Source organism: Methanolobus profundi (assembly GCF_900114835.1).
Classification (GTDB): Archaea; Halobacteriota; Methanosarcinia; order Methanosarcinales; family Methanosarcinaceae; genus Methanolobus; species Methanolobus profundi.
This window is the reverse complement of sequence record NZ_FOUJ01000002.1, coordinates 137,296-194,373: the sequence shown is the minus strand read 5'-3', so window position 1 is coordinate 194,373 and position 57,078 is coordinate 137,296. Positions and strand designations below refer to the sequence as shown.

The 57,078-nt window shown below is 44.0% G+C and carries 64 protein-coding genes and 2 tRNA genes (2 of these 66 cut by a window edge); 36 read left to right on the top strand and 30 right to left on the bottom strand.

Features of this window, described 5'->3' with window-relative positions; genetic code table 11:
- Positions 1-60 carry the 5' end (the start) of a multiprotein bridging factor aMBF1 gene (locus tag BM008_RS06130; RefSeq protein WP_091934835.1) on the bottom strand. 429 nt of this gene lie to the left of the window's left edge, so 60 of the gene's 489 nt are visible here — the first part of the coding sequence; its start codon is at positions 58-60; the stop codon falls past the left edge of the window.
- Between the two features lie 82 nt (positions 61-142).
- On the opposite strand from BM008_RS06130, the gene BM008_RS06125 reads away from it, so the two are divergent.
- Positions 143-1,429: a proteasome-activating nucleotidase gene (locus BM008_RS06125; protein WP_091934832.1), complete on the top strand. Its 1,287-nt coding sequence runs from the start codon at positions 143-145 to the stop codon at positions 1,427-1,429.
- Positions 1,430-1,478: 49 nt separating this feature from the next.
- Positions 1,479-2,075, top strand: a complete 597-nt coding sequence (locus BM008_RS06120) for an endonuclease dU (RefSeq protein ID WP_091934830.1) — start codon at positions 1,479-1,481, stop codon at positions 2,073-2,075.
- Here the strand turns inward: BM008_RS06120 and glmM are convergent, their stop codons facing one another.
- A complete protein-coding gene (gene glmM, locus BM008_RS06115) occupies positions 2,076-3,416 on the bottom strand; it encodes a phosphoglucosamine mutase (RefSeq protein WP_091934827.1) in 1,341 nt (446 codons plus the stop codon).
- A gap of 101 nt (positions 3,417-3,517) precedes the next feature.
- Here glmM and larE point away from each other — a divergent pair, with 101 nt between their 5' ends.
- The 4 genes from larE to BM008_RS06095 are packed head-to-tail and all read left to right on the top strand — an operon-like array spanning position 3,518 to position 6,090.
- Positions 3,518-4,318 (top strand): ATP-dependent sacrificial sulfur transferase LarE, encoded by an 801-nt coding sequence (gene larE / locus BM008_RS06110; protein ID WP_091934825.1) that lies wholly within the window; start codon positions 3,518-3,520, stop codon positions 4,316-4,318.
- A complete protein-coding gene (locus BM008_RS06105) occupies positions 4,315-4,761 on the top strand; it encodes a GNAT family N-acetyltransferase (RefSeq protein WP_091934823.1) in 447 nt (148 codons plus the stop codon). Before larE ends, BM008_RS06105 begins: the two co-directional genes overlap by 4 nt.
- Positions 4,762-4,766: 5 nt before the next feature.
- A complete protein-coding gene (locus BM008_RS06100) occupies positions 4,767-5,303 on the top strand; it encodes a DUF531 domain-containing protein (RefSeq protein WP_091934820.1) in 537 nt (178 codons plus the stop codon).
- A gap of 40 nt (positions 5,304-5,343) precedes the next feature.
- Positions 5,344-6,090 (top strand): DUF166 domain-containing protein, encoded by a 747-nt coding sequence (locus BM008_RS06095; RefSeq protein WP_091934817.1) that lies wholly within the window; start codon positions 5,344-5,346, stop codon positions 6,088-6,090.
- A gap of 30 nt (positions 6,091-6,120) precedes the next feature.
- On the opposite strand, the gene BM008_RS15100 is transcribed toward BM008_RS06095, so the two are convergent.
- Positions 6,121-6,615, bottom strand: a complete 495-nt coding sequence (locus tag BM008_RS15100) for a PEF-CTERM sorting domain-containing protein (RefSeq protein WP_091934815.1) — start codon at positions 6,613-6,615, stop codon at positions 6,121-6,123.
- A gap of 209 nt (positions 6,616-6,824) precedes the next feature.
- On the opposite strand from BM008_RS15100, the gene BM008_RS06085 reads away from it, so the two are divergent.
- Positions 6,825-7,952, top strand: a complete 1,128-nt coding sequence (locus tag BM008_RS06085) for a DUF362 domain-containing protein (protein ID WP_091934812.1) — start codon at positions 6,825-6,827, stop codon at positions 7,950-7,952.
- A gap of 43 nt (positions 7,953-7,995) precedes the next feature.
- Here the strand turns inward: BM008_RS06085 and pheS are convergent, their stop codons facing one another.
- Complete coding sequence (pheS, locus tag BM008_RS06080; protein WP_091934809.1) at positions 7,996-9,474, bottom strand: phenylalanine--tRNA ligase subunit alpha; 1,479 nt, start codon at positions 9,472-9,474, stop codon at positions 7,996-7,998.
- Between the two features lie 33 nt (positions 9,475-9,507).
- The gene (locus tag BM008_RS06075) at positions 9,508-10,806 is read right to left on the bottom strand and encodes a tryptophan--tRNA ligase (RefSeq protein WP_091934806.1); all 1,299 of its coding nucleotides are present in this window, start codon (positions 10,804-10,806) and stop codon (positions 9,508-9,510) included.
- 376 nt (positions 10,807-11,182) lie between these two features.
- Between BM008_RS06075 and BM008_RS06070 the strand changes: the two genes are divergently transcribed.
- Positions 11,183-11,563, top strand: a complete 381-nt coding sequence (locus BM008_RS06070) for a hypothetical protein (protein ID WP_143072295.1) — start codon at positions 11,183-11,185, stop codon at positions 11,561-11,563.
- A gap of 9 nt (positions 11,564-11,572) precedes the next feature.
- On the opposite strand, the gene BM008_RS06065 is transcribed toward BM008_RS06070, so the two are convergent.
- The 5 genes from BM008_RS06065 to BM008_RS06045 form a co-directional block, all read right to left on the bottom strand.
- Entirely contained in the window at positions 11,573-12,775 is a 1,203-nt protein-coding gene (locus BM008_RS06065; RefSeq protein ID WP_177187989.1) for a radical SAM/SPASM domain-containing protein, read from the bottom strand.
- Entirely contained in the window at positions 12,776-13,561 is a 786-nt protein-coding gene (locus BM008_RS06060; protein WP_091934801.1) for an RAD55 family ATPase, read from the bottom strand.
- A gap of 110 nt (positions 13,562-13,671) precedes the next feature.
- Entirely contained in the window at positions 13,672-14,280 is a 609-nt protein-coding gene (locus BM008_RS06055) for a translation initiation factor IF-2 subunit beta (RefSeq protein WP_091934799.1), read from the bottom strand.
- Positions 14,281-14,306: 26 nt separating this feature from the next.
- On the bottom strand, positions 14,307-14,825 hold the full coding sequence (locus BM008_RS06050; protein WP_091934796.1) for a 50S ribosomal protein L16: 519 nt from the start codon (positions 14,823-14,825) through the stop codon (positions 14,307-14,309).
- A gap of 200 nt (positions 14,826-15,025) precedes the next feature.
- Positions 15,026-16,087, bottom strand: a complete 1,062-nt coding sequence (locus BM008_RS06045; protein WP_091934794.1) for a DUF1786 domain-containing protein — start codon at positions 16,085-16,087, stop codon at positions 15,026-15,028.
- Positions 16,088-16,134: 47 nt separating this feature from the next.
- Here BM008_RS06045 and BM008_RS06040 point away from each other — a divergent pair, with 47 nt between their 5' ends.
- The 3 genes from BM008_RS06040 to BM008_RS06030 all read left to right on the top strand — a co-directional run bounded on the left by BM008_RS06040 (position 16,135) and on the right by BM008_RS06030 (position 17,933).
- On the top strand, positions 16,135-16,674 hold the full coding sequence (locus BM008_RS06040; protein ID WP_091934791.1) for a MogA/MoaB family molybdenum cofactor biosynthesis protein: 540 nt from the start codon (positions 16,135-16,137) through the stop codon (positions 16,672-16,674).
- Between the two features lie 180 nt (positions 16,675-16,854).
- Positions 16,855-17,553 (top strand): RAD55 family ATPase, encoded by a 699-nt coding sequence (locus BM008_RS06035; protein ID WP_091934788.1) that lies wholly within the window; start codon positions 16,855-16,857, stop codon positions 17,551-17,553.
- A 119-nt stretch (positions 17,554-17,672) separates the two neighbouring features.
- Positions 17,673-17,933 (top strand): YhbY family RNA-binding protein, encoded by a 261-nt coding sequence (locus BM008_RS06030; protein ID WP_091934785.1) that lies wholly within the window; start codon positions 17,673-17,675, stop codon positions 17,931-17,933.
- Between the two features lie 5 nt (positions 17,934-17,938).
- Here BM008_RS06030 and BM008_RS06025 read toward each other — a convergent pair whose 3' ends face one another.
- Positions 17,939-18,271, bottom strand: a complete 333-nt coding sequence (locus BM008_RS06025; protein WP_091934782.1) for a DUF190 domain-containing protein — start codon at positions 18,269-18,271, stop codon at positions 17,939-17,941.
- Positions 18,272-18,413: 142 nt separating this feature from the next.
- On the opposite strand from BM008_RS06025, the gene BM008_RS06020 reads away from it, so the two are divergent.
- Positions 18,414-18,848 carry a hypothetical protein gene (locus BM008_RS06020; RefSeq protein ID WP_143072294.1) on the top strand — a complete coding sequence of 145 codons (435 nt, stop codon included), beginning with the start codon at positions 18,414-18,416 and terminating at the stop codon, positions 18,846-18,848.
- Positions 18,811-19,926 (top strand): cytochrome c biogenesis protein CcdA, encoded by a 1,116-nt coding sequence (locus BM008_RS06015; protein ID WP_245747934.1) that lies wholly within the window; start codon positions 18,811-18,813, stop codon positions 19,924-19,926. Before BM008_RS06020 ends, BM008_RS06015 begins: the two co-directional genes overlap by 38 nt.
- Before the next feature lie 33 nt (positions 19,927-19,959).
- On the opposite strand, the gene crcB (BM008_RS06010) is transcribed toward BM008_RS06015, so the two are convergent.
- The 9 genes from crcB (BM008_RS06010) to BM008_RS05970 all read right to left on the bottom strand — a co-directional run bounded on the left by crcB (BM008_RS06010) (position 19,960) and on the right by BM008_RS05970 (position 25,419).
- Positions 19,960-20,316 carry a fluoride efflux transporter CrcB gene (gene crcB, locus BM008_RS06010; RefSeq protein WP_091934723.1) on the bottom strand — a complete coding sequence of 119 codons (357 nt, stop codon included), beginning with the start codon at positions 20,314-20,316 and terminating at the stop codon, positions 19,960-19,962.
- Positions 20,306-20,704: a fluoride efflux transporter CrcB gene (gene crcB, locus BM008_RS06005; RefSeq protein ID WP_245747932.1), complete on the bottom strand. Its 399-nt coding sequence runs from the start codon at positions 20,702-20,704 to the stop codon at positions 20,306-20,308. The genes crcB (BM008_RS06010) and crcB (BM008_RS06005) overlap by 11 nt, the downstream gene beginning before the upstream one ends.
- The gene (locus BM008_RS06000) at positions 20,697-21,881 is read right to left on the bottom strand and encodes a molybdopterin molybdotransferase MoeA (protein ID WP_091934720.1); all 1,185 of its coding nucleotides are present in this window, start codon (positions 21,879-21,881) and stop codon (positions 20,697-20,699) included. The genes crcB (BM008_RS06005) and BM008_RS06000 overlap by 8 nt, the downstream gene beginning before the upstream one ends.
- 18 nt (positions 21,882-21,899) lie before the next feature.
- Positions 21,900-22,181: a ubiquitin-like small modifier protein 1 gene (locus tag BM008_RS05995; protein ID WP_091934718.1), complete on the bottom strand. Its 282-nt coding sequence runs from the start codon at positions 22,179-22,181 to the stop codon at positions 21,900-21,902.
- Positions 22,182-22,286: 105 nt separating this feature from the next.
- Positions 22,287-22,364 (bottom strand) — tRNA-Pro (locus BM008_RS05990).
- A gap of 165 nt (positions 22,365-22,529) precedes the next feature.
- Entirely contained in the window at positions 22,530-23,303 is a 774-nt protein-coding gene (locus BM008_RS05985; protein WP_091934715.1) for an ABC transporter permease, read from the bottom strand.
- A gap of 1 nt (position 23,304) precedes the next feature.
- Positions 23,305-23,856: a UbiX family flavin prenyltransferase gene (locus tag BM008_RS05980; protein WP_091934712.1), complete on the bottom strand. Its 552-nt coding sequence runs from the start codon at positions 23,854-23,856 to the stop codon at positions 23,305-23,307.
- Positions 23,856-24,215 carry a prenylated flavin chaperone LpdD gene (gene lpdD / locus BM008_RS05975; RefSeq protein ID WP_091934708.1) on the bottom strand — a complete coding sequence of 120 codons (360 nt, stop codon included), beginning with the start codon at positions 24,213-24,215 and terminating at the stop codon, positions 23,856-23,858. The genes BM008_RS05980 and lpdD overlap by 1 nt, the downstream gene beginning before the upstream one ends.
- Before the next feature lies 1 nt (position 24,216).
- Positions 24,217-25,419, bottom strand: a complete 1,203-nt coding sequence (locus tag BM008_RS05970; protein WP_091934706.1) for an HD domain-containing protein — start codon at positions 25,417-25,419, stop codon at positions 24,217-24,219.
- 59 nt (positions 25,420-25,478) lie between these two features.
- Between BM008_RS05970 and cofD the strand changes: the two genes are divergently transcribed.
- The 10 genes from cofD (at position 25,479) to pscS (ending at position 34,520) form a co-directional block, all read left to right on the top strand.
- Entirely contained in the window at positions 25,479-26,399 is a 921-nt protein-coding gene (gene cofD / locus BM008_RS05965) for a 2-phospho-L-lactate transferase (protein WP_091934703.1), read from the top strand.
- 137 nt (positions 26,400-26,536) lie between these two features.
- Entirely contained in the window at positions 26,537-26,944 is a 408-nt protein-coding gene (locus BM008_RS05960) for a hypothetical protein (RefSeq protein ID WP_091934700.1), read from the top strand.
- A gap of 64 nt (positions 26,945-27,008) precedes the next feature.
- The gene (locus BM008_RS05955) at positions 27,009-28,130 is read left to right on the top strand and encodes a magnesium chelatase ATPase subunit I (protein WP_245747930.1); all 1,122 of its coding nucleotides are present in this window, start codon (positions 27,009-27,011) and stop codon (positions 28,128-28,130) included.
- Positions 28,131-28,142: 12 nt separating this feature from the next.
- On the top strand, positions 28,143-29,741 hold the full coding sequence (locus tag BM008_RS05950) for a VWA domain-containing protein (protein WP_091934697.1): 1,599 nt from the start codon (positions 28,143-28,145) through the stop codon (positions 29,739-29,741).
- Positions 29,742-29,801: 60 nt separating this feature from the next.
- Positions 29,802-30,365 carry a hypoxanthine/guanine phosphoribosyltransferase gene (hpt, locus tag BM008_RS05945; RefSeq protein ID WP_091934694.1) on the top strand — a complete coding sequence of 188 codons (564 nt, stop codon included), beginning with the start codon at positions 29,802-29,804 and terminating at the stop codon, positions 30,363-30,365.
- Positions 30,358-31,353: a diphthamide biosynthesis enzyme Dph2 gene (dph2, locus tag BM008_RS05940; RefSeq protein ID WP_091934691.1), complete on the top strand. Its 996-nt coding sequence runs from the start codon at positions 30,358-30,360 to the stop codon at positions 31,351-31,353. Before hpt ends, dph2 begins: the two co-directional genes overlap by 8 nt.
- A 2-nt stretch (positions 31,354-31,355) precedes the next feature.
- Positions 31,356-31,943, top strand: coding sequence for an METTL5 family protein (locus BM008_RS05935; protein ID WP_091935607.1), 588 nt, complete (start codon positions 31,356-31,358; stop codon positions 31,941-31,943).
- Between the two features lie 169 nt (positions 31,944-32,112).
- Positions 32,113-32,838 carry an exosome complex RNA-binding protein Csl4 gene (locus tag BM008_RS05930; protein ID WP_245747929.1) on the top strand — a complete coding sequence of 242 codons (726 nt, stop codon included), beginning with the start codon at positions 32,113-32,115 and terminating at the stop codon, positions 32,836-32,838.
- 44 nt (positions 32,839-32,882) lie between these two features.
- Positions 32,883-33,161, top strand: a complete 279-nt coding sequence (locus BM008_RS05925) for a DNA-directed RNA polymerase subunit L (protein WP_091934688.1) — start codon at positions 32,883-32,885, stop codon at positions 33,159-33,161.
- A 195-nt stretch (positions 33,162-33,356) separates the two neighbouring features.
- Positions 33,357-34,520 (top strand): O-phospho-L-seryl-tRNA:Cys-tRNA synthase, encoded by a 1,164-nt coding sequence (gene pscS / locus BM008_RS05920; protein WP_091934685.1) that lies wholly within the window; start codon positions 33,357-33,359, stop codon positions 34,518-34,520.
- 34 nt (positions 34,521-34,554) lie between these two features.
- Here pscS and BM008_RS05915 read toward each other — a convergent pair whose 3' ends face one another.
- Complete coding sequence (locus tag BM008_RS05915) at positions 34,555-35,319, bottom strand: hypothetical protein (RefSeq protein ID WP_143072293.1); 765 nt, start codon at positions 35,317-35,319, stop codon at positions 34,555-34,557.
- 258 nt (positions 35,320-35,577) lie between these two features.
- Here BM008_RS05915 and BM008_RS05910 point away from each other — a divergent pair, with 258 nt between their 5' ends.
- Positions 35,578-36,474, top strand: coding sequence for a mechanosensitive ion channel family protein (locus tag BM008_RS05910; protein WP_177187988.1), 897 nt, complete (start codon positions 35,578-35,580; stop codon positions 36,472-36,474).
- 183 nt (positions 36,475-36,657) lie between these two features.
- On the top strand, positions 36,658-37,866 hold the full coding sequence (locus BM008_RS05905; protein ID WP_091934678.1) for an aspartate aminotransferase family protein: 1,209 nt from the start codon (positions 36,658-36,660) through the stop codon (positions 37,864-37,866).
- Positions 37,867-37,921: 55 nt separating this feature from the next.
- Here BM008_RS05905 and BM008_RS05900 read toward each other — a convergent pair whose 3' ends face one another.
- Both BM008_RS05900 and BM008_RS05895 read right to left on the bottom strand, forming a co-directional pair.
- A complete protein-coding gene (locus BM008_RS05900) occupies positions 37,922-38,632 on the bottom strand; it encodes an alpha/beta hydrolase (RefSeq protein ID WP_091934675.1) in 711 nt (236 codons plus the stop codon).
- Between the two features lie 71 nt (positions 38,633-38,703).
- Positions 38,704-39,294 carry a diacylglycerol/polyprenol kinase family protein gene (locus BM008_RS05895; protein WP_091935602.1) on the bottom strand — a complete coding sequence of 197 codons (591 nt, stop codon included), beginning with the start codon at positions 39,292-39,294 and terminating at the stop codon, positions 38,704-38,706.
- 260 nt (positions 39,295-39,554) lie between these two features.
- On the opposite strand from BM008_RS05895, the gene BM008_RS05890 reads away from it, so the two are divergent.
- The 4 genes from BM008_RS05890 (at position 39,555) to BM008_RS05875 (ending at position 42,125) form a co-directional block, all read left to right on the top strand.
- Positions 39,555-40,208: a flavodoxin family protein gene (locus BM008_RS05890; protein ID WP_091934672.1), complete on the top strand. Its 654-nt coding sequence runs from the start codon at positions 39,555-39,557 to the stop codon at positions 40,206-40,208.
- A gap of 337 nt (positions 40,209-40,545) precedes the next feature.
- On the top strand, positions 40,546-41,079 hold the full coding sequence (locus BM008_RS05885; RefSeq protein WP_091934669.1) for a J domain-containing protein: 534 nt from the start codon (positions 40,546-40,548) through the stop codon (positions 41,077-41,079).
- Positions 41,080-41,244: 165 nt separating this feature from the next.
- A tRNA-Gly gene (locus BM008_RS05880) sits at positions 41,245-41,316 on the top strand.
- Between the two features lie 317 nt (positions 41,317-41,633).
- Positions 41,634-42,125, top strand: a complete 492-nt coding sequence (locus tag BM008_RS05875) for a hypothetical protein (RefSeq protein WP_091934667.1) — start codon at positions 41,634-41,636, stop codon at positions 42,123-42,125.
- 485 nt (positions 42,126-42,610) lie between these two features.
- Here the strand turns inward: BM008_RS05875 and BM008_RS05865 are convergent, their stop codons facing one another.
- Both BM008_RS05865 and BM008_RS05860 read right to left on the bottom strand, forming a co-directional pair.
- Positions 42,611-43,849, bottom strand: a complete 1,239-nt coding sequence (locus BM008_RS05865) for an MFS transporter (protein WP_091934664.1) — start codon at positions 43,847-43,849, stop codon at positions 42,611-42,613.
- Positions 43,850-43,857: 8 nt separating this feature from the next.
- Complete coding sequence (locus BM008_RS05860; RefSeq protein WP_091935599.1) at positions 43,858-44,295, bottom strand: MarR family winged helix-turn-helix transcriptional regulator; 438 nt, start codon at positions 44,293-44,295, stop codon at positions 43,858-43,860.
- Between the two features lie 276 nt (positions 44,296-44,571).
- On the opposite strand from BM008_RS05860, the gene BM008_RS05855 reads away from it, so the two are divergent.
- The 3 genes from BM008_RS05855 to BM008_RS05850 all read left to right on the top strand — a co-directional run bounded on the left by BM008_RS05855 (position 44,572) and on the right by BM008_RS05850 (position 46,167).
- Positions 44,572-45,372: a carbon-nitrogen hydrolase family protein gene (locus BM008_RS05855; RefSeq protein WP_245747927.1), complete on the top strand. Its 801-nt coding sequence runs from the start codon at positions 44,572-44,574 to the stop codon at positions 45,370-45,372.
- Positions 45,373-45,474: 102 nt separating this feature from the next.
- A complete protein-coding gene (locus BM008_RS15215; protein ID WP_281246266.1) occupies positions 45,475-45,606 on the top strand; it encodes a hypothetical protein in 132 nt (43 codons plus the stop codon).
- 45 nt (positions 45,607-45,651) lie between these two features.
- On the top strand, positions 45,652-46,167 hold the full coding sequence (locus BM008_RS05850; RefSeq protein ID WP_091934662.1) for a gamma carbonic anhydrase family protein: 516 nt from the start codon (positions 45,652-45,654) through the stop codon (positions 46,165-46,167).
- A gap of 44 nt (positions 46,168-46,211) precedes the next feature.
- Here the strand turns inward: BM008_RS05850 and BM008_RS05845 are convergent, their stop codons facing one another.
- The gene (locus BM008_RS05845; protein ID WP_091934659.1) at positions 46,212-46,598 is read right to left on the bottom strand and encodes a hypothetical protein; all 387 of its coding nucleotides are present in this window, start codon (positions 46,596-46,598) and stop codon (positions 46,212-46,214) included.
- Between the two features lie 190 nt (positions 46,599-46,788).
- Between BM008_RS05845 and BM008_RS05840 the strand changes: the two genes are divergently transcribed.
- Positions 46,789-47,589 (top strand): CBS domain-containing protein, encoded by an 801-nt coding sequence (locus tag BM008_RS05840; RefSeq protein ID WP_245747925.1) that lies wholly within the window; start codon positions 46,789-46,791, stop codon positions 47,587-47,589.
- A gap of 12 nt (positions 47,590-47,601) precedes the next feature.
- Here BM008_RS05840 and BM008_RS05835 read toward each other — a convergent pair whose 3' ends face one another.
- Both BM008_RS05835 and BM008_RS05830 read right to left on the bottom strand, forming a co-directional pair.
- The gene (locus tag BM008_RS05835) at positions 47,602-48,210 is read right to left on the bottom strand and encodes a hypothetical protein (RefSeq protein ID WP_091934656.1); all 609 of its coding nucleotides are present in this window, start codon (positions 48,208-48,210) and stop codon (positions 47,602-47,604) included.
- A 122-nt stretch (positions 48,211-48,332) separates the two neighbouring features.
- Positions 48,333-49,163, bottom strand: coding sequence for a PrsW family intramembrane metalloprotease (locus tag BM008_RS05830; protein ID WP_245747924.1), 831 nt, complete (start codon positions 49,161-49,163; stop codon positions 48,333-48,335).
- Between the two features lie 229 nt (positions 49,164-49,392).
- On the opposite strand from BM008_RS05830, the gene BM008_RS05825 reads away from it, so the two are divergent.
- Positions 49,393-49,854 carry a DUF5788 family protein gene (locus BM008_RS05825; protein WP_091934650.1) on the top strand — a complete coding sequence of 154 codons (462 nt, stop codon included), beginning with the start codon at positions 49,393-49,395 and terminating at the stop codon, positions 49,852-49,854.
- A gap of 376 nt (positions 49,855-50,230) precedes the next feature.
- Here the strand turns inward: BM008_RS05825 and BM008_RS05820 are convergent, their stop codons facing one another.
- Positions 50,231-52,687, bottom strand: coding sequence for a tetratricopeptide repeat protein (locus BM008_RS05820; protein WP_091934647.1), 2,457 nt, complete (start codon positions 52,685-52,687; stop codon positions 50,231-50,233).
- Positions 52,688-52,801: 114 nt separating this feature from the next.
- A complete protein-coding gene (locus BM008_RS05815) occupies positions 52,802-53,401 on the bottom strand; it encodes an IMPACT family protein (protein ID WP_091934644.1) in 600 nt (199 codons plus the stop codon).
- 153 nt (positions 53,402-53,554) lie between these two features.
- Here BM008_RS05815 and BM008_RS05810 point away from each other — a divergent pair, with 153 nt between their 5' ends.
- Together BM008_RS05810 and BM008_RS05805 are read left to right on the top strand one after the other, a co-directional pair.
- On the top strand, positions 53,555-56,731 hold the full coding sequence (locus BM008_RS05810) for a tetratricopeptide repeat protein (RefSeq protein WP_091934641.1): 3,177 nt from the start codon (positions 53,555-53,557) through the stop codon (positions 56,729-56,731).
- A gap of 64 nt (positions 56,732-56,795) precedes the next feature.
- Positions 56,796-57,078, top strand: the beginning of a protein-coding gene (locus BM008_RS05805; RefSeq protein WP_091934638.1) for an HAD family hydrolase. Its footprint extends 386 nt past the window's final position; the window shows 283 of its 669 coding nt (coding positions 1-283); its start codon is at positions 56,796-56,798; its stop codon lies off the right edge, out of view.

Genomic DNA, 57,078 nt, shown 5'->3' with positions numbered 1-57,078 from the left:
GTCAATACTGACTTTAAAAGAACCGCCTCTTATTTCGGCGCCACATATTTCACACTGCATGGGTCTCAACTCATAAAAAGACTGATCTCTTCTTTACGAAAGGGCTATATACCCTTCGCACTTAAATATTATTCGGAGGCACATGAGCGAAACCAGCGACGAATTTGAACACAGAAGGTATGATTTTACTTCTGTGAACAAGGCAGACTATGATTATGTCGGCTCAGACAGCGAGGAAGATTTTTCCAAATATCTGCTTGATCGTATGAGGCAGCTTGAGTCCCGGAACAATCTTCTGAAAGAACAATGTGACCAGATAGAGTCTGAAAAACGTTTTGTTGAGAGCCAGAAGCTCAAATATGAACGTGAGGTAAGAAGACTGCAGGCAGAGATCGACCGCTTAAAGACCGTTCCTCTTGTAGTGGCAACCATAATGGATGTCATCAGTGAGGAAAAGGTGCTTGTAAGGAGTTCGACAGGTCCGCAGTTCATGGTGAACGTATCACAGTACCTCAATGAGGATTCACTGGTTCCGGGTGTGAAGGTTGCGTTGAACCAGCAGACGCTTGCCATTGTGGAAGTGATCCCAACGACCGAGGATCCGGATGTTTCAGCAATGGAGGTATTGGAGTCCCAGGATGTCAATTACGAGGATATCGGTGGACTGGAACCGCAGATACAGGAACTGATCGAATCCGTTGAATTACCTTTGACAAAACCTGAATCTTTCGAACGCATAGGTATCACTCCGCCAAAAGGAGTTCTTCTTTATGGAGAGCCTGGTACCGGAAAGACCATGCTTGCAAAGGCCGTTGCACACAGGACGGATGCCACATTCATCAGGGTGGTAGGTTCCGAACTGATCCAGAAATATATCGGTGATGGTGCAAAGCTTGTCAGGGAAATGTTCGATATGGCAAGGAAGAAGTCACCAAGTATCGTCTTCATCGATGAACTGGATGCAATAGCTTCAAGGCGCCTGAACGATACGAATGGCGCTGACCGTGAGGTTCAGAGAACTCTCATGCAGTTGCTTGCTGAAATGGATGGTTTTGATAACAGGGGTGACATAAGGATAATTGCAGCTACGAACAGGCTGGATGTTCTTGACCCTGCGATACTGAGGCCCGGAAGGTTTGACAGGATAGTCAATGTACCAATGCCGGATGCAGAGGCTCGTGAGAATATCTTCAGGATACACACTCGCTTCATGTCCGTTGCAGATGACATCGACTACAAGAAACTGGCAAAGCTTACAGAGAGTGCAAGTGGTGCAGACCTCAATGCTATCGCTATGGAGGCCGGTATGCTTGCGGTCAGGTTCGATAAGGATTCTGTGAGCATGGCAGAGTTCCTCGAGTCCGTACAGAAAGTAATGTCAAAAACAGAAAATAAAAAGGAAGTTCTTCCGGAAGGAATGTTCATCTGAACATTTCTGCTGGCAAGTTACTTCATTACCTTTTTTCATATAATTCTTTGTGGGTTCGGTAAGACCATTCCATATCAAAGATGAGATCCGCATCTTAGGGATAGATGATTCTGCGCTTATAACTGATACTATAACAATAGTCGGAGCCTTCTTTCGTGGCGGGCAATGGCTTGATGGCGTCCTTCGTTCTGAGATCACAAGAGATGGCCTGGATGCAACAGATAAGATCGTTGAAATGGTCCTTCGGAGCAAACACTTTCCGCAGATCCGTGCTATTATGCTTGATGGGATCACATATGGCGGTTTCAATCCTGTTGACATCATCCATCTCAACAAAGAGACCGATATTCCGGTGATCGTTCTTATGCGTGACCTGCCAAACTTTGAAAAAATAGAAGATGCCCTTTCTTTTCTTCCAGAGAAAGAAAAAAGGACCGAGATCATAAAGAATGCAGGTCCTATCCATAAAGTTGTAACAAAGGATAGATCAAATCCTGTTTTTATCCAGTGCTGTGGAATTGAACCTGAATTTGCTGCAAAGATAGTAAAAATATCATCTACCAGAAGCAATATTCCTGAGCCACTGAGAGTGGCTCATTTGATCGCTACGGGAATTGTCCTTGGTGAATCAAGGGGTAAGGCCTGATCATTTGGAGCTGTTCACCAGCTCGACACCTTCATTCATCAATTCATCTGCTCTTTCCTTTGTCTTTGATTCTGCAAATATCCTGATGATCGGCTCTGTTCCTGAAGGTCTGATGAGTACCCATCCGTCATCGTACCATATCTTCACTCCATCTCTGGTGTCTACTTCATTGTCCTTTGAGAGAACTACTTCCTTTACCTTCTCCATAGCTCCCGGAAGGTCCTCTATCCTGACCTTTGTCTTCGAATTGAAGTATTCAGGCACGCTTTGTGCAAGCTCGGACAATTTCTGTCCGTTGGCAATGATCTCAAGGAACTTTGCACATGCCATGGCACCGTCACGGCAATACTGATGTTCAGGGAAGATAAGTCCGCCATTGCCCTCTCCGCCAAATACAGCGTCAATTTCCATCATTTTACGTGCAACATTGATGGAACCTACAGCGGTCCAGTTAAGTTCCACGCCCGCTTCCTTTGCAACATCAAGCATACGTGAGGATGAGCTCACAGGTGTGACTATTGGTCCTTTTTTCCTTGCGAGTACATATTTTGCCATCATAGCAAGCTGTATCTCTTCTTCGATGAACTCTCCATTCTCATCAAAGAACACTGCACGGTCGGCATCTCCGTCCTGTGCAACTCCCATATTGGCACCTGACTTCCTGACTATGTCAGCAAGCTCTGTAAGCACATCTGGAGTTGGTTCCGGATTCCTCCATGGGAATGTTCCATCTACCTGTCCATTGATCGTGATGACCTCACATCCAAGTCTCTGGAGAAGGAATGGTAATGTGACAGAACCTGCTCCACATCCTGTATCTACGACAACCTTGAACCTTTTCTCACGGATAAGCTCATGGTCCACGGAATTGATTATGCCGCTGATGTAAAATTCATTGGCATTACTGTCATGGCGCAGGTCTCCTGTTCTCTCCCATGGTGCGGCATTGAATTCCTTGGAATAATATATCTTCTCTATCTCTCTTTCTCCTTCACGTGACATCTCACTGCCATCAGCAGCTATGAGCTTGATACCGTTGTATTCTCTTGGGTTGTGGGATGCAGTAACAACTATTCCTGCATCTGCATATTCTTTCACGTAATACTGCACTGAAGGTGTCGGACATATCCCAACATCTATTACTGTAAGTCCTGCTGAAAGTGCACCTGCGATAGCAGCTGACTTGAGCATCTCTCCTGAAGCCCTTGTATCCCTGCCGATCGCAACAACTCCTGTTGATCCCATGTATGTTCCAAGGCTTCTTGCAACATCGATCGCCAGTTGTGGAGTTATGTATTCGTTCGCTATTCCCCTTACGCCATTAGTTCCAAAAAATGCCATCTATTATCACCGTTATCAAAAGTATTGCATGTATAGGTCAGGATCCTATTTTATTTTTTGTAAGAATATGCTTAATAGGGTATTCTGCATATTATTAACAAATGGTCATTGAAAAACTGGAATTATTGAAAAAAGGGATATCCGAAAAGGAAAGTGTCATCATTGCCTTTTCAGGAGGTGTGGACAGTTCGGTCCTTGCATCCATAGCATCTGATGTCCTTGGAGAAAAGGCGGTCGCTGTAACAATTAAGAACCATTCATTCCCTGAAAGGGAACTGGATTGTGCAAAAAAAGTAGCACAGGAAATTGGAATTGAACACAAGGTAGTCTATCTGGATGAACTGCAGTTCCCTCTGATCACTGAAAATAGTCCCAACAGGTGTTATTATTGTAAAAAGGAGATAATAGGTCTTCTTAATTCCTTAAAGAATGAACTCGGTTTTAATGTTATAATTGAAGGAAGCAACGCTTCTGATTCTGCTGCATACAGGCCGGGTAAAAGAGTTATTGAAGAAGCCGGAGACAAAGTATACTCTCCTTTTCTGGAATTTGATGTAACAAAAGATGAGATCCGTCAGATCGCACGAGAACTTGGCCTGTCGGTTGCAGACAAAACTCCATCTCCGTGTCTTGCATCTCGTTTTCCATATGGTGATGTTCTGACGGAAGAAGGCATTAAAAGGGTTGAGCTGGCAGAGGATCTTCTTATTGGTCTGGGCTTTCAGGAACTAAGGGTAAGGGACCACAAAGGAATTGCACGTATAGAGGTCCCTGTGGACCAGATGTCAACATTGTTGGTTATGAGGGAAACCATTGTCTCATATTTGAAGGAGGCCGGCTTCTCCTATGTTACATTGGACCTGGAAGGTTTCAGAAGTGGTAGTATGGATGAAGTGCTATGATCTCAAATGCGAATGAAGCTATCATTATACGAAAGGCAGAACTTCAGGATGAAGGGGCGATCGAGATCCTGATGTCAACTTATTATCATGATATAGATGGGGTTTCAATAGATGATGTCCTAGTTGCAGTGTCTGGTAACCGGATAGTTGGGGCTGTGTGTCTGGAGGTGGGAAAGATCCCTGAGATCCATTCCATAGCTGTTCATCCCGATCATCGTGAAAAGGGAATTGGCAGCTTGTTGATAGAGGATCTTGTTTCAGGACTTGATGATGACTTTATTTTTACTAGGACCACATCACCTGTCTTTTTTGAAAAGGCAGGCTTTGTTCGCCTGGATGACTCAGAAAAGAAAGAATTGTGGGATGATTGTGCAGACTGCAACAGGTTTAATAACTGTAAGCAATCTGTGTTGCGTCTGGATATAAGGAATAAGATCAGGTGATATGTTTGCTGACATTAGGTATTGTAAATACGTACGACAAGATCAAAGTACTGGATGCTCATTACAGGGCAATAGCAAGGGCTGCACCTATATGTCATGCTTTTGGTTTCTCTCTTGCTCTTTTTGATTTCCCTTTCAAGATGGATGCCGATGAACTGGTAGATTATGTAGCAGATAAGACGACGATCGGTGAATCCGGCAAGTATCTGAAGATGCTTCATGAAAAGCGTCATCTATTCGTTTTCGACCTTCCAAAGAAAGGATTCCAGCCCCAGTTCGGTTCTGTGATCGTGACAACCTCTAAGCCGGAAAAGAAGTTTGCAATGACCCCTGAAACATTCGCGGATGAGATCCTGCACAATAAGTCATTCCTTGTGCTGGTAGGACTTGGACGCAAAGGACTTCCTAAGGACCTTTTCGGTCTTGCGAGATATCATCTTGATATAACATCCCAGGGCGTTTCTCTGGAAACATGTACGGCCATAGGGTGTATACCTTCTTACATAATGGGAATTGTGAATACTAAAAGAGCTGATAAATAGGCAGGGAACTTTATTAAGTATCATATGTATACTTAGTTTCATGCGTCTGAGCATTTTTTATTCAGGGGAGTTTGGCAGGAAGGTTGTTGGGAATCTTGTCAACTCGGATAGCTTCTGTGTATCATGTGGTGACCTTTGTGACCATTGCCGCGAGCCAAGGGCAAGTTTTGCACCCATGATAGTAGGTCTTTTTGAGCTGCGTACCGACCTTCCTGATTTTGTGGAGGACCCTGCAGAATATATTCCCGGGAATCTTCCTCTTACCGACCTTATCATTGCCATAGACCTTCATCCTGATCTGTTGATGTCCGTGCCGGATATTGCAGAGATGACAAATGCAAAGGCTGTTATAATTCCGGTGGATGACTCCCGCCTGGTGCCAGCAGGTCTTACTGAACAGGTAAAAGGCAAACTTGAGGCAAATGATGTTGAATGTGAATGTCCCAAACCCTTCTGTTCTCTGGATCTCACCGGAAAACCTGTGATCGATGAATTCGTAGGGATGGGATTCGGACGTCCATTGTTGAAGATCGCGACCGACCTCGTGAATGGTATATTCACTCATGTTGAGGTGCTGAGGGATGCTCCCTGCGGTGCAACATGGTTCGTCGCTAAAAAATTGAAGTGGTCTGATATTAAGGACTACAAAGAGACTATTTCCAGTGCTCATCATTCATATCCATGTACTGCAAGTATGGAAAAGGATACCCAAATAGGCGATACCATTCTTCATGAGGCCGGATATATCATCCGAAAAAGCGTAGAAGATGCAATGGAAAAGAACTAGTTTTAAAAAAGAAAGTTCAAAGGAGTAAATTTACTCCTTTCTGCGCTGGAAGAAGAATGCAAGTCCGATTATTGCTGCTACTGGAAGTGCAATTAGTGGGAATTCGGGAATTTCCGTGATACCACCATTACCATCTTCACAATAGTGGGATATCTTCAGATCCGCATTCGAATCCATAAATCCGTCGAATTCCAAGCTTGCATTTAGCTTAACTTCAGTCCAATTGTAATATTTCGTGTAGAAATCTACATTATTGCCCTGGATCCCATCTGGGCTTACCCACTCTACCAATACATCATCTACATAGATCGTAAGGTTGTAGTTACTGGCAGCAGGGTCGTGCCCGGTGGCAACCCAATGGATTCCTGCATCGCCGCCGAATTTAGGATCGTCACATTCCTGAGTACTGTCTGTACCTTTTACTCCATCCCATTCCAGGGGCGAAAGCGTAGCAGCTGTTGCTGCTGCTGCCACTTGCATAAGTGCCAGCATCATTACAAGTGTTATTATCACTACTCTTTTCATTCTATGTACCACCTACTTTGTATACTAGATACCTTTTAGTTACTTTTTATTCTGTCATCCTTATTCATATACTTTCCTCATAAATCAAAAATGTCATTATACTCATCATTATGAGGGTGTGTTTCTCTCAATGTATTTGTCAATAGAAGCTATCAGTATTTTATTATTGTTCAACATATATTTCAATCTCTTATGCTTATGGCTGTATTATGGGTAACAAGGTTTCCATCGTAAAATGTGATGACTATTCAGATGTTTACAAGTGCATTACAGAGTCCCTTTCTCTCATTGGTGGTCTGGGATCAGTGATATCCGCAGGTGACCATGTCCTGCTAAAACCCAATGTCCTTGCCGCCCGAAAACCCGAAGAAGCCGTAACAACTCATCCCTCCATCGTTGCTGCAATGTGTGAACTGGTCAAAGAAGCTGGAGGTAGCCCTATTATCGGTGATGGTGCAGGTATGACCCATCCCGGAGCGACAGCAGATGCATTTGAAACATCGGGGATCAGTGCAGTTGCCAGGGAATGTGGTGCAGAACTGGTCAATTTCCAGACTGCTGGTTTTGAAGAGGTGGATGTTCCCAAAGCTCTTCATTTCCCACGGCTTTTTGTCTCAAAAGCAGTTATTGATGCTGATGTGATAATTTCCCTTCCCAAACTCAAGACCCATGAGCTCAGCTATTACACAGGTGCTGTGAAGAACATGTTTGGTGCCCTGCCTCTTCGGACCCGCAAGGAGATTCATCTGCTTGCAAAAAGGCAACTGTTCGGCGAGGCTGTAGTTGATCTTTATTCAGTTGTCAAACCTCATCTTGCAGTCATGGATGGGGTTGTTGGCATGGAAGGTAATGGTCCGTCCCATGGCACACCTGTTAACACAGGAGTGATACTGGCAAGTTATGACTGTGTATCCCTTGATGTGGTTGCTTCAGAGCTCATTGGTTTCGATCCGATGGTAATTCCGACTACAAGTGCTGCAATTGAAAGGGGTCTTGGTTCAAAGGATCCGGTGATAGTTGGTACATTACTGGATGAAGTGAAAATGAAATATAAACCTTCATCCGGTGGCGTAACATCCACATTTCCACCTTCCATCACTCGTATGTTTGGCAGGTACTTTGAAATGCGTCCAAAGATAGATACTTCCAGATGTGTCCTTTGTGGTGCATGTGCCATGAACTGTTCAGTTCATGCTATAGGAGAAGTGGGAACGCATCTTGAGATCGACAGGGATAAATGCATCATGTGCTATTGCTGTCGTGAGCTCTGTCCTGAAGATGCAGTAGACATAGACATGTCATTGCTGGCAAAAATAATAATATCTGCTAGAAGATGATTTTTAAAAGAAAAAGGAAAAAAGAAATAAATGGTGTACCAGCTTACAGCTGGCATACCTCGCTCTTGCGGAGCCAGTCGATATCTGAGTGGTATAACTGACGCAGGTCCTTGAGTCCCAGTTTAAGCATTGCAAGACGGCTGACGCCAAGTCCCCATGCAAGTACTGGGTATTTGATTCCAAGTGGCGCAGTGACTTCTTTTCTAAATACTCCTGCTCCGCCGAGTTCGACCCAACCAAGTCCGTCCACATAAACTTCCGGTTCTACACTTGGTTCTGTATATGGGAAATATCCTGGTCTGAAACGTACATCTTCGAATCCCATTCTGTGATAGAACTCAGAAAGGCATCCCAGGAGGTTTGAGAATGACATATCCTTGTCCATTACGACACCTTCGAGCTGTTCGAACTCTGGTGTGTGAGTGGGGTCAATGGTCTCTCTGCGGTAAGCCCTGTCAATAGAGAATGCCTTGACCGGAGCTTCAGGGTTGTCTGCAAGATATTTTATTGTCAGTGCTGTGGTATGTGTCCTCAGTACATTCTTGCAGGCGATCTCTTCACTCCATTTACTTCCCCATCCGGTGGATTCGGTCTCGCCTCCGTGTTCGTGCATAGCACATACGTTGTCCTTGTATTCCACTGGCAGATCAGATGTGGTTGAAAGGTGGAATGTGTCCTGCATCTCTCTTGCAGGGTGATCCTGTGGCTGGAACAATGAATCGAAGTTCCAGAATGAGCTTTGTACTGCTTCGCCCTTGATCTCAGTGAATCCCATGTCAAGGAAAATACGTCTCATCTCATCGATCAGGCGCTGGTATGGGTGGATCTTTGCTCCATATATTGGCTTTGGAACAGTGTGGATATTGTATGGTCTGAACTTCTTTTCCTTCCATTCTCCACTCTTCAGGAGTTCGGAAGTTACCTGTGCGACTTCCTCTTCCACAGTAATTCCTGCTGCAACGAGACCCTTACCTTCTGCTGTGATCACTATTTTCCTCTGCTTGTCCTCCGTCTTGGCTACAAGCTTTCTTTTGATCAGGTCGTTGATGACATTCTTATCCGCTCCAAGTTCCTCAAATGTCTTCTGCTCTCCGGAAAACGCTTCAAGTACGATCTCATCTGAACCTTTTTCAGCATTGCCGGTTGGAACTATCATTCCTTTCTCAATGCCTGCCCATCCTTTGCGGCGCAGCCATCCAGTTGCAATGCCTGCTACTGCCGGATTGAACTTCTCCTTGAGTTCGTCCATAGGAGTTGGGCCTGAGATAGAGTCGATGATCTGTCTTTCAGGAAGGCCCTCTTCTGCGTATTTCTTGCCTTCCTTTGTAAGTTCGAATATCTCAGTTACAGTTTCCTCTACTTTTGTAAGTCCTTTCTCTTCAAGCAGAAAAGCAGCCTGCATTGCAGTTTCCATTTTCATTTCTACTTTGTCAGCCAGCTCTTTTGGGCTTGCATCATTTAATGTTTCCAATGCGATGAGTGCATTCTTCTCATTGGATGTAAGGTTGTATTGGGAGCTCATGATCACACCTGTTATTGCCTGTGTTATTGATACTTATAATCCGTATTCATCAAGTCTGTCCTTTGCCACTTCACGCAGTTCCTGATGTTCTTTGAGGAACTTTTCTGTCCTTTCAGCTGCAAGAGCCTTACAGTTACCGCACATTCTGGTTCCTTCACGACATTCAGTGTATATCTGTGCCAGTTCCTCGTCGTCATCTATCAGGTGGAAAAGGAACATCTCATAGACAGAGCAGTTTTCTGGTTCACCGCCAAGCTTCTTCTGTTCCTCAAGTGTCATCCTGCCGCCGGTCTTTGCTCTCTTGACCTTCTTTGCAGCACCCTTTGTTTCCTCTGTGAGCGATATATAGCTGTCAGGTACACTGCTTGACATCTTTCCGCCCTGCAGTCCTGACATGAATCGATGATATGTAGATGATGGTGGTACGAATGCGTATCCTCCAAATTCCAGTTCAACATCCCTTACGGTCTTTAAAAGCATTTCAAAGTTATCCGCACTGAATACATCAACATGCCCTTCAAAGAGCTTTGTCTTTCCAGGGATGCGCTGGCTTAATTCCTTCATTGCTTCTTCAGGTGCACCCTTGCTGCGGACACTGAAGTATTTGTTGCCGCTCTTGTCTTCCCTGCCTTCGATCTTGAACATGTTCATCTTGTGTCCAAGTCCTCTTGTCAGACGTATGTGTGGGTCCTGATCAGCGCCGGCAGGTACAACAGTTGGTTTTGGTCCGCCGTACTCCTCAAGTTGTGGGTGAAGTATGTCCGCACTCTGGGTCACTGCACTGAGCATGTGTGCGACATTGGTCTCACCTGTGAACCCATAGATCGCGCTGAGCTCTGAGTAATTTGCCTTTGCTGCAAGTTCGAATGCAAGGTCCTTCACCTGCTCAGAGCCTGACTGGAAGTAGATATGTCCATCAGGTTCGAGACCCAGTGCAATTAGAGATATTATGTATTCATTTATTCCGATGTCCCTGCATCTTTCCCAGGACATCCCTCTGACGGAATGCGCCTCACGGTCTGCAATACCCACAAAAGCATCGCCACCCTGCTGCTGATGCCAGATGATCTCTTCCATAACCATCTTATGTCCGAGATGGATCTTTCCGGATGGCATGAACCCGCTCATTACTGAGAACGGTTTGTTGTTCTTCATTGCATCGGTGATGAGGTCATAGCTACGATGTCCGAAGATTATCTTACGGTTCATGAACTTGTGAGGATCCTCTATTTCCCGGACCATATCATCAAATGGCAGTATTCCGAATTCATCGAATAATTTGGAATAATCATCAATGTTCAATGCGCTCCAGGGGTCGATCTTCATGTTCATATATTGCCTCTTGATCAAATTAAGTTAATATTCATGCCTTTTTTAAATTAATACCTGCACATGAAATTGTTAGTAAAAATACCTAGTGATATGTAAATGTTCTTATCAGGAAAATTGGATGGTTGGCCATTCATCTGTACAAAATAAATCAAATAAGCATTAAATATTTGTAATATTGCCCCGATTTTTATGGTAGGTATTTGCGATGAATATAATATTTTTGCTGGCAGCAGTTTTCTTTCTGATAATTGGATCTTACAATCTATATCGTACACGTAGGGATCATGAAAGCTATCTTCCTGTGATTGTTTCTTTCCTGATACTCATGTCATTTACTGCAATGTATTTCAGTCCTCTATTGGGTATTTTATGTTTAATGGTGTCATTTCTGTTTGCCATCAGTAAAAGAAAGAATATCCTTCTGTTCCAGGAACAAAGAATGATGGCTAGTTTTAATAAAAATGACTATTCAAAAGAGCTGAAGATCAAAGAGATCCTTGTTGGTAATAAATTATGGGGAAAACTGGCTCTGGAATACGGTGCAAAAAAAGCAGCACTAATATACTCATTATGGTTGAGCGGCTCTATATTTTTCATTCTGTATCTTATGCGCACAATGGATACTTTCATTAAGCCGGATATGGGTTTTATAGTGTTCTTTTGCGGAACCTATCTAATGATGTCTTATTACCAGATGCATGGCTATTTCAGGAAATTCCTGGCAATGAAAGAGTCCATTTCAGAAAAAACAAGTTGATAAACTGAATTATACTTCGAGTTTATCGATATCATAAGGCTTTGATGCATCTTCAGGTATCTTGTCAACAAGCTGGAGATACTCAGTTTCCTGCATAAGGCATCTGCTTCTCTGACCTCTGAAATGTTTGTCCTTGCGGATCTTTGTCCAGATATCCTTTACGGAACTTTCCTGTATGTTCCCATAGTGGAAAGGAATGTAACAGCATGGTTTTACAAGACCATCAACGCAGACATTCAGCCAGCGCTGTCCTGCCATACATCCAAGCATCTCTCCCTCAAAGTACGTGTTGGCAAATATACGTGGTCCACCTTTGGTTGAATTGATGCGGTGGTACATTTCCAGTACTTTCTTCCTGTCATCATCGCTGATGATCGCATCACCCTTTTTCTTGGGAACTGACTCCCAGAGTGAGAACTCGTGTACTCCTATCTCTTTTGCAAGTTCGTACATTGCAGGCAGTTCATCGATGTTCTTTGGTGACACGTGGGTTGTCATTGTAACAAGTAATCCTGCATCTAATCCCATCTTCATGGCATTGGTAGCCATTTCATAGGCGCCATCAAGACGACGTACAGCATCATGCTTTTCAGGTTCAGTTGAGTAAACGCTGATAAGGAGATTATGAAGTCCTGCTTCCTTGAGACGTCTTGCATTCTCAGGTGTCATCTCAGTGCCCGGGGTGTACATATTGACAATTGCGCGTTCCTTGTCCACATAATCGATGAGCTCGTAGATATCCTCACGGAGCATAGGATCGCCTTCGGTGAATACGATCACCATTGCACCCATGTCAAGTACATCATCGATAGCTCTCTTAACGGTGTCAATATCAAGGTCTCCTTCTCCTCCACTGACAACACAGTGCTCACAATCACACTTGCAGTTGCGTGTGATCTCAAAGGAAACAGTTTCCGGGATGTATCTTCCAAGTGCTATCTGTGTTTCTGCAAGGAGCAACCTGTTGAAAGCCTTACTTGGGATCGGTGGCAGCCATGTTGACGCTATGACCTTATCCTCATCTACAAAGGCAGGTTTTTCCTCTTTCAACCTTTCATTGATCCTTTTCAAAAAAGGGGCACATGCTTTTCGTAAAGGTCCATGCGCCTTCAAGTGGACAAAATCGGCTTTTTTGTCCATTTTGATCGAGAGTCCGGGTATTGAAACCAATGTAATGTCTTTGTTATCTGAATCTTTTTTATCGGATTTCATTTACTCTTCCCCAGGGATTGTACACCTATCGAGGGAGAATACATCAGCTTCCTTACCTATAACAGATTCGGATGAATAGACAATTATGCCTTTGTCGGCTATTATGTATGGACGAAGCACTTCATCATGCTTTACGCCTCTCATTTTCAGTATCTCAAGGGATCTGATCCTTTCTCCGCCAATCCTGTTGACCTTAAGGCAGATAACTCCTTCGGCAAGGTATTCCTCAACACTGAAATTCTCAGGATCCTTGTTGATCTCACTGGTGATGAGAGTAGTGCAGTCAAAGCTTTCAACGTTCTTGATGAACTCGAGTATTATATGTCTTACATGTACCGGATCGGAAGATATCTTCAGGGATGTCAGTGAATCAATGAAAAGACGCTTTGCATCTATTTCCCTGACACTTGCATAGATCTGCTTCAGCACTGTCTCAAGAGTGGCATTCTCATGGTCCCCTACCTTTTCAGGCTCCATTGTCTTCTTGATGTAACGGTCATATGCAATTGGGTCAGCCCTTATTACGCGAAGCTTGTCCTCTTTGATGAGACGTTCCATGTCCCATCCATGTCTCCACATATTTCTCATGATCCGGGCAGGTGTCTCTTCAAATGTGACGTAGACTCCCGGTTCATCATGGTTCATAATTCCTGCATACAGGTACTGCGATCCAAAAGTTGATTTTCCTGCACCGGGCCCTCCGGTAAGGAGAATTACATCATTCTCAATGAACCCACCTTCTATAAGCTCATCAAATCCTGGTATTCCTGTAGGTACTCGTGCCATATCTTTCCTCGAGCGATTAATTTCGAGTTTTTAATATAAATACGGCTCAATGAATATATAATAATTGCTTTTGAAAAAAAAAGAAGAAAAATGATACCTGTTATCAGGTATCAGACCTTTTCGGCGAATGCAAGGGTTCCGCTGATCCTCTTGATCCTTATCTTGAGAGTCTCACCCTTTGCAGCACCTGGTACGAAGATGGTGAACCTGTCCATCTTAGCGATCCCGTCACCCTTGGAACCAACAGCATCGATACGAACATCGTATTCTTTGCCTTCTTCAATGGCGTCCTGTTTGACAGGTGCACTGGCACGTCTTTTCTTCACAGGTCTGTGTGCACCACATGCTGCACACTTCAACACCATGATACGGTCCATTTTCATAAGCTGGGTATCAGGTCTTCCACATTCTGAACACATGACGAACTCTTCAACATATGCTTCGATGTTCGACTTGATCTGCTCTTTTGAGAACCTTCCCTGGAAAACCGCTCTCATACCGTCGATCTTACCTGCTGTACCCATTTCACGTGTGAGATATTTCATCACGTGGTCAGGTTCCCTGTTCAGGACATCTGCAATGTTGTTGAAATTATCAAGGATCGTGGTCTTACCTTCCACCATGATCTTAGGCTCAGGGATTACGAAACGGGCATCCGTAGTCTCCATGTCAGGTAAGTTTGCTATTGCACGATCAAGAAGCGCTTCGTAATCTTCCATCTTTTATCCCTCGCTGTTAGGTCTGTTCACTGCACAAGTTCCTGTCCCTGATCTACTACGATCCTGACAGGAGTTGGGAGTTTCTGGCCAGCTTTTCTTAGTGCATCCTTTGCTACTGCAAAGTGCTCTTTGTTAACTGAAATTGTGAATACCTTCTGACCTGCTGAAACCCTTGCTGCGGTTCCAACATTCTTTCCGAATGCACCACGCATACCACTGGATACACGGTCTGCACCTGCTCCGGTAGCCTGCTTGTTCTCTCTAAGTACCTCGTGTGGGTATACTCTGAGCTTGATGTGGTATCCTGCACGGCCTGCAGCGTTTGTCATTGCTCTGTTAGCAGTGATACGTGCAGCTTCAAGTGACTTGTGTGTGAGCTGGCATCTCTCTTTTGATATGAGTGTTACCTTTACCGGAAATTCGGCGCTTCTGTTACCCATGTCGTAGTGAATTACCTGGCTGCCTGGGACACCGCCCATGTATTTCCTTCTGGTGAATGAACGTTGTCTGACGTTCCTGTACATACTTGCTGGTTTTCTTACCATGAATAAAATCTCCTTGAATTGATTATTGAAATAATGTATGATACTTATCTTGAAGTATCATTGACCTTCTCATCTGGATCTGTATCCTAATTGATATGTATATATTTGTATTTGTTGATGTTGCCTGTCAACAATATATATGGATTAATCTCGATGGCTGTCCTCCTACTACCTAGGAGTTTATAAGTTTTATCACCGGTTCAAAGATCCTCTATGAATTCAGATGTAAGTAATCCATAACAGCCGGAAAGCATCATATTTCCGTAAGGTGCTGCAAAATGGAGCTTGCCCCATATCTCTCTATCCCTCTCTTCTTCTTCCATATTCTGAAGGATATTACGTCTTGGTCCTGTGATCATTATCGACCTGATGGCATCCTTTCCCGGAGTTTCCTTTATGTAACATCCATGTCCACCATCGTCGAATACCTCTTCAAAACCAAGTTCTCCACTTGCAAAGGCAGCGATGTAGCCCTGCAGTTTCTTACCGTCAAGGGCTGAGGTATGGTGCTCAAAAAGAGCTACTACCTTATTATCATTTACTATTGCTGCAAGGGTATGTCCATTACCGATGTTCACAACAATAGCTGGTTGTTTTGCTTCCGGGTCAAGCAATGCACCGAAAATGGCCGCAGGTCCTGTGTCCATTACAATGATATCCCCTATGTCCAGATTCCGTGCTACTGACCCCATTCTGGTGAACTCCTCCGGGATCTCATCTCTTTTGTATGCAAAAAGACTTAGGTCGCCTCCCTGGTCGATCAGCCTTTCAAATATCCTGAACCGGTAGATACGATTACTGATATCTGGTGAATTCCCATGGTCCTGGACCGCTACAGCGATACTGTCCGGCATCTCCACTCCGAAGTTCATGAGCGCTCTTCCAATGGCATCCTGGTCTATATCCTGCATTATTATCTCTTCTACTTCTGCAGGGGCCTGATCCTCATCTACGATCTCAATACCCATGGACCTGACCCTTTCAAGGTCATCTTTTATTGTGAGAGCGGCATTTCTGGTAGCATACACTTTGTATCCCCTATCGATGTGGGATCTGATGGCTCTTACAGATGGTCCTCCTCCCATGACATCACCTTTGAGGAAAATATCCTTCCCTTCTTGAGTTGCCTTCTTTACCTTTCCGGCAATGATGACCGTGGGTGATGGCATGACCATTACAAGACTGTTCTCTACTTCCTTTTCCGTGTCATACAGGAGTATGTCCTGAGTGCCGGTACCAACATCTATAGCCAGTGTTCTCATTCTTGAATCGAGTGGTTCTTATACTTATTAATGTATAAATACTTCGTATGAGCAGTCCATCAACAACAGAGCATAAAAAAGGTGCAGAGAGGTCGTACTCATTCTATCTGGTAACAGTGTCGACTTCCCGGTTCGAGGAGTATGGCAGCGTCACATCACCTGATGAGGCAGATGATGGCTCTGGAAAACTCATGAGGGACCTTGTACTTTCAAAGGGGCATACAGTCGCCAAATATGAACTGGTCCCCGATGATGATTCCCTTATCAAGGGTTCTGTGCATCGTGCTATAGAATCAGATGCTGATATCATAGTCACAAGTGGTGGAACAGGACTTGCTTCCAAGGATGTGACCATTGAATCACTGGTGCCTCTGTTCGAAAAGGAGATCCCTGGGTTTGGTGAACTTTTCAGGCATAAGAGCATAGCGCAGATAGGCACATCGGTAATTCTTACAAGGGCAGCAGCAGGATTGCTCAGGGGAAAAGTGTTGTTCTGTCTTCCTGGTTCTCCTTCAGCAGTTGAGCTTGCACTGAGCGAGATAATCCTTCCTGAAGCTGGTCATCTCGTAAAACACGCTCGGCAATAACCAAAAAAGGTTTATATTGTATCTTTTATTTAATTAGAATGTGCCAGAAGGCACATTTATATATGTTAATATTTATATATTGTATAGGATCCGATAATAACATAGACAGTCCCATACACAAAATTTGCATATCGCTATGATGGGGCAAATCCTATATACGATCCCAATGAAGAGGGAAGCATGTCCGGGTACTCTTTAGGCATCAAGGAACTGGATGATCTGCTTGGCGGCATCCGGGAAGGAACCAATCTGATGATGATAGGCCCGCCTATGAGCCGGAAAGATGATCTGCTGGACGCGATCATTTTTAACAGCCAGACCCCTGATGGTTCGGCTATAATAGTTTCTACGCGCGAACCCGGAGAACGCGTACTTGGATGGTTCGAAGATAATGGAATGTCTCTTGCAGATGCCGATATCGGTGTGGTTGACTGTGTCACCAAGACCCTTGGAATGGCAGCCGCAGATACGGATAAGATAAAGAGGGCTTCAAGTCCTGTCGATCTTACCGGGATAGGTGTCAAGATAAGCCAGTTCTTCGAAGAGATGCTTGTAAGGAAGCAGAAAGAACATATCCATCTCTGTATCAACTCACTGTCCACTATTCTTATGTATTCTAACATACAGACCGTGTTCAGGTTCCTTCATGTCTTTACAGGTCGTGTAAAGGCAGCGAACGGTTTTGGTCTTTATGTAGTTGAAGATGAGATGCACGACGCTCAGACCATAGCCACTCTGAAACAGCTCTTTGACGGGATGATCGAGATAAAGGCAGTAGGGGATTCCTATGCAATGAGGGTAGTAGGTTTGACCTCAAAGCCAACACCCTGGTTCGAATACAGTATTGAAGGCACCGAGCTTTCTCTCAAGAGAACATAATGTCTTTTTTATGTCACATTCGGTGATCTGGAAATTGCTGGTATTTCTCTCTGACTCGACATTTTTATACTATCATTGATAAAGCATTTATACAGGACTATTTATCAGGTGTATCTATCATGGATAAAGAAAAAATATATCAATTAAGGGGCGAAGCCACAAAGCTCAAACCTATCATCAATATTGGAAAGAACGGGGTCACTGATCCTGTACTTGAAGAAATAAAAAAGCAGGTCAAGGCTAACCGCCTGATCAAGGTCAAGATGTTAAAGACAAGTGCAGAAGGCGAGGATATCAAGACATCTGCAGAAAAACTCGCAGAAGCCACAAAGACAACTCTTATAGATGTAAGGGGAAGCACAGTAGTGCTTTACAGGTGATCTGCTTAGATCCCTTCCCTGAACCCTTCTCCTGAAACAACTTCTACTTCCTGGACGATCATCAGTTCAGTAGGTAGCATTTCCTTGAGTTTCGGGATGAGGTCCCTTATCTTTTCTTCTCTGTCAACTGCCTGCACGATGACCGGCAGGTCCGTACTAAGTCTCAGAACGCTTGCAGTATGTATCTTGTGATGGACCCCATAACCTTCTATGCAGTTGTGGACCGTAGCTCCTGCAATTCCCTGCTCCTTCAGGAATTCGATAACTGCATGGTGTGCTGTTCTTCCTTTGTACTTGTCGTTCTCACTGAGATATATCCTTAGAAGTAAAGTTCTCATAATATGTTCCCTCTGCTGCATGGTCCTATTCTAAACATCAGTCATTCTTTGATTTGTCCTGTGTGTATATATAGCAGATCATCATCCTTTATTTTTGGCTCATTCAGCAACATTTATAGCATAAATGATATTCATACTACTTGTGGAAAATATGGATAAAGGCAGATCAACTATCATTGCAGCGATCGCTGTGGTGTTGTGTGTAGGCGTGGTTGGTGCATACATATTGCTTGGTCCTGATAATGGTGGTACTACTATAACCAGCGAGCAGGCAATAGGGATAGTTATGACCGACAATAATGCTTCAGAATACTATGCAAGTAATTTCAGGGTTCCTGACTGGAGGGTAAATGCCACTACTCTGGTGGATTCCTCTCCAAATGGCAGTACATCTGAAGAAGGCGTATGGAAGGTCGAGATAATGGAACGTACCTGTGCATGTTCCAGTGTGAAGCCTCTGAATGTGATAGAGGGTTATGTCTCAGCCAGTGACGGCGAACTTTTCGAGGTCAGCACAAAATACGTTTCAGAAAGTGAATATGACAAAAAGACCTGCTCATCTACATCCTGCCACTGATATGAACTCAGGCAGGATCTTTCTTTCTCTGTTGTTGCTGTTCATCCTTGCAACCGGATCAGCTCATGCAGGGAATGTATCGGTGGACTACTTCTATGAGGACGGCTGTCTCAAATGCGCACAGGCGTCTCCGGTAATTGAAAATGTAGTTTCCAGTTATCCTTCTGCAAACCTGTCAGCTCATGAAATAACATCTTCTTTCAGTCTGGCAAAACAATATGGTGTCAGTGCTGTCCCTGCTATAGTTATCAACCAGAGCATAGTGATAAGCTATAGTGATTACAAGGGCAATACAGAACTGCTTGAGACCATGCTCTCCAAAGCGATCGAGACAGCACCTCCTATCCCCGGTCCTGCAGATATGGATGATCTTCCTTCTTCATCGTGGGTTACAGATGATTCCACTCCACTGGTTATTTTCATTGCAGGCTTGCTTGCAGGGTTCAATCCCTGCCTTATCGCAGTAATGGCTTTTCTGGCATCTGTTGTTGTATCTTCAGGTGGCTCCCGTAAAGATATGCTGGTGCTGGTGACCGGATTCTGTGCCGGCATATTTGTGACGTATATGGTCGTAGGCTTCGGTATCCTGAACACTATCAGCTACTTCCCGGATATTCGGGAGACCATCACAACATTGATGGTCCTTTTAGTGGCCTTCCTTGGGCTGTGGCATCTTTACGATGCTTACTATATCAGGAAACATTCAAGATCATCATTCAAAACGCCTCATTCCTTTGTGGACTTCATGGGAAAGGCAGAAGGCAGGAATATCATTGTGGTCTCATTCATTGGAGGCGGCCTTTTTTCACTTGTCAAGGCTCCATGTGTGGGTGCTGTCTATCTAATGATCCTTGAGATGCTCATAACGGGAGATGATGTTGTAGGAGGGGCACTCTATCTGGGTCTGTATAATCTGGGTGTCGTGCTCCCAATATTGATACTCGGCGCGCTGCTTGCCTTTGGCCTTGACCCGAAGAAGGTCAATGATTTCAGGGAGAAAAGACGTGTCGAAGTTCGTCTGGTGACCGGTATCATCCTGCTATTGCTGGCAGCATTGCTCAATTTCAATATTATCTGAGAAGGGTAATATCCTCTTCTCTCGCCTCTTTTTTTAGTAAGGTACAAATATCAGATGTGCCAGGGCTGCTGCACAAAGACATACAACTACGTTAAGTGCTATATTCAAAAGAAAATACCTGCTCTCTCCTTCTTCCAGCAGCTTGAAGCTCTCGAAAGCAAAGGTCGAGAATGTTGTAAATGAACCAAGCATTCCTACGCTAATAAAAAAGCGTAGTGTTCCTTCCACTGAAGTGAATGTGAATGCTGCAAGTATGAAAGAGCCTATGGAGTTCACAGCAAGGGTTCCGGCAGGTATCCCGTTTACCTTTGGGATGGCGCCTGACACAAGATATCTGAGTATGGCGCCGATGGAACCGCCTATGCCTACAAGCATTATCTCAGATACCATTTCCTTCCCTCCTCTTCACCAGATATATCACGATACTCCTTCCGGTGAACACTCCTGCAAGGGTAAGTGTCAGGTTCGCAAAGATATTGAACCCTGCTTCTATCAGGGGCATCTGGAACGTCTGTACGGTGAATGTGGAAAATGTGGTAAGTGATCCAAGGAACCCGATGCCAAAGAACATTCTCATTCTTGGGGATACGTAACCAAGATATTCGGAACTGTACATGAGAAAACCGAGCAGGATGCTCCCAAGCACGTTGACCACAAGTGTCCCTGGTGCAGGTTCAAAAAGCCCCGCTATGAGGTATCTTGAGATCGCCCCGCAGAACCCGCCTGCTCCGATTGTTAAAAGTTCAAGGGCCCGGTCTTTGAAAATATGATCATTCAATAAGAACAACGTCCACTATGCTTCCTTCTTCGTGTCCCTCGACGTTCTCGGGGATAATTACGAATCCATGTGATTTTGCAATGGAGCTCAATATCCCGGCACCTGCTGTCATGAGAGGGTGTGCGATGTCTCCTTCAAGGATGACCCTGGCATAACTGACGTATCCTTCCCTTGACATGATCTTGCCGCTGAGTGTGGCTTTGATCGTGATCTCTGGTGTGTGTGGGATAGTGCCCGCTTTCTTAAGCGCAGGCTTGCCAAATGCGAAAAGTGCCACAAGTCCTGCTGCCGGATATCCTGGCATACAGAGTATAGGGACATTATCAGCAACTCCAAGGGCTGTTGGCTTTCCCGGGCTTAAACCCACTCCGTGGACGAGCTTCTTTCCAAGTTTCTCGACAACTGCAGGAACATAGTCCTTGTCTCCAACGGAGGTTCCGCCTGACACGACTATCATGTCAGCGTCAAGATTGGATCTGATAGCATCTTCTATGAGCTGCTTATCTTCTGGAACGATATCGCAATAACGTGCAATGCCTCCCCATTTTTCAACATATTCGCCTATCATGAGGCTGTTGATGTCCAGTGTCTTTCCTGGTGGTGGGACATCATCTCCTGGAAGGGGTAAGAGGTCATTGCCAGTGGGTATTATAGCAACAACAGGCTTTGCATAGACCTTGACATCACTTATTCCAAGGGATGCCAGTACAGCGATGTCACATGGCCTGAGAAGATGACCTTTGTTGAATATGATCTCATTCTTCCTGACATCCTCACCGATCGCTCCCACGTTCTTTCCGGGGTGTAATTGTGCGCGGATCTCGATCATATCTCCGATGGAGATGGTATCTTCCATCATGAGGACCGCATCGGCTTCATCAGGGACATAGTCCCCTGTGTTCACAGGGGCGCAGGTTCCTTCCAACACATCATCTGCTATCTGTAACATTACAGGGTTTGTGGGTGATGCTCCTATGAGGTCGACCGACCTTACCGCGAATCCGTCCATTGCAGAGCGGCGGTAGTGCGGGACATTGCGTGGTGCAAGTATGCTTGTTGAGAGCACTCTTCCAATTGATGATGTTGCAGGAAGCAGTTCTGTCCTTTCCATGCCTTTTATGGCAGCAAGGAACATCTCCTTTGCTTCTCCTACATCAGTACGTTCTCTGAATAACATCGTGTTCCCACCTTGTGATCAGCCGCCGGAGACCGGAGGAAATACTCCCATCTCATCGCCATCGTTGAGGACCGTGTCCATTCCTTCCATGTGTTTGATGTTGTTCCCGTTGAGAAAAACATTGATGTAACCGCAGAGTTTCAGCTCATCTCCGGATTCGAATATTAGTTCTTTAAGGGGAGGATACTGTTCTGTAAGCGAAAGAAGTACGTCCTTTACAGTATCGCCTGTAATTGATAATGATGATGTTTGTGCGATCTCTCTAAGGTTCGCAAAGAGTTTCACATTAACGTTTGCCATGGGGTCATTATTCCTTGCAGATATGTTATAAAACTAATCCATGTCAGAACGTGATAGAATTAACTGAAGGTCACAAAACAATTAAAGAAAAGTGTAAAAAGAATCTGGTGGGATAGCGCGGATTTGAACCGCAGTCCAAGCGTCCCAAACGCTCGAGGATGGACCAAGCTACCCTACTATCCCAATCAGCTTAGAAGGGTAGCTCTTGCATGGCAAGTATGGTATAAAAAGGTTTCGCAGGAACTGGTTTTTTGTACATAAATGAAGCGAAAAATGCCGTGAAATTGGATGATAATGGCGAAAAATGCAATGAAAATAGGGTGTATAATAGGCAAGATCGTTTTTTTGTCATTGGTCACCTGCCCTATCAAAGGCCCAGCTGCCAATTCCCATCATGGTCAGGGCAAAGGCCGTGATGACCATCAGGGACAATGTGATAGGTACATCTGAAATATCCAGCAGCATCCATCTCAGTGCTTCCACGCCGTATGTAAGGGGATTGAGGTGTACTGGTATGCTCAGCCATCCAGGGAGGTCCTCCATTGGGTAGAATGCCGTGCTTGTCATTATCGTTGGTAATGTGATGAAGGTCATCATCATCTGGAATCCCTCATGTGACTCTATCCTTGATGCAAGTGTTATGCCAAGTCCGATGAATCCCAGGCCCATCATGAACATTATGGGGATGCAGAGGAGTTCTCTCCATATTGATACATATTCTATCCCGATGAACCCGCTGATGATCATGAGCGATGTTCCCTGTATCATTGCAGTTGTCACTCCGCCAGCCGCTTTTCCAAGTGCTGTATAAAACCGATCAACAGGAGCGACAAGTATCTCTTTCAGGAAACCGAACTCCCTGTCCCAGATGATCGATATCCCTCCCATAAGGGAAGCAAAGAGTATCGACATCCCGATTATGCCGGGAGCCATGTAATCGATATACCTGCCACTTCGCAGGGTCATGGAACTTCCAAGGGCCGAGCCCATGATAACAAGGAAAAAAAGTGGCGTTGCAAGGGAACCTATTATCCTTGAACGCGAACGCTTATAGCGTAACATCTCCCTGAGCCACAGGGTGAATACAGTGTTCAGGCAGAACCTTATTCGTGAGAGGCTCATCTCACTCCCAGCGCTTGTATACGTCGTTATCGATGCCTATGAGGTCAAGTGCACGGCCTGCCATAGAATTGACCATGTCATCAATGGTCTGTGGTCTTGAGTAGAATCCAGGACTTGCAGGCATTATTATTCCTCCGGCCCTTTCAAGCCTGAGCATATTCTCAAGATGTATCTGGTTCAGAGGTGTCTCACGTGTCATCAGGACAAGTTTCCTTCTTTCCTTGAGACAGACATCAGCCACCCTTCCAAGCAGATTATCTGACATTCCGCCAGCGATCTCTCCAAGTGTCTTCATACTGCACGGGGCAACTATCATTCCATCGAACCTGTGGGAACCACTTGCAACAGGTGCTGTGAAGTCGCTCTCATCATATACTGCATCCGCCAGTCCTTCAACATAACTTAGCTCGTAGTCGGTCTCTATATCAATGATCTGTTTTGCAGCTTTTGTTATTACAAGGTGGGTCATAATGTCCGTCTTTGATAATATTTCCAGTATCCTTATCCCGTATGCAGAGCCGGATGCTCCACTGATGCCTATTACTATTTCCATTAGAAACCCTCCTTAATTATGACCGACAGCTCATCGATCATTTCGTCTGAAACAGAGACTATTTCCTCTATCTCATCTTTTGTTATATTCTCAAGATGAATGCCAACTATAAATACCGATGTAGCTTTGCAGGTCTCGCTGATAACCTTTGCACCGGCCATTGCGATATCGGTCTCCCTGTGTCCGGGGCTCGTAATTACCGAAGACGATGCTCTTCCCGATCCTTTATCGTAGAAACCTACTGCCACAGCACCCACATGTTCAGCACCACCTGTTAGGCAGGCAATGTGATCATCACCCACTTTTTTCCAGTCCAGTATAAGGCTGGCTCTGCCTGCAATTTTCTTTATCTGGTACATCCTATCCCTCTATATCTGTCAGACGGAACTGCTTCATGGTCCTTTTGACCTCAAAGAAGTTTCTGGCAGCTTTCGCTACATCATCCCTGTATTCTTTTGGAGTATATACTCCCATTTTCCAGTTATCGCGATGTGCCTGCTCGAGCGTTGCAACCACATTGGATGCCTCATCAAGTCGTAACATCCTGTTATTGACCTTGACAAGTGCCTTCATCTCTGCTATCTCCGGGTTCCTCGGGATATCTATAAGAACATACTCCGGGTCGATCCCTACATCATCCGCTATCTCAGCTTCGACCCTCTCGATGTTCTTTCGGTGTTTGAGAGCTCCTTCTCCAACTTCGTCGAACCCGACGTAAAGTGCTCTCTTGTAGAGTTTCCTGTTGTCAAGCCGGTGTGCAAGTTCTCCTGCATAACCGTCATCATTACGTATCATCTCGAAGACCCTTGGATCATCCATCCTGCGTAGCTCGAAGGGGTCAAGTGTCTTCTTCTGAATTAGGTCGTCCACTGCTCTTGTGATCATGGTCTCCGCTATTCTTGAGACATGGTGATAGTAAACCGAAGGATGCATCAGGAACCTTGATACAAGTAGTGATTCGGCTGCCTTGACCCCTCCGGCAGTTACCACGAGATTGTTCTCGTAGAACTTCATCTCATTGATGAGCCTGACATGGTCTACAAGCCCGAATGCAACTCCTGTATAATGCGAATCTCTCACAAGATAGTCCATCCTGTCAACATCGATCTCGCTGTTGAGTATCTTTCCAAGGTCCGTCTTTCCCTGTATATGGTCCTCGATACTTGCAGGGTTGAGTCCATTATCCTTTAGGATCTCCCCAAGTTCCCCTTTTTTCAGTATCTCTTTGACATCCTCATGACGCTGCCTTGTATAGGTCTTTGTGAGGTTCTCGGTAACGTGGGAAAAAGGACCGTGCCCTACATCATGAAGAAGAGCAGCAACCCGAAGTTCCTGCTTTTCATCTTCATTCAGAGTATCTATCTTCTCTGTCAGCATTGTGGCAAGATGCATTACACCAAGGGAATGCTCGAAACGGGAGTGGTTAGCTCCGGGGTAGACCAGGTTCGATAGCCCAAGCTGGCCTATTCTCCTCAATCGCTGCATTTGCGGCGAATCTATTATTGATAATGTGAGTGGGTCAAGCTCAATATATCCATGTATCGGGTCACGGATGACTTTCATATATTTTAAATACGCTTCATCTTATAATGATATTCCGATAAACAGGAAGAGAGTAGAACATGATCATATTTTCAGGTGGAACAGGAACTCCTAAATTATTGAATGGTCTTCGCGAGGTAATTCCCGAGGAAGAGATAAACGTTGTTGTCAATACGGCAGAGGATGTATGGATATCAGGCAACCTTATTACTCCTGATATAGACACAGTTCTCTATCTTTTCTCAGGAAGACTTGACAGTTCCCGCTGGTGGGGTATAAAGGGCGACACATACCGGACCCATGAGACAATGAAGGAACTGGGACACAATGAGGTAATGATGCTTGGTGACCTTGACCGCGCCACACATATCATGCGTTCTGACCTGATACGTGGTGGAATGACGCTTTCAGAGGCTACAATGGAACTTTGCCGGTCATTCGGACTGAAGATCAAAGTATTACCTATGTCCGATGACCCTGTATCCTCCATGATCAGCACACCGGAAGGGAAAATGCATTTCCAGGATTTCTGGGTAGGGAAACACGGTGCACCTGAGGTCCTTGAAGTATGTCAGGAAGGAATTGAAAATGCATCGATATCTCCTGCTGTCATGGATGCACTTGAGAAAGAGGACGAGGTTCTTTTAGGACCCAGCAACCCTATCACGAGCATTGGTCCTGTTATCGAACTTCCAGGGATGCGTGAGATCCTGATGGACAAAAAGGTAGTTGCAGTAAGTCCTATCATCGGTACCGAACCTGTCAGCGGACCTGCCGGGAAACTAATGATCGCAAGGGGTATCGAGGTATCCTCTTATGGAGTTGCATCATATTACTCGGACTTCCTTGACCACATGGTCATCGACGAGCGTGATACCATTGATGAGGATCGGTTCAATGAGCTCGGTCTTGATGTTTCTAAGGCTGATACATTGATGAGATCAGTGGATATAAGCAGGGACCTTTCTTTAACATTACTTGAAATATTCAGAGATATTTGATCTTCTCTGTCTCTCTTTTTTAGTCCCGGTCACACCACAATCTATTTAATAGGTATATTTTTATTATTTTAATACATATATTGCGTATCTTGTATTAGATAGGGTATACTTACAAAACAGGCTCTCAAGGTGAAATTGTGGGTGATGAATGGAAAATCGATATTGACATCCCCGATATAGGGATGATGGTCACGCTTATGACAACTGCGATCTGCTCCGTGATAATGGGCGCCGCAGAAATAGCTTATACGATGTTATGGATCACAGCTTCGTATGTAAGGCATGGAAAGGATTTCTTTCTTGATCTCCTGAATGCAAAGGCACTTACATGGACAGCTGAGTATATCCTTGTAGCAGGTTCATTGCTCCTGTTATCATCGATACTTTTCTTGTTGAGCTCTTCTTTCTGTCTGTATGAGCTCAATGGGCTTTCAAAGAATCCTGAAAAGAAGGTACATACCAGGATTGCCTTCGGTTTTTTTGCAGGTGGTCTTGTACTGCTGTTCCTCGCTCTCATATCAGCGATAATCCTGAGGTATCTGTAATTATCTGAAAATAACTAACTGATAGACAAGTTACAATAATTCATATTGGGAAAGGCGATATTTTATGAGTTCAAGTATCACAGGGACAATAAAAGAAGTTCCAAAGGCTGCGGAAGAACCCTCACAATACCTCGAGGAGATCGCACGCAAGGCTACAAGGACAGACAGGGTACTCTACCCTATATCTGCCATCGTAGGACAGGAAAAAATGCTCAGGGCGCTTATACTGAACACCATCAACCCTTCGATCGGTGGTGTGCTTATCCGAGGACAGAAGGGTACAGCTAAATCAACTGCAGTAAGAGGTTTGGCCGAGGTACTTCCTGAGATCGAGATCATCGATGGGTGTAAGTTCAACTGTAACCCCGATGACCCAGAGAAATTCTGCTGGGAATGTATGGAGAAGAAAAGGAACGGCACGCTTCACATCAGTAAACGTCAGATGAAGGTGGTTGACCTTCCAGTAGGGGCTACTGAGGACAGGGTAGTAGGTAGTCTTGATATAGAAAAGGCTGTCCGCCAGGGTGTCCAGGCATTCGACCCCGGTATTCTTGCACAGGCCAACCGTGGTATCCTCTATGTAGATGAGATCAATTTGCTTGATGATTTCGTTGTGGATGCACTTCTTGATGCTGCTGCCATGAACGTTAACACTGTGGAACGTGAAGGTGTGAGTGTCAGTCACCCTGCAGATTTCATTATTGTAGGTAGTATGAACCCCGAAGAGGGTGAACTCCGTCCGCAACTTCTCGACAGAATAGCATTACAGGTTGAGGTCACAGGTATCTATGATGTGGAGCAGCGTATAGAGATCGTGGAGAGACGTAACCAGTTCAACGATGACCCTAAACAGTTCATCCGCGATTACGAGCCTGAACAGGAGAAGCTTCGCTCTAAGATCATCAAGGCTATGCAGTTACTTCCGAGGGTCTCTACCACAAGGGAGAACCTGCGTACCATTGCCGAGATATGTATAGCATTCAATGTTGACGGACACCGTGCCGATATCATGATAGAGCGTGCAGCTCGTACCAATGCTGCTTATGAGGGCAGGGAACGTATCACCAATGATGATATCATCGAGGCATCAGAGATGGTACTGCCACACAGAATGCGTAAGAAGCCCTTTGAGGAAGAAGAGTTCAGTGTGGACCAGCTCAGGGCAGTCGTAGATGGAAAAGTATGATAGGGGTGCAGGATGAGCGAGAGTGAGCTTGTTCACCGCCTGCGCAGGAACCTTCCCCGCGAATATGGCATCAAGGTAATGTTCATAGGTGTTCCTGTGCTCGGGTTGCGTATACCTCGCAACTCTGTTTCCGAGCTAACATCTGAAGATAATGGTATCCTGTATGATCAGCTCTATTCCAATATGGATCAGATAAGGCCAGACGAGATAAGGGATGTCTACATCATTGCAGACTCAGACTATCTGCAAATGGACCCTCAGGTATTCTTCAGGCCGATCCTTGGTGTATCTGACTCTGCTGTTGCAGATGTTATCAGAAATACTCAGGAGGAAATTCCCGATGATGATGCGATCATACTTTCTGACGATGTTGCAGAACCTGAAAATGCGGTTGTAACTGACTTCTTTTCAGAAGATGATCCGGAAAGGTCTGCATTTGCAGGTCTGCTTGAGCCAGAGGCTGAGGATAATGATGCTGTTAGTGAAGACGAAGCTTATCTCTTAATAGATGAGCCGGATGAAGCTGTTGAGGCCGTTGAAGATATCGAGGAGTTCAGTTTTGAAGAACCACGTTCTGTGAGCTTCGAGGAAGAGACTTTGACCACTCCTGCAAAGGTCTGCCTCTATGAGCCGGAGATATGTGTTGAGCTAACTCCAAAGGAATATGTTCATGTTCTCAGCCATGATGAACTTGAGGATGATCTGGGAGTTAGTTCTGCTCATGAGAGGTCAGCTTCTGAAAAGTTGATGGAGGATCTCAAAGATGACAAGACCGTTGGTAAGATCCTCAATGATTTTGCCCGCAATTCCCAGAAGAAGAGACTTGCAGCAGGCAGGCTGAAATCCGGAAGGCGTGCAGAAGTACTTACCAAGAGCAAGCGCGGGCGTTATGTAAGATACAGAATGCCCGGTGAGAAGATAACTGATATCGCTATTGCTCCTACTGTAAGGGCAGCAGCACATCATGCAAAGGACGGGAAGATAGAGATCCGGAAGAGCGATATAAGGGAAAAGGTACGGAGGAGACGTATCTCCAGTCTTATCAATATCGTATTCGACACTTCAGGTTCAATGGACGAGACGGAGAAGGTCCAGATAACCACAAGCGTGGTACTTGCTTTGCTCAAAGATGCTTACCAGCGCAGGGACCGTGTCTCACTTGTGACATACAGCGGTCGTTCCGGTGAGCTTGTGCTACCTTTCACTTCATCTGTGGAAGCTGCTAAGCGCTATCTTGAGAAAGTACCCTTTGGAGGCACAACTCCAATGGCATCAGGTCTGCTCAGGGGTCTGGATACCCTCGTAAGGGAAGTGAAGAAGGAACCATCTGCTGTTCCTATCATGATCCTTGTAACGGACGGGACCGCAAATTCTCCTCTGCATCTTGGCGGCAATATCAAAAGAGAGATCAGGCAGATATGTAACCAGATATCAGATCATCATGTAAATCTCCTTGTGGTGGATATAAGCAACACCGGTTCAAGACTTGCCAAAGAGGTTGCCATGCATAGTAATGGAAGTTACTATCATCCAAGATCACTGAGCAAGGAAGCCCTTTATTCTGCTATTAAGCAGGAAAGGGATCAGAAGACAGCTTTTGCCACGGTATGACCATGGAGTTTTTCTCCAACGGTCTGCCTTTATATACTGGCAAGTAGTAAGGCGGTAACTATGTTAGCGATACTTCAAGAATCCCTGCTGAATGCACCTATCGTTCACAGGGGAGCTTATCATTATTTCATTCATCCCATCTCAGATGGCGTTCCGCAGCTTGAGCCTGCACTGCTTGATGAGGTAACTGACCACATACTTGGAATGGTCACCAAGGACTTTGATAAGATACTTGCGATCGAGGCTATGGGGATCCCTCTTGCAACTGCACTGTCCATGAAGACCGGAATTCCTTTCACAATTATCAGAAAACGACCCTATGAGTTAGAGGGTGAGATAAAGCTCTCTCAGGAGACCGGTTACTCAAAAGGAGAACTCTACATCAATGATGTAAGAGAAGGTGACAGGGTACTTATCGTAGATGATGTTATCAGCACGGGTGGTACACTTGTGGCGCTCATGAATGCGCTTGAAGGTATTGGTGCCACTGTAACGGACAATATTGTAATTATAGAACGTGGCGATGGTGTCTCAAGATTAAGGGACATGGGTATCGACGTCAAGACCCTTGTACGGATCGATGTGACCGAGAAAGGTGTTTCCATAGAGGCTGTTCATGAGTGATGGAGAAGCATTTGATTTTCAGATCGACCGGATAATCTCTATCGTAAAGGATACCGGTGCAAAGGCTATAGGTCTGCAGTTCCCGGAAGGTTTCAAGAGAAGGTCACTTGGCATTGCTTCAAGGATCGAGGATGAGACTGGGGTCAGTGTATCTATTTCAGGGAATCCATGCTTTGGTGCATGTGACCTTGATGTTGCATTGATCAATGATGTTGACATCCTTTTCCATTTTGGTCATGCTCATCTTGATGACAATAAACTTTCAAGGAAGGTCTATTTCATTGAGACACGCTCTGCTGTTGATGTGAAGGATGTTGTGAAACTTGCTGTTCCTGAGTTGAAGGGAAAGAGAATAGGTCTGATCACAACTGTTCAGCACGTTCATAAGCTGGAAGATGTAGCTTCGGTACTGAAGGAACATGGCAAGGAATCTGTCATCTGTAGTGGTGACAGCAAGATCGCCTATCCGGGACAGGTGCTTGGGTGCAATTTCTCTGCAGCAAGGAACGCGGATTGTGATGAGTATCTCTACATTGGAAGTGGTCAGTTCCATCCTCTTGGTGTTTCACTGGCAACTAAGAAACATGTCCTTATTGCAGACCCATTTGTCAATGAGCTGCGTGAAGCTGACAGCAAAAAGATCCTCAAGCAGAGAAGTGTCGCTATTGCAAAGTCACTTGATGCTGAGGTCTTTGGTATCGTTGTGTCCTCAAAGCCGGGACAGGAACGTATGCAGCTTGCTGAGGAAATGAAGGCTCTGGCAAAGACGCACGGGAAGGATGCTCATATTCTAACAATGGACCTTGTGACCCCTGACCAGCTATTACAGTTCAAGGTGGATGCTTTTGTTAATACTGCATGTCCGAGACTTGCTATTGATGAGGTAGGACGTTTCAATGCACCAATGCTCACTCCGCTGGAGTTCGAGATCGTCCTTGGTGAGAGAGAATGGGAAGACCTTCATTTCGATGAGATCACAGGTGAATGAACTTGAAGCAGCGAAAACTTGAGATGTTACTTGAACAGGTCGAAGGGTTCGACAGGCCTAACGTTAACCTTGAGCAGTATGCAACTCCTGCTCTGCTGGCTGCTGAGATGTTACACTTTGCGTATATGCAGGGTGACCTTGAAGGAACTGTGTTCGATCTTGGCTGTGGTACCGGGATGCTTGCAATTGGGTCTAAATTGCTTGGTGCTGAGGAGGTAATTGGCTATGATATCGACAGGAAGGCCCTTGAAGTAGCCAGGAAGAACGCAGAAAAGCTTGGAGTAGATGTTGAATTTGTCCAGAGTGATATCTATGACATTGAAGGGCATGCCGATACTGTGGTGATGAACCCTCCATTCGGTGCACAGACCAAAGGGAATGATCGACCGTTTCTTTTAAGTGCGTTGAAAACCAGTGATGTGGTATATTCCATTCATAATTGTGGGAGCCATGATTTTATAAGTAAGTTCATAGGTGATGCCAGAATAACTGACTGGTATACAACGGCTTTTCCAATGAAACGAACATTTAAATTTCATAAAAAAGAAGTAGAGATGATAAAGGTAGAGATCTATCGCATAGTGCGGTAACACCAGCTATCACCGTTATTACTTAAAAGTTCATGGACGCAGCACATTTTTATATTAATTTCAGCTCATATGAGGGATTCTAATTAGGATAAGAAATAGAAGAAAGACTTCACGCAGGAAGATAAAACCATCTGATTCCGAGGATCAGGCTGCCGGTGAAGAAGTTACTGTGACTGAACAGGCAACTGCTGACGTGCAGGCAGAGGTTCAGAAAGGTTCCGCCAGACCAAAGAAGGAACATTCCAAACGTGGCGGAGCAAGAAAGAAGAATATGCAACCCGAGAATGGGTCCAGGGAAGATGATGATATGGATGCAGAAGACGAAGTTAACACAGAGGAAAGTGTTTTTGTAATGCCCGGAGACTTAATAGGGACTACGGAAGAGTTCAGGGCAGGTAATGGTACCTTTGTCAATGTGGCAGATATCCATTCACTCAATACCGGATACGTAAAGGTGAACAGGAAGTCAAGGACCATATCAGTGGTGCCTCAGACAAGCATTCCTCCTGAGATCGTTGAGGGTGATGTCATTGTAGGTAGCGTTGTCAACATGAGAGAGTCCGTTGCTCTTGTAGAGGTCGGTGCTATCAAAGGTAAAGGCGAACGTGAGTTCCAGACCAATGGTGCAGCAGCTATCCACGTTTCCAACGTGAAGGATTCCTATGTCAAGAACCTTGGACAGGAGTTCTCTCTTTCCGATGTTGTCAAGGCAAAGGTCATCAACACCCAGAACATGCGCCTGACCACAGATGGTAAGGACCTTGGTGTTATGAAGGCATACTGCTCAAGATGCCACAGTCCTATGGACAAGGATAACAACAGATTGAAATGCCCGGAATGTGGACGTATTGAGAAGAGAAAGCTCTCCTCAGACTACGGAACAGGCATCTTCTGAGATAGAATATATTACGATTATCGTTTAATTTAGGTGAGATAAAGATGGAATTGAAGATCATTGATAAAACAGAGGATGAGATGCACCTTGAGATCATAGGTGAGAACCACACTCTTCTCAACATGCTCAAGTCAGCTCTGCTCGATGACCAGAGGGTTCAGATAGCAACATACGATATGAAACACGTATCAATAAGTGATCCTATACTTTTTGTTAAGACAGATGGTGCAGATCCAATTGATGTCGTGAAGGATGCTACAAAAAGTCTTATGAACCAGTGTGACGAGTTCATGACGATTTTCAGGAAAGCTATTGATATTTAATTTGGTTTGAACTGGCACCTCTGGTGCTCTTTCATCTATTTTCTTTTTATATTCTGGCTAGCTTTGTCTTTGCATGTTCTGTATGAATGTGAAATTAATCAAGTATTTTACAATGAACATTTTTAACTAGTATTGGAAAGTTCAGTATTCCTATATATTGTAAATTGACCTTATGTACTATTCAGGGGTAACATTATGGAACTCGATGATTCTACTCTCAACAAATTCGGTTTTATTGCGCGTGGTCCCAAGGATGCTATAAACATCGACCCGCTCCAGACAGGTGGTAAACTCACAGAAGATGCCCGCAAGGCATTACTTGAATGGGGAGACGGATACTCCGTTTGTGATTTCTGTGGTGGCGTTCTCGACCTGATCAAGAAACCTCCGATAGAGGAATTCATCCATAATGCATTGCCTGCATTCCTGGACACCGATGCTGTGAGGATCACACATGGTGCAAGGGAATCCAAGTTCATGGTCATGCATTCCATGGCACAGGAAGGCGACTATGTTATCCTTGACGGACTTGCTCACTATTCTTCCTTCGTTGCTGCACAGCGCGCAAGGCTGAACGTGAAGACCGTCCCACACAGTGGCAGTCCTGAGTATAAGACTGATGTAGAGGGTTATGCAACAGCCATCGAAGAGGTAATTGCAGAGACCGGTAAGGCACCGGCACTGGCACAGGTCACATATCCTGACGGAAGTTACGGAAATCTTGCAGATGTTAAAAGGATATCTGATATATGCCACAGTTATGATGTTCCACTGATGCTCAATGGTGCTTATTCTGTGGGCAGGATGCCAATACATGCAAAGAAGATGGGCGTTGATTTTGTTGTCGGAAGCGGTCACAAGTCCATGGCATCATCAGGTCCTATCGGTGTACTTGGTGTAACTGAGGAGTATGCAGACATCGTTTTCAGGAAATCCCCAACACACAAGGTGAAGGAAGTAGAGCTTCTAGGATGTACTGCAAGAGGTGCTACTGTGATGACCATGATCGGTTCATTCCCGGAAGTTGTGCGCAGGACACGGAACTGGGACAATGAGGTTGCAGATGCTCGCTGGTTCTCAGCAAAACTTGAGGATATGGGTATCATGCAGATGGGCGACAAACCTCACAACCATGACCTGATGTTCTTCGAGGCACCTGTGTTCTATGAGATATCCCAGACCGCAAAGAAAGGCAGATATTTCCTGTACAAGGAGCTTAAACAGCGTAACATCCACGGTATCAAGTCCGGACTTACAAAATACTTCAAGCTAAGTACTTTCCAGGTTGGAAGAGAGAACCTGTCATATGTTGCAGATTCCTTCCAGGAAATTATAGACAAGTACCAGAAGGCAGAGTGAATCTGCTTTCAGGTATTGTATTTTTATCGGACTTTTATGCCTGTTCTGTCCTGATCGCCATCTGGATCTCAGGGTCATCTATGAATATGAATGAGACCCGTTGAGAAGAACCAAGCTCGGACAAACGTTCAACTCTAGCGTTCTCTGTGAATTTTTCATCATTGTCAAGTGTGTACACATAACGATGCAAACCGAGTTCCTTGCTGATCTCAGGTGACTGGATGGTCTCGCCGGGTTGCAGCGAATAGCTCTCATTGAATATGAGATTGCGATATGGGTCATAGACCTCAATGGCAAAGTCATGTTCTACGTTGTCCTCATTGATCACCTCAAATGTAAGAGGGTCTATGGGGTATTTTTCCTCCAGTGCCCGTGTATCCAAAATATTGTACGCAGATACCAGATGGACGGTCTCTCCGTCGGTAACAATATCGGTTGGAAATATGTTGTACATCCGGTCATAGGTGGTTATGGATGCGTACACTCCCTCATCTCTGATGCTAATATCGACGTTATTATCAGGGTTGCCATCAGCAAAACCTTTGTACCATATACTGTCCGTTCTTTCACCGGATGTCTGGATCATGATGTCGATATTCTTATCCATTAACGTCAGGTTTATGTTTCCCTCCCATGCGGAAACATTTAGTTTCTCTGAGCTGATAAGTACTGTTTCATAAGAATCCCAGTCATCTGAAACTTCAATAAGACCACTTTCAATATCTACTTTTGAAATGATGCCTGAATTTTGTTCTGTATCATCTACTCTGGAAATACTGTTTGTATCATTCACTTCCATTTCTGAACGCAAGAAAGCACTGACTGAAATAACAGACAGCAGAATTATCATCAAGACTATGATCAGCTTTTTTGTGTCTATGCTACTCCCCTCCTATCCACTGTCTATATAATCGTTCAATAGCGTAAGTAAATATTCGTATGTGTGCATGATATTAAAAAAGTTGCATCTGGCTCCGGTCAGAATATGTCGATGATCTGATATAGATAGACCATCGATAAATAGAAGGTCAATATCTGGATGAAGGAGCATTTGTATATGGGTAAAAAGACACCGAGAAGTGGCTTGATATATGTAAGGTCAAAACTAATGCACAAGTCATTGAACTCTTTCTTCATGTTCTTTGCAGTGATGATCCTCATTGCCCTTGGAATAATTGCTGCTGATAAGAGGCATCTGATATCTGTTCCGGAAGCTGTGACAGGTACACTGGAAGCCCTAGTTGTCATTTTTGTGTCTTATGCCGTAGCTACACTTTTCACGAAACTGACCGTAAATCGTTTTCTCAATTATTTTGAGGAAATGGGAGAGATCGAGGAACGCATACTTATGGGCAAGATGTACCTTTGGTTCGTATATCTTCTTGCTACGCTGGCGGTTTTCTGGTATATTGGTATTACTGTCAATAACATAGCCATCTTCCTTGGTCTGATCACCACGGGTTTTGCCTTTGCTATCAGAGATATCATTCTTTCCTATTTCATCTGGTTCATCCTGCTTACAAAGAAGCCTTTCAAGATCGGTGACTATATCAGGGTTGGTGAGGATGACTACCTTGAAGGACAGGTGAAGCATATCGGGCTTTTCTATGTGGTTGTAACTCCCACGCCTGATACTTATGATGATTTCTTTAAGATCCCGAACAAGGTCTTCCTTGAGCAACCTATCAAGAATCATGGCAGGGGAAAGTTCAGGAACGAGTTCGATATGTATTTTGAAATGGATGACCTTCCAGAGGATCTGCCTGCAAAGGTAGAGGCGTTGAAGGAAATGGTCTGGAACACCCTTGATGTCAGCGTGAGCTTTTTCCTCGGTTCTGACAGAGATGGTGTTAAGATCACCGTCTACTACAAGTCAACATATGACCGCAGGGAGCAGGTCAGGCATCAGATAACGAGTATGATGCTCAATGAGCTGAGACCCGTCGGTAAATGATGTTTATTTTTTGGGATGCGGCTCGATCCTACTTTAAGTCCTCTGTCTTATAGCAGACTTGACGGGTCATCTCAATAGATTGATAAAGGTGGAATAACTTCTACAGATCATTGTAACGTATCCCTGATAAAAATTGGGGTCGTTCCACATAAGTAACCCTACCTGATAGGGAAGTGATGAACAATGCCAAGCAAGGAAACATTTGAAGCAGAAGACAAGTATTTTGCACCATTCTTCGTGAAACAAAAGATCTCCGTTGAGAAGGGAGAGGGAGTTTATGTTTGGGACGAAGAAGGAAGAAGATACCTTGACTTTACAGCCGGCTGGGGTGTGACATGTATTGGACATGCGAATCCTGTCATCACTGATGCTCTGGTGGAACAGGGGCAAAAGATCATACAGAATCCTAATTCGGGTTTGACATATTCTCCGGCACGTGCACGTTTGCTGTCCCTGATGCAGGAGATCCTTCCTTCCAATCTGACAAGGGTTTTCTTCACGAACAGCGGGGCTGAGACCAACGATGCTGCTATCAAGCTGGCCCGAAAGGTTACAGGCAGGCCAGAGATAGTTTCAACCTATCAGAGTTTCCACGGCAGGACGATCAGTACAGCATCTGCCACAGGTCAGGCCAAGAGCAGGGACAGGTATCATCCTCTGATGCCGAATTATCGCTTTGTTCCATACAATGACCTGAATGCAATGGAAGAAGCTCTGGACGAGAATGTGGCAGCAGTGATAATAGAACCTATTCAGGGTGAGGGTGGAATTCGCATACCTTCCAGTGAGTATCTGAAAGGTGTCAGTGATCTGTGTAAAAAGAACGGCAGCCTGTTGATAATAGATGAGATACAGACCGGATTCTTCAGGACGGGTCCTGCTTTTCTGACCAGTGAATGCGGTGTGGAAGTAGATTTCCTGACCATGGCCAAAGGGATTGCAGGCGGTTTCCCATTTGGTGCATTCGCTGTTTCTGAAGAGGTAGCAGATAAGTTCGAGATAGGTGACCACGGCGGTACCTACTGTGGAAATCCCCTTGGATGTGCTGTTTCATATGCAGTTATCAAGTACCTGATCGACAATGATATATCCGGGAATGTAGAGAGAATGGGTCAAATTGCTCTGGACCGGATGGAACAATGGCAGGCTGAATATAGTGATGTGGTTGCAGAGGTCAGAGGTAAAGGACTTCTTATTATGATCGAGTTCCGGAATGAGGATATCGCCACGAAGGTTAAAGATTCATGTCTGGAAAAAGGTTTGCTTGTCACCCAGACCCAGGGTATTGGAATAAGGATCTTCCCTGCACTGAATATCACTGAGGATGAACTTGAAGAAGGTTTGCAGATAATGGAAGATGCGATCGCAAGTGTATTGAAGAGTGGCATTTGATCGCCATTCTCTTCATTTTTTTTCTCTTTTTTAATTCAGGATCACAGACGATCATTCACAACTTGCAAAGATGTTCTGTCAACCATTTTCTGTAAAAGCTGAGCTGGTCTGGTGTGTGAAAGTAATGTTCGCCATTTTCCATTACTGTCAGATCACAATTGAATTCCTTTGAAAAGGAACTCACGATGTCATATTCGCAAATGTTATCTTCTTCTCCATAAATGATCGCAGTAGGGCAATCCCATTGAATGATCGGATTTTCTTTAACGTAGCAGTAGTGATCCCAGTACAATGTTTGTCCAATGGGTGTGTGGACTTCCTGGTCAGCCTTCAATTGTTCCTCGGTTACGTTGAACCATGTCATCATATTGTCAATTATGTGTTCCATGTTAACTACCGGAGAGAGAAATAGACTCTGTTGTAAGGGAATTTCCTTACAGGCAAGAAGGCTGAAATATGCTCCCATGCTGCAGGCAAATAGTGAGATATCGGTAGCATTTGTTTGTGCATAGTTCATGATCTTATAAAGGTCATTGATGCTGTTCTGAACTTTACAGGGTGCTGTTTCGTCTTTTCGGTCTCCATGTTGGGGGAGATCAAAACTAAGTACCTGATAACCCAAAGGAACTGCCTCTTCAGCGAGAATAGAAATAGGGCTGTCCTTTTTGTGTGACATGTTCCCATGGACTGCCACAAACAGCTTTGAGCTGCTCTCTCCCCATAGGATTGCCGGGATGTTATCGATAAGAATATCATGTTCGATCATTGTTCTCTCCGTCTATTACAAGTTGAATGTATCTGTAAATTGATATCTTTTTCACTATATTCTATAATATTCTACAAGTTCATGTAGGTTGTAAGTATCACCAGCAGTTCCCCTGCAAAGCCTGAGAACACAGGAATTGCAAGATTGTCGTCTATCTTCTCAAAGCCGGTTTCCACAGCCGTAGCAACCAGTGCCATGACAATTGCGATAACAGGGTCAGAGAGCAGTGCACATCCAATAACAAGGTCAACGATGAATTCGGCAATGCAGCCTTCAAGGGTTTTTACGTTCCTGAATATCATTCTCCTGCCAAACCTCTTGCCTATCAGTGCTGCACTCATGTCCCCGAAGGTTGCCATAAGCAATGCTGCATAGGCAACGTTCTCACTGAAGATGGAAACTGCTACGATAGCTCCGAGTGTGAAGTAGATATGTCCTGCAAGTGTTGTCTCTTCCTCCCTGCGCAGTAGGTGATGTACGAAAGGCAATCTGTATCCACGGTCCAGGCGCAAGTGCTCGATGATCAGGACAATGATAAGATAGGATGTCATGAAGTAGAGAACAGTCGTTTTTCCGAAAAAGTAGTATACCAGAACGATAGCAACGGATGCAAGGTGAAATGCCTTGCGAAATATCTCGTCTTTGAAGGTTCCGGGTGCCATATTTGTTATTCTGTTTTTCAAGATATAAATAGAGTTCAATGTTATCTGGAAATGATGGGAAGGTCTGTTAGATGAGAAATTGAAGACCAGTTCAATATGATCTGACAATATCTTTCGATGGTCACTCCATTATACCAGCACATATCTTTGTACATTCCAGTGCCGATTAAGTATATTACAGTACACTCCCAAAATACAGGTATCACAAAAATGTCCGGGCTTAACCGTAGCGGGCAGATATCGATCAAGGGAGCTAAAAAATGAAAGTAATAGGAATATCAGGTTCACCTATCCCTGAAAGTAACACTGACAGGGCACTTAAGGCTGCACTGGATGCAACCGGTCTGGAAACGGAGTTCATCAAGCTCAGCGAGTACACTATCAAGCCATGTCTGGCATGTCTGAAATGTGTTAATACAAATGTCTGTATCATTGGCGATGATGGTAACGTTATCGCGGAGAAGGTAAAGGATGCGGATGCACTCATAGTTGCAGGCTACACACCTTACTCATCCATCGATTCAGGGACCAAGGCAATGCTTGAGCGTTTGTATGCCATCAGGCATAAGAAAGGTTACATGAGAGGAAAACCCGGAGGTATCATCATAACCTCGGCTGTTCCATGCATGCCAGAGGCACCACCGGTCGCTGAGACTGCTGTGAATGCTGTTGCTGCGTATATGCAGGAAGAGGGCATGGAGGTCGTAGGTGATGTGAAGATCCTCGGAAATGTCCCATGCGTAAGTTGTGGTTATGGTGATGAGTGCGAGCTTAGTGGTATCTCCATGATATACGGCCCTGACGCAACGGTGGATTCCGTAGGTATCAACAAGATCGAGGATCAGGATCTCTCATTCGAGGGTGCAAAGCAACTTGGTAAGAACATAGCCGGGTTCCTGAACTCAAAGGAATGAATGTCGGGGTAGAATACCTCTGACTTACTTTTTCGATGATGAAGTATGAGAATATCGGACCTTTGATCCCCTCTCCTTCACCCACACAGGTCCATAGGGTATTCTCATACGATCTTCCCTTAGTATTTCCAATACTGTTTCTCCTATTGTTTCTGCATACTATTTTCCATCATCTCAATATCTTGTTCTTGTTTCCTGATGAGATGTTCATCTCTTTTTTACTTCCGAATGCGCTTTAGTGCGTGTCGGTGGGAATGGTCATTTTTGATCAGGCATATGGTTATATAAGGGAGCATGGTACTAGTGAAGTCTCTAAAAACGAAAATGAGTGGATCAAATGGTTAAAATAAAAGGGCATGAGCTCGGTTCTGTGGTTGTTAAGGGTGCCAGTACCAGAAGGGCTGTGCAATTTCAGAATAATATAATTACTGTTCTAAGGAAGATCGGTGTCAATGAGAATGATATTGAGATCCCTCTTGAGCGTATGGCAATGAAGAAGACCAAGGCTTCTGCAACCTGGTGGATAGCAGACGAACGTATGCATTACAGCCACAATATGCAGAAGAACTATGTTGAGAATCTCTATGTCCTGTCAAAGGTAATTGAGATCGAGGCTAACAGGGTCCTTTCAGAGGAAAATACGTTGTCCGAGTTCATCTCCGAGTTCAGGGAAGATGCAGATATCTATGAGAGGCGTCAGGAAGCCCGCGAGTTCTTTGGCTGCGACTATGATGAGACCGATTTCACGGTCATCAATGAAAAGTATAAAACGCTTGCAAGAGAGCTACACCCGGATAAACCGACCGGAGACACTGAGAAATTCAAGCAGCTCAATGTTGCTCATAAGATCCTGAAGAGAGAATTGACATAATTCATCTTCCAACCCCACATTCTTTTTTCTAATTTACCGATTCCTCTTGTTTTGGACTTATTTACATGCCAGTGGCTTCCAAAAACCACATGTGTAATGTCTTTCTCACTACCACAAAATCTATAATGTCAGATGCAATATCACTTATTACGATCTTTTTAATGTGCGACTGTGGTTTAGTGGCTATGACCGGAGCTTCCCAAGCTCTGAACTCGGGTTCGAATCCCGGCAGTCGCATTTTGTTTTGGAGATATAGTTAACAAGAAAAAAGGGGAATCTTAAAATAAATATACTCTCACTGCAAAAATCTGTCTAATAAAAAGCAGATTTTTCAAAAAATATATTGTACTTTTACTCATTAAATTTATTGCAAATGAATAAATACAATGAAATACGAATTGTATATGGGAGTATATTTTGGTCTTTAGAGGTTGGTAAGGCATAACTGCCTCTTTTTTTGAATGTGGTGATTCTTGGCATGTCCTGCCTTCTTAATAGTGGTCTCTATAGATGTAGATAACTATATTGTAGAATTTAGAAGGAGGAGATGATAAGTGAAGAAAATATACACTTTGATACTTGGACTTTTAGTTTTGCTTTCATTAACAGCAAGCACAGCAGCAGCACCGCCTGTATCATTGCCAGATTCAGCAATAAGCAACATAGTAACCGGTGGAGGATTTTATATCGAAGACGAAAGTGGTGCAAAGATAACCCTGTCCTTCACAGCACTAAAGACCGGGGATGATGTAACAGGAAGAATGCAGGCTGTAGCAAATTTGGAAGAAATTGGACTTGTTACAATGAATGCTGATGTGAAATATTTATATGTAGATGAAGAGGAGGATTATCTGTACCTCTGTTGTGATAATGTAAAGGCAAGAATAAACGGTATATCGGAAACTAATGATGGAAACATTTATCTGGCTTTTGATAATTACAGCGACAGAGAGAATGTTGTTGTGTACCTAGGCCCTGCAGACAATGAGGATGATGATGATCCTTATATATACTATCCCTTTACTGGTAATATAATGGTTAGATAATTACATTCTGGTAGCCTCAGGTAAAATAACCAGCAGCAATAAATTACAAGAGGATTTCGATAATCTTTGAGATTCCTTACTTCATTGCAAATGAAAGAAGGAAAAAATCCTTTAAAGTCTCAGGTGTATTAAAATCCCCTATTATTGTTTTTTTTATGATTCTGTTCACCATATCTCCAACCTTTTCCTAACATGAGAATTAAGAGTGAACGGTTTGTCAGCTTCAGCATTCTTCTTCATGTAGTGTAATGTACTTTTTGAAAATCCCATTTTCTTCCAGTCAGAATATGGAATACTCAGTATCTTCTTCCTTATAGCCTCTGAATCCTGCCTTTCAACTGAGTAAACAGGCTTACTGAAATCAAGAATTATCCTCTTCTCAACAAGATACTGATTAAGTCTCTATTTTCAAAAAAGTGTGCATGGTCGGGTACATAAATTACCCAACCACTACTCAATGACTGTAGAATGATTGGATCTCTGATTCAAACCCTATCATCCAAAGGTTCAGGTGAAACTGAATAAGGCAATGATGTTTTCGTACTTTTGACATGTATCTCCTCATCTATTCTTTCAAAGTGGCCTTTCATCAGGTATGTTGTCAGAGCAATGAGCAAACCCAGGATCCCTGATAACGTAAAGACCGTGTTGATGTCAGAATGCAGAAGGACTATACCAAGCACTATAGGTGAAAGACTCTGACCGGTGTACTTCATAGTGTTGTGCATAGATAACACTCCACCTCTTGATCCAGAAGGGGAGATGCGAATGATCTGTGCATCATTCGTGGTTTGGGCAAGCCCGTAACCTGCACCAAATACCAGCATTAAGAGAAGAACTGTTACAATTGAATTCGTGAATGGAATAGCTAATATTGCCAGCCCGACAAGTGCAAAACCAGCGGTAATAACCTGTATCATCGAATACTTTGTGACAAGGGTCTTTACACGGGATGCCATTATAATGACTGCCGTTCCCTCGAAAGCCAATACATATCCTGCTTGCTTTGCCGTATAACCGAACACAGCCTTGAGCATGAATGGCATGTAGATGATCACTGAGAACAACAGGAAGAAAATAGCAAAGCTCAGGAAGACCGTATATAGTATTCGCAGATCCCTGAGTACTGGGAACACATCGATTATGCCGCTATGGCTATCATTTTCTTTCTTTACACTTGTTTCCGGAAGGAAAAATATCACAAGAACAGCGAATGGCAGTGAAAGTGCATAAAATAGAAATGGATAGTTCCACCCCAGAATTGCCAGTCCTCCGCCTATAAGCGGTGCAGACACCGTTCCAATGGCAATAGCCATACTGACTCTGCTCATTGCATGTAAACTATCATGGCCTTTGTACACATCTCCTACGATCAGCATAGACAAAGACATCATTCCTGCTACGCCAATACCCTGTATGAATCTCATGACAAGAAGCAATTGCAGATAAGAGACAAAATAACTGATAAGTCCCATCAGGCCATAGATAACAAGGCAGGGAACAAGTATGCTTTTACGGTTCACACGGTCAATAAAATGTCCGATAACTAGAGTGAAAATAGCTGTCGATATCGTGTAGACCGATATCATTAGTCCTATCTCATGGGATGTTGTACCCAGAGGGGCTACCATCTCTGGTAATACCGGTGCTAAAATAGCACTTCCTGCCATTGCAAAAAAGGCAGTGACACAAAGCATTAGAAGATGAGTTTTTTTAAATTGCATTGTAAGACCTATTTATCCTGCATTGTTTCGGACACGTTTTTGAACATAATCTCAAGTGAGTTCACGATATCTTCTCTTTCATTTTTATCAAAACCAGAGAAGAGGATGTTCTCCCACTCGGAAGCTATCTTTTTCATCTCAGGTTCCAGTTCTTTCGCTTTATCAGTAAGGAATATCAGGTATGACCGTTTGTCCTTTTCATCCGTCTTCCTGATAACATAGCCTTCATCAACGAGTTTTTTTATAGCCCTCGTAGTAGTGGCCTTATCGATCATCAGGTAATTTGAAAGAGATTCCTGATTGACACCATCCTCGTGGTACAATCGCACAAGAAAAGAGAACTGTCCACTTCCTATTCCATATGGTTCGATCTTTTTATCGATATAGATCTGTCCATATCGGTGGAGATATGAGATGAACTTTCCACTGAATTCATTATCCTGCATTTGTACACCTTTGAGGTTCATTGGAATATATGGATAATTAGTTGCAGATGCAACCAATTTCGCTTGAATACATCTCTATCAGATATATAGTTGCTGATGCAACTAAATGTATGGGATCAAAGAAGGAGCCATAACAGCTATGATGATCACTCTTCTTCTGCTGACATTGGGACTGATTCTGATGATCTTGCTTCTATTAACTAAACATGATCATCACTACAGGTTATCTTTATTTAGTGCAATTTCTTATACTTCATCTCAAGGTGAGTGAAACCAGTGAAAGTTGCCTGCATCCAGATGAATGTCTCTGTTTGTTCAAAGAATGATAATCTGCACCATGCTCTTCAAATGGCAGAAGAAGCAGTTTTCAGAGAAGCTGAATTGCTTGTTTTTCCTGAGGTGTTCTCCACTGGATTTTGCTATGAGCGGATCGAGGAGATTGCCGAATCTGTTCCTGGTCCTACAATTGAAGCTCTCTGCGACTTTTCAAAAGAACATGACTGTATCCTTGCAGGTTCAATAATAGAAAGAAGAGAGAAGGGCACAATAAATAAAGATGATCATCTCCCTTCCCAGTATAATCTGGGTTTCTGTATAGAATCGGGGAAACTGGCAGGCTCACACCGCAAAGTTCAGCTTTACGGACCGGAAAAAGAATATTTTGCATCCGGGGACAGCATAGCTCCCATCAGGTTGAAAAAACATGACCTTTCAGTCGGACTCATTATCTGTAACGAACTTCGCTATCCTGAAGTTGCACGAAAATTAGCTGTTGAAGGTGCAGACCTTTTTGTATCATCAGCCGAGATCCCTGACTTTTATGCTCATCCATGGAGGATCATGTCCATTTCCAGAGCTATCGAGAATCAGCTACCTCATGTCGCCTGCAATAGAGTTGGACAGGGAAAGCGTACGGTCTATCCCGGTGGGTCTTTGATCGCGGACGGCTGGGGTCGTGTTTTGGAAGAAGCTGGAAATGCGGAAACTTTTCTCATCGGGGAAATCGACCTTGACCAGGCAAAAGATATCAAACAAAAAGGGTCTATTCTCAATGATATTAGAACTGATCTTTATTGATGCTGAAACTTTAATTTATTTTTGTTAATTGGAACACTTTTCCACAAAACACCCACAGGTTTATTCTATAAACATGCCCTAATTATCTAAGAGGAGAATTACATGGCAAGATATTGTAAAATATGTGGAGCAAAAAGTGGAAGATGCAACCACCTGGTAGTTGACCTTGGTAATAATGGGGGATCCGAAGACAAGGACAAGACTGAAAATAAAAGCTCTGAAAAGCAAAAATGATCGATTTTATGCTGTCTATAATGACCATTTTAAAAGAGTGATATCATGATAATTCCATTCAAGTCAAAAACCCCATCGATCTCTCCAACAGCTTTCATAGTTCCGAATGCAACCGTTATCGGTGATACTGTACTTGGAGATCATTCCAGTGTCTGGTTCGGGGCGGTCATCCGTGGAGATGTAAGTTCTATCATCATCGGCAAGAGAACGAACGTGCAGGATAATGTCGTCATACACACATCTGACAAATATGGTGTTGAGATCGGTGACGATGTCTCTATAGGTCACTGTGCTGTAGTGCATGGCTGTAAGATAGCTAACAACGTACTCATCGGGATGAATGCAACGGTGCTGGATGGTGCTGAGATAGGTGAGAACTGTATCATCGGAGCAAATGCCCTTGTTCCACCGGGAAAGAAGATACCTGCAGGAAGTCTTGTAGTAGGCGTTCCGGGCAAGGTTCAGAGACCGCTGACAGATGATGATATCACTCACGTAAAAGAGAATGCAGCAGAGTATGTTAGTTTGCTGAAAGAATACAGGATGGCTCAGGACGAGTAGATCCTGCCACCTTACCTTATCTTTTCTTTATTAATGGGATCGTTTCAGAAATTGAAGTAGACCATTGCTGCAAAAATGAACAGTCCTATGGCAAAGAGCGCTCCGAATATGAGGATGGTCTTCTTTCTCAGTTCTCTTTCTCTTGGAGTTAGTGGTCTTAGCTCATGCTCGTGTTTACTCTCATTGCGTGAACCTATGACCGTGCCGATGACCAGACCCACCATATATCCAAAGAAGATATTATCAAGTGCAAAAGCTATGGGGATCCCGATAGCGATACCAATGGCAAGTCCCTGTCCCATGTAATGTCCTCTCGGGTACTTCCCCGTAGCTTCGTATTCCTGCTTCTTGAGCTTGAAAGCAAAATAAGACATAGCAAGTCCTGCGAGCAGGAGCAGGAATATAACTATCATCACGATATCGAATGTCATATATCTGTTCTTGTACCCTTTTACATAATAGTCTATGGGTAAATGGTTGAATGTCTTTAGTAGGTTTGACTGGCGGGATTTACAAATACTATTGGATACTAATATTAATTGGGAGTGAACAGGCCTGTATTCTCCGTTGGGATGGAGGAACATGACCTGTCAGAATACTTAACTTTAGGGAGTGAAACAAATGATCGTAGGGGACATAATGACAAGTGAGCCTGTCTGCATCAGGGAGAATGATCTGATGACACATGCCAGGCATGTATTGCGCGATAACCATCTGCATAGTCTTCCGGTACTTGATGCCAATGGGCGGGTAACAGGCATACTGGATGACCATGATGTCCTTAGGCTCCAGTCCAACAGGTCAGGTGTCACAGTTAATGGCTATGCCCACGAGTTCCCACTAATAACCCCTGACATGGATGTACGGGATGCTGCCAGACATCTCCTTGATTCAAGGCAGCACCGTGCTCCTGTCCTGAACTCTTCCACCGACAAGTCCATCGCAGGTATGATCAGTGACAAGGACATCTTTCACAATGTCCATCTCATGAAACTGCATCGCAAAGAGGTCAGTGAGATAATGAACACAAAGGTGACTACCGCATATAATGACGACAACGTTTCCAGAGTATGGGGCAACATGCTTGAATGGAAATACTCAGGCATACCTGTTATCTCGCATGATGATGAGCCGCTTGGTATCGTAACACGGAGCAATCTCATGAAGGCTGGTTTCATACGGACAGGTAACCGGTCTGCCGACACACATGACAGTCTGTCAGGTGATTCACCGAAGGTCGAGCGTGTGATGTCAACACCTCTGTACTCTATCAGTTCCACAACATCGGTTTCAAAAGCCATCGAGGCACTCGTGGACCACAATATAGGACGTATATGTGTCACTGATGACAAGCATCTTGTAGGAATGGTGGACAGATTCTCCCTTCTAAGAGAATGCCTTGACAGTACATGTCTTGACTGAAGGGTCTCCCCTTCATTTTTCAATTATCTTACATGTATCAGGACAGTTCGATCTGGCCAGCTCTGCAACCCTGCTGTAATTCTCAACTTTACAGAAAACAATGCTCTTCTCTCCATATCCTGCAGAGAGCGCTATCGTGTTTTTGTCAGGATAGAATTTCGCTTTTTTTATTTTCTTCCATTTCACATCCTGGTTCTGATGTGAGCTTGCAAGGAAGCCTGCTCCTGCTGCAGAGGGACTACGTGCAAGGATAGCTATGATCACGATAAGGAAGTTCAGTTTATTGTTCCTGCTCTTCTGATCCTCTCTGGTAAGGGTGCTCACACCTTTGCTATCGATAGTATATGATAGAGAATACTTGTTCCCATAATATGCGAATATGAACAATGCTGTCAAAAGAAAAGTTATGCCCAAAAGTATCAGAGCATATTTCATCCCCCTTGCATTACTACTGTTAGAGCTGATAGTTCCTTCAAGGATAGCAGGAAGACTTATCAGGAGCACAATGGCAGCGGTTATGCCTGCAGCGATCCCAAGTACTTTCATCAGTTCTCCCATGACGAACCTGTTATTCAATATCGATACATCGATATCCCATTCGAGCGTGTTCTCTGTATTCATGTAATTTACCAACCACAAAAATGAATATCAGTATGTTCCAGCCTGATATATTCTATAAGAACAACGGTAAACTTCTATAAAATGATTATTTCTTGAAATGAGGTTGCATGTGCTAAACAGCATCATTTCCAGCAATCAGATTGTGGGATCCCACTTTCCATACGTTCTATTTGAAGCTTCTTTGCTTCCTCATATCGTCTCCACAAAAGGAAGAACCCGACTGCTGCTACCAGTACCTGTCCGGTGAAAACGTTCACCGCAGGGATCGGGAATATTGAAAGTACCTCCGGCAGGCCGTTCCACAACCCATGAAGTGCAGCCACAGTGAGATAGGCTCCAATGACCTTGTAGTTGATATGGAATGCCCGGGGTCCGCTTTCCCTGAACATTGTACTCACAAGTATGGCTGTCCATGTGCCATGTCCTATTGGTGCGATAACACCTCTGACAAGGGTTATTATCACTGTCTGGGTAAGGCTTCCATCACTTGCCAGGAATGCAGTGAATGCATATCCTGTACTTTCAAGTGCAGCAAAACCCATGCCCGATGCAGCACCAAGGATAAGCCCGTCCATTTCCGAATCATGGGAGCAACGCTTGGCGATGATCAATACTCCTAGTATCTTGGCAAACTCCTCTATCAATCCAACCTCAAAGGAAAAGTACAGCTTGTGCTGTGACAGGAATATAGGTTCCAGAGTTGCTGCAGCTAGGACACCTAACAACCCTCCGTAGAAGAAAGCCCATGCTGTTGTGGGCATATCAAGTTTGCTAAGGTGCCTTCGCTGATAGAAGAATGCTACATAGGTGATCGGGACAAGGAAATTGCCGAGCATGACCACAGTGGGGAATATGTTGGTATTGCGTGTTGCTGCAAGTGCAAATACTCCGAATATGTATAGTAGAAGCCCACCTGTGAATACTTTGAGCCAGGATAGATTTCTTTCTTTCACGTTCCCACTATATATCTCGTGTTCTTCCATTGTATGCTTTCTGCCTGTTGTTATTGGTATTTTGTAACAGTTCCGGATGCAGCTTTTTGATGACCGGTTCCATCTGGGACTTCTTCAATAATATTTGTGTTTTCCTTATTTAAATGAACTCTATTTTTGTTCCTTCGACTTTTTAATATAACTTGCGATCATATAGTGTGGTCTATTCACTTATCATGGAGTTGTCAAAATGACAGGGAATACCAAAGAGGATATGCTCTCTGAATGGGAACGAAAGCAATTGCTTGCAGCACTTCATGCCCGTCTTTTCTGGGTTGGTGAGGAAGTTCCATATTCCGTGGAGATAAAGGGAAAGAAATGCAGATTGCATGATATAGTCTGGGAGCTCATCAATAAAGATGAATTGACAGATGAGGATATCGAGCATATTGATAAATATGTATCCTATCTTCGGGAAAAGGAAAAAGAGGATGAGCTCGATCTGAAGACAAAGGAGCTCACTCGAAAGGAAGCAAAAGCTCTCTTCAATGAGACTGCTGGTCTTCTCCGGGCTATCATGGATCTCAGAGAGATAGAGGATGGAACTGCAAAAGAGAAAGAAAAAGAGTTCGAAGAGCGTTTTTCTCAGGAACGCGTTATTGAAGCACGCAGGTGGTTACAGTTCCTGAAGGATGCCGGGACCCTGGAATAGAGTTGTATGTTTCTTTTCAATATTGCTTCATGTAGGTTAGTCCTGTAAAGTATGCAATAAAGCACCTCATAATGATGATAATGATTAGATATAATAGTATAGATATATTTATATAGTATGTCTTGATAGTTGGAAGTGTGTCACATACAAGATGGATGTGACCAAATGTCCCAAATGGTACGATATGGACATTATTACCCGCCAAAAAACGGAATTGGATTGCACTGGAATGTGGACCGAGCTACTTTCCCCTCAGTATCTCTCAAAAACGTTTGCACACACCGTCCACATTCCATCCGTCAACCAAGTGGAGTATGAGCGAAAAAAGGGATTGCATTCCTTGTTATAAGGAATGCGGGGTTATTGTCATTTCGCCCTATTCAATGCCTTCATCTATCTTTCTGGCATTTTCATACATCCACATTGCATCTTCTTTTCTTCCCATGAGCTCAAGCACATAGCCAAGGTTCTCAAGGGTTATTGTAACATTGGAACGGTATGCTTTGTTCCCTGGGTCATATTCCATGATCTGGCCATAGGCTTTAAGGGCATTTTCATAACACCACTTTGCTTCGGCATGTTTCTCAAGGCTGAGGTAAAGAGCACCCATACCATCCAGGACGCTGGCATGATCAAGCTGGTATCCTATATTCGAAGGGTCAGCATCGATAAGTGAGCTATATGTGCCAAGTGCCATGTCGTATCTTGAAATAGCTTCTTCGCTGTCTCCTACATTTACAGCGAGTTCAGCTATCCTTGTATGGATCGCTGCGATCCTTTCATGAGGGAAGAAGTTATCCGGTTCAAGTTCAGAGAGCTGGGTATATGCTTCCAGTGCATAGCTGTACATATATCCTGATTCTTCAGCTTCCTGTCTTTCAGAAAGGATGTATGCTATATTCTCGATAACAGATGCCCTGTTACCTACGATGACAGCGTCATTGCCATTAGTTTCTGCAAGACTGTTATATCTTGAAAGCAGGAATTCCAGTACTTCCTGTTTCTCAGCATCATTGTAACTTCCTGCAGCCACTCTTATCTTCTCAAGGAGTTTCAGTATCCTGTCCAGATATCTGTTATCAGTGCCTGTCTCCTGAAGTTGCTCATATGCTAGGAGTGCCTCTCTGTTCATTCCCATTGCAACCATCAGGTCAGCTATCTTTTCCTGGATCACCCTTATCTTTTCAGCATTCTTCCCGTCCCTGTCAGGTATCATTCCGAGAAGTTCCGTCCTGATGTCAAGGATCGAATCATACTCTTTTTTCAGTATATCGACGTTTCCGGTGTTATCTGCCATCTTTTCCTTTTCGGACAGTATCTCATCTATCCTGCTGGCATGTTCTCCGTCGATGTTACCTGCTCTGATAAGCTCCATGTAGATATTCAGAGCATCATCATACTGTCCAAGTGTGAACTGCATCTGGGCAATATCTTTCCTGATGGCATTCATCTTTGAGCTATCTCCAGTGGCATGACTGACAGTTTCATAGATAGAGAATGCTTTTCTGAGATCATCAATAGCTTTATCACTTCTTCCTTTTTCGGCAAGCATCCTGCCTGTCTCATTGTATATCTCTGCACAGATAAGGCCGAGTTCAAGGTTCTCCTGACCTGCCTTTTCTATCTTGGTCAGCAGATCATTGTAAAGTTCAAGTCTTGTATCTTCATTATCAGTAAGCTCTATAAGTGAGACCATATCCTGTATGATGATCATCATATCCTGCAGGGAAGAATGTTCATCCCCTTCACTTTCCAGTACACTGACTGCAATATCAACAGATTCCACTATTCTTGTTATTGCCTCAGTGATCCTGCCTTCATCCTTTAGCAGGTTGCCGATTATATCAAGAGCAAAGGCAACATTAAGCTGATATGACATATTTTCAGGCATGGAAGCCAGCAGTTTCCTGGACATCTGCAGTATTAGCTCATACTTATCCAGCATCCTTCCGGAGTCGTTTTCATTTTCCAGGAGCCTGTTCATATCCCTGAGAATGTCAATGAGCATCTTCCTGTTCGCAGGTTCTTCCGGCATCTCATCGAACTGTCTGGAAACCGTTTCAAGTGCTTCTTCCAGTTTCATGAATGCCTCATCGGTCTTTCCTTCCTTCTCAAGCATATGAGCAATGTTCTGCAAAGCTGTGGACATTTTTGATGACCCCTTATCTTCGGTATCTATCTCTGCATACTGTTCCAGTAATCTGGTATATCTTTGTTCATCCACTCCGGATGCATTCTCCAGTGGTATGTTCATCAGGTTCTCAAGTATGGTGGCTCTTTTTTGCTGGTATCCATCATCTTCTTTGTCCCCGGATGTTCTTTCATGGAGGTCGAATGCCTCTTCAAATGTATCGAGTGCCTCTCCATTCATTCCCATCTCAGCAAGCAAAGCTCCCATGTTGTTCAATGTGGATACGGCATTTGATAAATATGATATGTTATCTGGTTCTTCATCGAGAAGTTCCCTGTAGCCCTGTGCAGAGACCTCGTACTTTTCCTTTGCCTCTTCATTCTTCCCTGCATTCTCCAGTGCCAGTGCCATATTGCTGAACATATTGGCTTTCTGTTCACTGGACAGGTGTTCCGGTTCTTTCTCAAGGATGTCCGCTGCAGCACTGTACCTTGTAAGTGCTTCATCTTTTCTTTCATGTGCGAACAACAGGTCTGCATATGTCTGAAGCACCGCAACAAGTATCTGAGGTGAGTCCGCTTCCTTAGCCTGTTCTTCTGCCTCTTCCAGGATGTCAAGCGCATCCTCATGAAGTCCTTTCTCAATAAGGCTTACTCCTTTGTTGAAGTGCCTGAATGCCATATCTCTTGCTCTTTTGGACATAGTGCTCTCGATTCTTTGGTGATGGTAATTAGCAATGGGGGTCTTCTTATTTATTTTCTCACGGGAAAATAATATAAGATGATAGTATTGACCCTGGTTTTAGGTGGAAGTATCTTATTTAACAGTAACCCTGTTACTGGTCACGTTGATAATCTTTTCTATAAGATCCTCTGCCATCTCAGAATCAACTTCGACCACAAGGTCCACTACATCAGAATAGTCTGTCTTAATGATGCTACCTGCTGCCCCTTCAACTAGTTTTGTTACCGTATCTATGTCCGGGTAACCTGATCTTATCACAATGCGTGTTCTTTCGTGAACTTCCATGATACCTGCATTCTCAATGGCTTCCACAGCAGCTTCCCTATATGCTCTGGAAAGCCCTCCGAATCCAAGTTTGATCCCTCCGAAATACCTGCTCACCACCACCACAACATTGCTGAGCTCTTTCATCTCAAGTACTTTGAATACGGGCTTTCCAGAACTTCCCGAAGGTTCGCCATCATCATCGTATTTCATTGCAAGTACATTGTTGGAATTGATAAGATATGCAGATACGTTGTGATTAGCATCATTATGCTTGCTCTTTACAAGATCTATGAACTCCTTTGCTTCATTCTCATCCCGGACAGGGCTGGCATATCCTATAAAGGTCGAGTTCTTTATCTCTTTCAGGGCATAACCCTGTTCTTTCAATGTTCTGTAAATAAGCAAGTTAATTCACCAGTTCTGTATTCTCATCAAATGATTTTTATAATATTCTGCACATATATTGTTCACAAATATTTAGATATACGTAAATACTAAAACTCACTATTTAATCTAGATACGATCATTAGCATTAAATTCTCTACCTCAGGTAATGTTATGTTGTTTAAAAACCCTGTCCTCCTTGTTATCTTACTATTGTCCAGCCTATATCTATGCCCTTTAGCTGACAGTCTGGGGCAGGATCCAGGGGGTTCGATCTCAATTGCAGCTTCTTTGACAATGAATGGTAGCTATGAGGAAGCGATGACCTATTATGATCAGGTCCTTGAAACTGATCCAGATAATATCCAGGTCCTTGACAATAAGGGTTCTACCTATATCCTGTTGGGTAAATATGATTCAGCATCCACGATATATGATGATATTCTTTCCAGTTATCCGGATTCCCCTGCGGCCCATTTCAAGAAAGGTATGGTGCTTTCAGGTCAGGGTGATAACGAAGGGGCCTTGTTGCACTATGATGAGTCCCTTTACTTATTATCAAATGAAAGTGTCTCAGATTATGAAGAGGTCTTTGATATCGGTACATTCTCCCTTCTGGGGATATCTCAGGGTCATATCATTGATGACAGAGGTCTTGATACAAGAGTTCCAAGTGTATGGTACTGGAAGGCCCTTTCACTTGAAGAACTTGGAAGATACAACGAGTCCCTTGTATATTATGATATGATCGTTGATCTTTCTAATTCCAGATCAGAAGCACTTTCAATAAATGCAGCCAGTCTGTATAGTATTGGTAAGTACAATGATTCTATTGATATCTATAATAAGGCACTTGAGGTAGAACCTGACAATGCTGATCACTGGTATGGTAAAGGCGTGAACTATGATGCTCTTGGGGATTACCAGCAAGCTATTATTTCGTATGAGAAGGCCATTGAGTTCGATCAGGAGAACATCAGAGCACGCAACAATAAAGCACAGGACCTTGTGCTCATAGGCCAGCTCGAGGAAGCTGTTCAGCAATATGATGCTATTGTGACCAAAGATCCATATGCTGTAGATGCCTGGTATCAGATGGGAGTTCTCTATGAACAGCTCGGAAATTATGAATCATCTCTGAAAGCTTACAACCAGGTGCTTCTTTATCAGCCGGAAAATGGTGAGGTATGGTCCCTCAAAGGCAATCTCTTAGATTCCATGGGTAAATATGCCGAAGCTATAGAGGCTTATGATAAAGCATTGGAACTTGGTTCCGATAGCTCCGGAACAAATAATTTCGGTACCGGTGCCAGTCTGTTCGGCGTGGCTGTAGAGCTTTCTGATTGTTATGAGGCTACTCCTGATTTTGATTCCGATTCTGCTTTGCTCTGGTTCAATAAAGGTCTTGCTTTCTACAAGATGGGCAATTATGAGAATGCGGTCGAGGCATTTGGCAATGCAGGCGCCATTGAATCCGGTCATCCTGTAGTGTGGTATGATCAGGCAAAAGCATATGAGGCCCTTGAGCAATATGAGGAAGCTACTGATTCTTATGATAAGGCACTAAAAGCTGACAGGTCATGTGCAAAGGTCTATTATGATCTTGGCCTGGTCTATGATAAGCTTGGCAAGTACAATGATGCACAAAAAGCATACTCTAAGGCTGTAAAACTTGAAGGCAACTTTACAGCAGCTCTTTATAACAAGGCACTTGACCTTGACAACCTTGAGAAGTATGATGATTCTGCGGATGTTTATGGAGAAGTACTCGAACTTCATCCAGGGTCAATAGATGCATGGCTTGGAAAGGCCAATGCGTTGCATGAACTTAGAAAGTATGAAGGGGCCATTGAATGTTATGAGCAGATCCTTGTATTGGACCCTTCACATTCAGTTGCCAGATTCCAGTTAACAGTTAACCAGGAACTTCTTGATCAGGGCAACAGTTCATCTTCAGATTATTCCGGATCATCTCTGCTCTTCGGGGTAATGGATGATGATGTTTTCAGTTCTGATCTGTTCATCTGGTACGGTTCGGATTCTCTATCCTATGGTAATCTCTATTCAGTAGACGGTTCTGAGATACTAGGTGAGGTTGTGACCTATGACCAGGTATGGGTTTCCAGAGGTTCAAGCTATGAAGGGATGTCAATGCCTCAGGAAGCTATAGATTCCTATACAAAGGCGATACTTCTTGATCCGGAGTCTGTCGATGCATGGGGAAGTATGGCATCAGCCTACGACCTTCTTGGAAAATACTCTGAAGCTATCTATTGTTATGAACAGGCCCTTATGTTCGAGCCTGATAATGTCAGGACATGGTACAATAAGGGATTATCACACTACAACAACGGAGATTATCAGTTGTCTGTAGGATCACTGGAAATTGTTCTGGCAGATGAACCTTCAAATTACGATGCTCTCAACTATATAGCATCATCTTACGATCATCTGGGATCATATTCCGAATCCCTTCCGTACTATGAGGCAATGCTGAAGGAGGACACTCAGAACACCGACCTCTGGTACAGGACCGGATATGCAGCATACCAGACAGGAAGCTATGACAAGTCCATAGATGCTTTCAACAATGTGCTGAAGTACGATCCGACGAATGTCACCGTCCTGAGGTTCCAGAGCAGTGCAGCAGAAGGACTTGGTAGTTATGATATTGCCATTGGTTTCTATGACAGGATACTTGTCCTTTCTCCTGAGGATTCAATTGCACTACTGGGGAAGGCGTCCATTTACGAAAGACTTGGTAACTATGAGGATGCTCTTACAACGTATGATTCCATCCTGGAGCTTGAGCCGGATAATGTGAATGTCCTTAACAGGAAAGCCTTCAATTATTATCTAATGGATGACATTGCAAATGCATATTCCACTTTCGAGCTATCAGCAGCAACTGATCCTACAAGTGCTTCTGCATGGTATCACCTTGGAACGCTCTCCTATATGAGAAGCAGCTACAAGGGCTCCATAGCTTTCTATGATAAAGCACTGGAACTTGATCCTTCATGTATCACTGCCTGGTACAACAAGGGTTTTGTGTTGAATGTCATGGGTGAAGTGGATGATGCCATTGAAAGTTATGATAAGGCATTGGCGATCGATCCAAATTCCACATCTGTACTGTACAACAAGCAGTTCGCATTGTATCGTGTTGGAAAGTCAGTTACGGCCGATGCAACAAGGGAGAAGCTCAATTCCATTGATCCTGGCTTCACAGTTTCACTTGATGACAGAGGAACACAGTTCTTCTTGCCATCCGTTTACAGTGATACGCTGGATTACACTCTGCCTGAGAGATGGTATAGTGATAGCAACACAACTACGACCGAAGTGTGACCCTGGGAAGCATTGTCACACTTTGTCACATAAGGTTTATCCTGCATTAGAATAATTAGAGCCCATGCTAAGTTCCCTTATTTTTGACATGGATGGTGTGCTTGTGGACTCTATGACGTATCATGCACAGGCATGGATCCAGGTTTCCAGTGAAGTAGGTGTCAATGTAACTCCTGCTGACATATATGAGGTTGAAGGTGCCAATCACAGGGTAGGACTTGAGTGGCTCTTTGAGAAAGCAGGCAGGGAACTTGATCCGGACATGTATGACAGCATACTGGAAAGGAAGATCGAGATATTCACCAGTATCGCTGATGTAAAGCCATTCGAAGGTATGGTGGAGTGCC

Coding starts and splice junctions, on each gene's coding strand:
- BM008_RS06095 (WP_091934817.1), top strand. CDS start 5,344: ATGCGTCTGAGCATTTTTTATTCAGGGGAGTTTGGCAGGAAGGTTGTT.
- BM008_RS05895 (WP_091935602.1), bottom strand. CDS start 39,294: ATGGCACCCGGAACCTTCAAAGACGAGATATTTCGCAAGGCATTTCAC.
- BM008_RS05845 (WP_091934659.1), bottom strand. CDS start 46,598: ATGACATTCGATATCGTGATGATAGTTATATTCCTGCTCCTGCTCGCA.
- BM008_RS06000 (WP_091934720.1), bottom strand. CDS start 21,881: ATGTTATTCAGAGAACGTACTGATGTAGGAGAAGCAAAGGAGATGTTC.
- BM008_RS06050 (WP_091934796.1), bottom strand. CDS start 14,825: ATGGTAAGAAAACCAGCAAGTATGTACAGGAACGTCAGACAACGTTCA.
- pheS (WP_091934809.1), bottom strand. CDS start 9,474: ATGAGCTCCCAATACAACCTTACATCCAATGAGAAGAATGCACTCATC.
- BM008_RS05860 (WP_091935599.1), bottom strand. CDS start 44,295: ATGCAGGATAATGAATTCAGTGGAAAGTTCATCTCATATCTCCACCGA.
- BM008_RS06040 (WP_091934791.1), top strand. CDS start 16,135: ATGAGCAGTCCATCAACAACAGAGCATAAAAAAGGTGCAGAGAGGTCG.
- BM008_RS05915 (WP_143072293.1), bottom strand. CDS start 35,319: ATGGAAGTGAATGATACAAACAGTATTTCCAGAGTAGATGATACAGAA.
- BM008_RS06025 (WP_091934782.1), bottom strand. CDS start 18,271: ATGAGAACTTTACTTCTAAGGATATATCTCAGTGAGAACGACAAGTAC.
- BM008_RS06075 (WP_091934806.1), bottom strand. CDS start 10,806: ATGAACATGAAGATCGACCCCTGGAGCGCATTGAACATTGATGATTAT.
- hpt (WP_091934694.1), top strand. CDS start 29,802: ATGTTAGCGATACTTCAAGAATCCCTGCTGAATGCACCTATCGTTCAC.
- BM008_RS05980 (WP_091934712.1), bottom strand. CDS start 23,856: ATGGAAATAGTAATAGGCATCAGTGGAGCATCCGGCTCTGCATACGGG.
- glmM (WP_091934827.1), bottom strand. CDS start 3,416: ATGGCATTTTTTGGAACTAATGGCGTAAGGGGAATAGCGAACGAATAC.
- BM008_RS06085 (WP_091934812.1), top strand. CDS start 6,825: ATGGGTAACAAGGTTTCCATCGTAAAATGTGATGACTATTCAGATGTT.
- BM008_RS05850 (WP_091934662.1), top strand. CDS start 45,652: ATGATAATTCCATTCAAGTCAAAAACCCCATCGATCTCTCCAACAGCT.
- BM008_RS06065 (WP_177187989.1), bottom strand. CDS start 12,775: ATGAAATCCGATAAAAAAGATTCAGATAACAAAGACATTACATTGGTT.
- BM008_RS05985 (WP_091934715.1), bottom strand. CDS start 23,303: ATGAGCCTCTCACGAATAAGGTTCTGCCTGAACACTGTATTCACCCTG.
- cofD (WP_091934703.1), top strand. CDS start 25,479: ATGATCATATTTTCAGGTGGAACAGGAACTCCTAAATTATTGAATGGT.
- lpdD (WP_091934708.1), bottom strand. CDS start 24,215: ATGTACCAGATAAAGAAAATTGCAGGCAGAGCCAGCCTTATACTGGAC.
- BM008_RS15100 (WP_091934815.1), bottom strand. CDS start 6,615: ATGAAAAGAGTAGTGATAATAACACTTGTAATGATGCTGGCACTTATG.
- BM008_RS05905 (WP_091934678.1), top strand. CDS start 36,658: ATGCCAAGCAAGGAAACATTTGAAGCAGAAGACAAGTATTTTGCACCA.
- BM008_RS05955 (WP_245747930.1), top strand. CDS start 27,009: ATGAGTTCAAGTATCACAGGGACAATAAAAGAAGTTCCAAAGGCTGCG.
- BM008_RS05995 (WP_091934718.1), bottom strand. CDS start 22,181: ATGGCAAACGTTAATGTGAAACTCTTTGCGAACCTTAGAGAGATCGCA.
- BM008_RS05925 (WP_091934688.1), top strand. CDS start 32,883: ATGGAATTGAAGATCATTGATAAAACAGAGGATGAGATGCACCTTGAG.
- BM008_RS06105 (WP_091934823.1), top strand. CDS start 4,315: ATGATCTCAAATGCGAATGAAGCTATCATTATACGAAAGGCAGAACTT.
- BM008_RS06070 (WP_143072295.1), top strand. CDS start 11,183: ATGGTGTCATTTCTGTTTGCCATCAGTAAAAGAAAGAATATCCTTCTG.
- BM008_RS06045 (WP_091934794.1), bottom strand. CDS start 16,087: ATGAGAACACTGGCTATAGATGTTGGTACCGGCACTCAGGACATACTC.
- BM008_RS05820 (WP_091934647.1), bottom strand. CDS start 52,687: ATGTCCAAAAGAGCAAGAGATATGGCATTCAGGCACTTCAACAAAGGA.
- BM008_RS05970 (WP_091934706.1), bottom strand. CDS start 25,419: ATGAAAGTCATCCGTGACCCGATACATGGATATATTGAGCTTGACCCA.
- dph2 (WP_091934691.1), top strand. CDS start 30,358: ATGAGTGATGGAGAAGCATTTGATTTTCAGATCGACCGGATAATCTCT.
- BM008_RS05810 (WP_091934641.1), top strand. CDS start 53,555: ATGTTGTTTAAAAACCCTGTCCTCCTTGTTATCTTACTATTGTCCAGC.
- BM008_RS05840 (WP_245747925.1), top strand. CDS start 46,789: ATGATCGTAGGGGACATAATGACAAGTGAGCCTGTCTGCATCAGGGAG.
- BM008_RS05950 (WP_091934697.1), top strand. CDS start 28,143: ATGAGCGAGAGTGAGCTTGTTCACCGCCTGCGCAGGAACCTTCCCCGC.
- BM008_RS05835 (WP_091934656.1), bottom strand. CDS start 48,210: ATGAATACAGAGAACACGCTCGAATGGGATATCGATGTATCGATATTG.
- crcB (WP_091934723.1), bottom strand. CDS start 20,316: ATGGTATCTGAGATAATGCTTGTAGGCATAGGCGGTTCCATCGGCGCC.
- BM008_RS05885 (WP_091934669.1), top strand. CDS start 40,546: ATGGTTAAAATAAAAGGGCATGAGCTCGGTTCTGTGGTTGTTAAGGGT.
- larE (WP_091934825.1), top strand. CDS start 3,518: ATGGTCATTGAAAAACTGGAATTATTGAAAAAAGGGATATCCGAAAAG.
- BM008_RS15215 (WP_281246266.1), top strand. CDS start 45,475: ATGGCAAGATATTGTAAAATATGTGGAGCAAAAAGTGGAAGATGCAAC.
- BM008_RS05890 (WP_091934672.1), top strand. CDS start 39,555: ATGAAAGTAATAGGAATATCAGGTTCACCTATCCCTGAAAGTAACACT.
- BM008_RS06030 (WP_091934785.1), top strand. CDS start 17,673: ATGGATAAAGAAAAAATATATCAATTAAGGGGCGAAGCCACAAAGCTC.
- BM008_RS05825 (WP_091934650.1), top strand. CDS start 49,393: ATGACAGGGAATACCAAAGAGGATATGCTCTCTGAATGGGAACGAAAG.
- BM008_RS06125 (WP_091934832.1), top strand. CDS start 143: ATGAGCGAAACCAGCGACGAATTTGAACACAGAAGGTATGATTTTACT.
- BM008_RS05910 (WP_177187988.1), top strand. CDS start 35,578: ATGGGTAAAAAGACACCGAGAAGTGGCTTGATATATGTAAGGTCAAAA.
- BM008_RS06060 (WP_091934801.1), bottom strand. CDS start 13,561: ATGGCACGAGTACCTACAGGAATACCAGGATTTGATGAGCTTATAGAA.
- pscS (WP_091934685.1), top strand. CDS start 33,357: ATGGAACTCGATGATTCTACTCTCAACAAATTCGGTTTTATTGCGCGT.
- BM008_RS06055 (WP_091934799.1), bottom strand. CDS start 14,280: ATGGAAGATTACGAAGCGCTTCTTGATCGTGCAATAGCAAACTTACCT.
- BM008_RS06035 (WP_091934788.1), top strand. CDS start 16,855: ATGTCCGGGTACTCTTTAGGCATCAAGGAACTGGATGATCTGCTTGGC.
- BM008_RS05900 (WP_091934675.1), bottom strand. CDS start 38,632: ATGATCGAACATGATATTCTTATCGATAACATCCCGGCAATCCTATGG.
- BM008_RS06015 (WP_245747934.1), top strand. CDS start 18,811: ATGACAAAAAGACCTGCTCATCTACATCCTGCCACTGATATGAACTCA.
- BM008_RS05865 (WP_091934664.1), bottom strand. CDS start 43,849: ATGCAATTTAAAAAAACTCATCTTCTAATGCTTTGTGTCACTGCCTTT.